The organism is Succinatimonas hippei YIT 12066, assembly GCF_000188195.1.
Lineage (GTDB): Bacteria > Pseudomonadota > Gammaproteobacteria > Enterobacterales > Succinivibrionaceae > Succinatimonas > Succinatimonas hippei.
Genome location: NZ_GL830982.1, coordinates 1 through 48,353, shown reverse-complemented (window position 1 = coordinate 48,353; position 48,353 = coordinate 1). Strand labels below are relative to the sequence as shown.

Genomic DNA, 48,353 nt, shown 5'->3' with positions numbered 1-48,353 from the left:
CCATGGTGTTATGGCTTCTGAAGGCATCTTCCTTGCCGATATTGTCATGACGCAGTCTGACCCAGACTCCGTGGTCGGTACTACCAACAAATCTTGCTTCACCCTGACGCTTATTTAAAGTATCCATGTAAACGGCGTTGGCGTAGTTGGCGCGGGACATGTTGATGACGGTCTTGCCGCCGTCGGAGATTTCGGTTGAGCTTATGCCGATAATCTTATGGTTTACGGCACCGGTAGCGCTATCCTCCTGAGTCTCTGCCGCCTTAACCTCCGCTTCTTCAGCTAAAGCCATAACGGCACTTGCGGTAGCGATTCCCGCATCACCGCTTACCTCTTCAACCGGAGTTCCTTCATTGCCGAAGAAATCTTTGACAGTGGAATCACTCGGTTTCTCGGCAGTAAGTTCAGAGCCATTATAATGCACGTTTTCAGATACGGTCTCATCGTAATTATCCTGTCCCACTTCATATTCGACATTAAAGACACCGTCATCTCTGCTGCCGACGCTAAAGTGAACGTTAGAATCTTTTCCTACCGTGGCAAAACGCAAGCCGTCATGCAGCGCGGTATTGATTTCATCCGCGCTTACCGCATCCTCAAGCTCGATATAGTAATTACCATTGGCATGCTTCATATACAGCATATTGCTGTTATTAAGATTATTGCCATCAAGCTTCATCTTGAAATTGGAGTCGCCGCTGAAATTATAAACTGTAAGACCTGCTGCTTTAGAGTTCTTTACATCATTAGCCTGAGTCAAATCAATCGTCGGCAAAGGTTCAACGTCATCTGCCGATGAGCCGGTGATTCCGGTAGCAATGGAGGTTATCCAGCTCTGTCCGGTTACGTTCCACTGCGAGCCTTCTCCCATGGTGAGGTTGACTGCGCCGCCTTCATAAATGGAGCTGCTGAATGCAGGGTTGAAATAAGTAGAGTTCTGATGTCCCTTATTACCGTCTGCTCCATCTCCGACGCTTGCATCACCGTAGTCATCAGCGCGTCCGGTTAAACTGCCACCCTTGCCTAAATCAATCTTCACGATACCGTTGTTACCGGCAAGGATATTGCCCGTAATATTAATTCCGGCATTTGAGCTTTTTGCAGGTTTAATATCAACATAGCCCGCATATGCGGCAAGAATATCGCCGGTTATTGAGCTCCGCTGAACAACTGAGCCTTTATCATCTGTTAAATCAGCATAATTAACCAGAACCTGGGCACGGTCTTCAACTGCCAAATCTTTGCTTTGGCTTACAATATCTCCTTTCAAATTTACAGCAGTACCTGCAGCTATAGCGATATCGATGCTGTTAAGGCTCTTATCATACTGATTGGTTGAGATATCCGTATGACCGTCAATTGATATGGTTGTAGCTTTGCCTTCTTTGCCGTTATATGCCCAGACTACACGCTCTAAGTCATCATGCTCATTAGGAGCTGCAGTTGTATACAACCTATTTGTCTTGCCGGATAAGGTTATCTTGGCTCCCTCTTCGGCGTATAAGGCGGAAATGACTGTTTTATCTTTAAAAGAAGACTCTCCTTCAGTTGCATCTTCATCTAAATCACCTGCCCCGGCAATTACACCGTATGACCATACTTCATTGATATTACTTGGAGAGTCATTTAAACCCAAAATATTAACTGTAGAATTATTTCCACTAGATACAACTGCACCTAATAATTTATTTTGACCACTTGTTAATGCTTTTATAGTACTTCCACTCTTAGAAGAAATTGCACAACCATTTCCATAGCCTTGCTGAACCTTATCTTTAGACAAATCGTTTGCAGTAATAAAATTTCCCGCATTCAATAATTCATTATTATTTTCAGCATTTAAAGTAACAGAGGAATCCGTATCAGCGTACAATCCGTATTTTTCAGCTAAAACCTCATTATATTTTGCATTTAAGACAACGGAACTTCCTCCTTCTCTAACAAATTTACGCGCAAGTACACCAGCGTTAGAAGCTTCAATATGATTAGATCCTTTTTCAGCATTTACAACAACATGTCCACCATCACGACTTATAACTCCTTGGCTTGATGAATTCTCTAATGAAGTATAAATAAAATTACCATCACCAGTAGCATTTACTTCGATTGTTGACTTAGAACCATCAGAAAGAACACCCTGTTGATCACTATAAATAGAATTCTTTTTACTGATTAATTCAACATGGCTAGCAGACATATTGTCACTTAACGCTGAAGAGTTAATACCAATTGCAGTTACGGAGATTTTATTATCAGGTAACTCTATTGAGGCATCCTCAGATGTTGCTATTAAAGATATTTCGCCATTTTCTGAACTCAAAGAGACATCAGCCCCTGAAGCTCTAATTGCTGTAGCATATGCGTACGAGCCATTGTCAGACTTTGAATCATCGATGAATACTTTAGCAGCAATATTTATATCAGTTGTAGTAGTAATATTTACAGTATTTTTACTAGTAGTTTTATTATTTTGTATATATACACCATAAGAGGTACCATTGGTCGCTTCAGCATTAATTGAGAAATTATTTGCATTAAAAGAAGTTGTCACATCTGTAGCGACAAATTCATCATCATTTTGTCCATTTGACGCCTCAGCCCATATTCCATATGATTCACCACCGCCCTGATTACTTTTTGCAGTAATAATTAAATCTTTTGCTACAAAATTAGATTCCAGAGCATCTTGCACATATACACCATAAGCCAAACCTGGTTGACCGCCAGTATTGCCTTTTATATTCTCAGAATATATAGAAAGATTTTCAGATGAAACGATATTAAAATTATTTTTAATTAAATTATTTTCATTTTTTACACCTATCGCTTCAAAATTATGCCCCACTTTAGCAGACTTCGCTGTAATATCAATATCTTTACTTGTTAAGTCAATCTTACCATTGAGTTCACTTTCAACTGCAATAGAACCATTGCCTGAATTTTCTGTTGATTCTACATATATCTTTGTATAATCAGCTTCTTTTTCAAGATTTTTGATTGTAATACTTGAATTATCATTTGCTCTTAAGCCATAAGCAAACTGACCTTCATCAACTCCGTCGACATTTTGTACTGTAATAATATTTTGAGCACCATTCAATGATATTTCACTATCTGCGCCCAAGGAATAAACAGCATTTTCTGTAGCTTTTATTCTATTTTCATTGTCAGCATCTAAAGTAACCTTTCCAGATTCCACATAGATACCGTTTTTAGATATAGTATTTTCAAACCACCCTATGATGTTATTATTTCCTGCAGTCAAAGATACACTGCCCATTCCTGTTGAATAAATACCATTATTTGTACCTATAATGTAATTATTGTTTTGCGCTTCATATGTAGTGTTTCCCGATCCGCTCAAAACAATACCGTTTTCTTCACCTATAGTGTAAATATTATTTTCAGGTATCTTTTCATCTAAATTGTTCATTAAGTTTATAGTTAACTGACTTATATCTCCAGATTTAACTAGAACATTCCCATTGCCGGAATTAACAACTCCATTTTTTCCACCAAATATTTTAGTACTGCCGTTTTGTGCCAATACTGAAATTGATGCCAAGCCATTCGATTGAATACCGTTGTCATTTCCTGAAATAACGTTACCAAAACCGTTCGCATCCGTACCATTTGCTGTGACTTTTATCCCTTCTTGAGCATTTGCCGCATCATCAATGTACAGACCCTCATCAAACCCCGAAATCAGATTATACGAACCAGTTACATTAACACTACCACTACCTTCAACACGGATACCATCTCCCTGATTTCCACCTGATGAAGTTTGTTGTGCAAAGCCACCATTTATAATATTTGCGACTTCAGCTTTTATTGTAATAATCTGAGACCCGCTATGGTCAATACCATTATTACCTGCGATAATTTTATTGTTTCCTGTTTCCGAAGTTAACGTTATATCTCCACTAGAACCACTAGAAACTAAAATACCGTCTCCGCGATTAGATTTTGCATTAATTTCAATGTTTTGATTTGCACTTAATGTTATTGAGCCATTATTTTCACTTGTAACATTAATACCGTCACCGTGATCTTCTGAATTATCGCCTTTTACATCAATAGTTAAGTTACCCTCAGCGCTTAAATTAATCTCTTTTCCTTCATCAAGTTTAGAAATAATTCCGTGAGCTTTTTCTCCTGCTTCTAAAGCTAAGTTTCCATCGCCTTTTTCATCATCTTGGACAACTTTTATATTAATATCCTCGCTTGTCCCTTCTATTGCCGGTTCTTTGTTTTCTGCTGGAGAAATTAGTAAATCGCCATAAAAAGTATTTTGATCAAGATTTAAATCTTCGTTTTTAGTAACTGTTTCATCTTTTTTATAAAAAGTATCTGTATCAGCAGCATAAGAAGGAATTGAAAAACCTGCAAGAACTGCAGTTAGGAGGGATCCGAGGGCTGCTCCTTTAGCTAGTCGTTTTCCCCCCCCCCCAAGAATTCTTTATTAAAACAATTAGATAATACTGCTCTATAGGCACAAATGAGCATGCGCATAGCGCTCTCTGTCTGACGCATCTTGTTTACCTCAATTTTCTCTATGTCGATGCGTATTATAAAAAATTTCACGTAGTTAAAATATACGTAAAAGTAAAATTTTTATTAAAAATCTCAAAAATCTTTACTGTAATTTTTATGCCGTAAACGTTTACATTGTTCTAAAACCAGTAAAAAACATACATTTATAACGATTTTTATAAAATTTAGACACAAAAAACGCTTTTTATGGATAGTAAAAGAGGATGTCAAAAAAGAATCAAATAAAATTTTTGGATGGACCCCGCCATTTTGACGGGGCAAAAGAAGATTTTTAGAAGTTAAGCTTTATTGCGAAACTTATCGTAATTAAGCTCTAAGTACATTAAGCCTACCATTGCAGCACAATTGCAGATCCTTCCTGTTTTGCACAGTTTGAAAGCATCTTGCGCTTTTACCTTAAAGATTCTGATGTCTTCATCTTCAACAGCAAGTCCGCCGTTTGTCGCTAAATGATCGGAATTTATTTTTGCAATATAAATGGTAACGACTTCGGAAGTTCCGCCGGGGCTTGGGTATAAAGAGCTTACCAGCTCAAGATCGTCTTTAGTGATTTTAAGCTTTGCCTCTTCATAAAGTTCGCGACATGCGGCCTCTTCTCGACTTTCGCCCAGGTCAATCATACCGGCGACGATTTCAATAAGCCAAGGGGACACCGGATCGTTTAAAGCGCCGGGACGAAATTGCTCAATAAGCACGACTTCATCAGTTTTTGGATCGTAAGGAACGATAGCGACGGCTTCCGCGTCGCGCTCAAAGATTTCACGCACGAGCTTGCGGGTTTCTCCGCCCGTGAACTTTTTATAAGAAACGATGTAGTTATCTACGGCAAAATGAGCTTTAAAGACACGCTTTTTTTCGTACACGGTTACGTCTTTTATCGTAAACCGAGGTGCGGTAAGTTTTTCAATTTCGTTCATAGTTTCTTCATTTTCAACTACAATTAATTTGCTAAAGGAGATCTCTTATGCGCAAATTAATTTTAAAAGATTCTCAGGTTGTAATGCCTTCACGTATTATACGTGCAGATATTCTTATTGAAGACGATAAAATCGCAAAAATTGCACCGCAAATTGCAGACAGCGGTGCAGAAGAAATTGACTGTCATGAGCTTGTCTCGCTGCCGGGACTTATTGATGCCCACGTACATTTCCGCGATCCGGGAATGCCTCAGAAAGCTACCATTTATTCAGAATCCCGTGCCGCAGTTTTAGGCGGAGTCACATCCTTTATGGATATGCCCAACACCATGCCGCCTACTGTTGATGAAGCATCACTTAACGGCAAAAAAGCCACCGCCGCACGCGACAGTCTGGCCAATTACGCTTTTTATTTAGGCGCGACCCCTGACAATATTGAGGAAGTAAAAAAAGCCGATCCTAAATCCGTTGCCGGCATTAAAGTTTATATGGGATCGACTACCGGCAATCTGCTTTTAGATGATGAAAGCATTTTGCATAAAATGTTTAAAGCAGCTCCGATGATGGTAACCGCGCACTGCGAGGATAATGAAATCATCGCCGCCAAGCAAAAAGCCGCCCAGGAAATGTACGGCGACAACATTCCTTTTAACATGCACCCTGTCATCCGCAACCGCGACTGCTGCATCAAATCCTCAAAGCTTGCCATTCAGACCGCGCTTGATACCGGAGCTAAGCTTCATATCATGCACCTTAGCACCAAAGAGGAAGTTGAGATCTTAAATTACTTTGCAAAAGATCCGCTTGAGAGCCGTCAGATTTCAGGGGAAGCGTGCATTCCTCACCTGTTCTTCTCAGAAGGCGATTATTCACTCTTGCAAGGCTTTTTAAAATGCAATCCGGCGGTTAAATACGAATTTGACCGTAAAGCTTTAATTAAAGGCATCAAACGCGGCATTATCACCACGGTCGGAACCGATCATGCGCCCCATGAGATTTCAGTTAAATCAGGATCGTATTTAAAATGCGCTTCAGGCGTTACCTCGGTACAGTACTCACTGCTTGCCCTTCTTGATTTATGGAAGCGCGGCGAGCTTACCCTTGAGGAAGTGGTTAAGGTAAGCTCAACAAATGTAGCCAAGCGCTTTAACCTTACTGACAGGGGAACCATTGAAGAAGGCAAAAAAGCCGACATCGTGTTTGTAAATCCGATTAAATCGCATACGGTAATAACTTCCGACATCAAATCCTTATGCGGCTGGTCGCCTTTTATCAATCATACTTTCCGCTGCTCAGTTACCCATACGGTAGTAAGCGGCGTGTTAAAAGTAAAAGACGGTCAAATCGTAAGCAATGAAGCTGGTGAGGCTTTAAGCTTTGACCGCTGAATACGAAAAAGCCCGTGATAGTCATCACGGGCAAAGCAGGCATATAATTTTCTTCTTGTAGTTTTTGTGGCTTAATTTTTATTAGAGCTGAAGTACATTCTTAATGGTGAAGAATACGTCAGTCTGATCAGTCAAGCCTAAGACGTTCAAGGCACCCGGGCCGTAAGCGGCGATACGCAGCTGTGCACCGGTATGGCCGGTATCATTTACGTCTTCGCTATTGGCATAAGAGATGCTCATCGGAGCGCCGTCAGCGGTCATAACAGCCTGAGTGTAGCCCATGGAATGAGCGTCAGGGTAAACAATCTGGGTTGAGTGAGCGTGGTCGGCGGTTACGATAACCAAGGTGTTGCCGTCAGCCTTAGCAAAGTCCATTGCAACTTTAACGGCTTCATCCAAATCCATGGTCTCACCGAACTGTCCGCAAGGATTTGAAGCGTGGGCTTGTTTATCAATTGAAGCACCTTCAACCTGGAGGAAGAAGCCCTTTTCGTTAACTTTCAAAAGATCGATAGCTTTTTGAGTCATCTGAGCTAAAGTCGGCATGCCTTCACCGCGATCATTAACTTCGCACTTTACAGGAGGAAGATCGAGGTTGCCGCGTAAAGTTGCCTGCGGGCCCTTCAAACGGATCGGCATGTTGCCTTCAGAGAACAGGCCAAGAAGCGGTGCATCCTGATTGGCAACGGTGACGGCGTTCATTTCATCAAGGTTGGTAACATAGGTGTAGCCTACTGCCTTAGCCTTTTGCTCCAAGGTCTGACCTTTAAATTCTCCTGCCTTGATGGTTTCGGCAAAAGTTGCGCGGCCGCCGCCTAAAGTTACGTCAGGGCGTAAATCGATAAGCTGCTCGGCAATACCGCCCTTGCCGCCGTTTTCCAAAGCGTTTTCAGGGCACAGCTCGGAGGTCTTCTTAGGACCGTAGCACTTACGGGCAACTACGTGGGCAATCTGAGCTGCCGGAGTTGCGTCTTCAATTTCAGCGGTTGAAACGTCACCGGTTGCCATTCCCTTGGCTTTAGCAAGCTCAAGTAAAGAAACATGCGGTTTGCCGTTTACGTCAACACCGATTGCGCCGTTATAGGATTTAACACCGGTTGACCATGCAGTTGCAGAAGCTGCAGAGTCGGTTACATAGTCAGGCTTCTTGGTTTCTTTATTTAAAGAGTAATGAGTGTACTGACCGGTAAAAGGAAGTGAATCAAGGCCTTCAAACATGCCGCCGGCGCCCTTGGCAAAGTTGCGGGCTGCGGTAATTTCGCTGTCACCCATACCGTCACCGATTAAAAGAATGACGTTCTTGGCGTGTTTTTTCTTAGCTAAATCAATAACAGCCTGATAATTATCGGTCATATCACCGGTTAAGCGGCGGGCACCTGCATACTGGGTAACATCCCCCAAAGCAGCACGAGTCATAACGGAAGAAGAATCAGTATTTCCGGCATTAGCTGCAGTGCAGGCAGTAAAAGCGGGAGCACATACGGCAACAGCTAAAGCTAAAACGATCTTATTTAATTTCATATCTTTAACCTCAATTTTTTAACTGAGGCTAATTTAAAAAAGTATTGTTAAATCAAAAAGCGTTGATTGTTAAGAATAAATTAAATTTTAATTTTTTTGTCTTTTTGTCATCGGAAAAAGCGTCTTTTTGTCTCACCTAAAAAATTAAAAAGCATAAAGCCTTACGCCCAAAATAAAGGCGGCACATATTTTGTCGTGCCGCCTTTAATAAAAAACTTAAATATTAAAAAATTAATTAAGCTTCACTTAAACCGTGCTCTTTTAAAAGTGCGATAAAGTCATCCTCTGTCATCACTTTTACGCCCAGCTCCTGCGCTTTTACAAGCTTTGAACCGGGATCCGCTCCGGCAATAACCGCATAAGTTTTCTTTGAAACCGAGCCTGAAACCTTTGCTCCGAGACTTTGCAAGAGATTTTTAGCTTTATTTCTGTCCATAATTGACAAAGTACCTGTTAGAACATAAGTCTGACCCATTAGCGGCATAGACTGAGCCGTCTGCACGCTTGCCTGCGCACAGGGCAAAAGCGTAAGACCTGCCGAAAACAACGGAATATCTGCAGATGGAACCAATCTTTCGATAATATCAAGGTTATGCGGCTCTTTAAAAAAGTCATAGATATGATTTGCCACCACAACACCGATATCGGGAAGCTTCATTAAATCCTCAACGCTTGCGCGCATGATGTCATTTAAAGTCTCAAAATGAGTTGCCAAAGTAAGCGCCGTGGATTCGCCAACCTCTCTAATGCCTAAAGCATAGATAAAACGGTTTAAGGCGATAGTGCGGGACTTTTCGATAGCGGCCTTTAACTTTTTAGCCGTAATCATGCCTAAAAGGCGCGGCTTACGCTCAGGCGAACCGTCATCAAGAACCAATGAAGCTAAATCATTTTCACCAAGAGAATAAAGATCGGCAATTGACTTTACCTTGCCGCTTAAAACCAGCTGCTCGACGATGCGATCGCCAAAGCCTTCGATATCCATGGCGTTGCGGCTTACGAAATGCAATACGCTCTCCCTAAGCTGCGCCGGGCACACCAGACCGCCTGAACAGCGCGCTACCGCCTCGCCCTTAACTCTTTCAATAAGTGAGCCGCACTCGGGACATTCGGTCGGGAAAACGATAGGCTTTACCTTATCTTTCTCACGTCTTTCAAGCACTACCCCTGCCACCTGCGGAATAACGTCGCCCGCGCGTCTTACGATAACGTAATCGCCAATCATAAGATTTAGGCGTCTTATTTCATCTTCATTATGCAAAGTGGCGTTTGAAACCGTAGCTCCGCCCACATAAACAGGATCAAGACGGGCAACCGGAGTTACCGCTCCGGTTCTTCCGACCTGAAACTCAACATCCAAAAGACGCGTTATTTCTTCCTCAGGAGGAAATTTATAAGCAATCGCCCACCGCGGAGTACGCGCGGTAAAACCCATATCTTCCTGGACGGGAATGGAATTTACCTTAAGAACCACTCCGTCTATGTCGTAATTAAGACCGGGACGCTTTTGCAGAATATCATTATAAAAATCGCTTAATCCTTTAATACCGTATACTTTCTTTATAAGCGGATTTACCGGGATCCCCCAGCCTTTGACGCTCATGAGTCTGTCATATTGGGTATCCGGAAGTTCGTTACTGCACTCACCTATATAATAAGCATTAAAAGTAAGCGGACGTTTAGCCGTAATTTTTGAATCAAGCTGACGCAAGCTTCCTGCCGCGGCATTGCGCGGATTGGCAAAAACCTTGCCGCCGTTTTGTCTTGCCCTTTCATTCCACTTTTCAAAACCGTCGCGCGGCATAAACACCTCGCCGCGCACATCAAGATATGAAGGAACGTTTTCTCCTGAAAGACGCAGCGGAATCGCCTTGATGGTTTTAGCGTTTTCGGTTATGTCCTCACCGACGCGGCCGTCACCGCGAGTTGCGGCTTTTACCAAAAGACCGTTTTCATAAATTAAAGAAACAGCTAGACCGTCAAGCTTGGGCTCAGCGCAATACTCAACCTTCTCTTCATGCGTAAAATCGCAGATCCTTTCATTAAAATCATTAAGCTCGGAAACAGAGAAAATATCGCCAAGTGACAAAAGCGGCACGCGGTGCGTGACGCTTGCAAAAGCCGAGAGAGCCTGTCCGCCCACGCGTCTTGTCGGAGAGTCAGGCGATATGATTGTCGGATCTGCCTGCTCCATGATTTCAAGCTGACGATAAAGACGATCGTATTCACTGTCGGTAACAATCGGATCATCATCAACATAATAGGCTTTGGCGTAACGGTTTAATAATGCAACCAGATCTTTATAAGAATAGTTTTTCTCGCTCACGGCTTTTCTCTTAATTTTTTATGAAGTTAATTAATTTCTCTAATTTTAAGCTATTTAGCCTTGGTTTGATGTCAAAAATTCATATAAAGAAAATAAGGGCAATTGCGAATGCGCCGCAAAGATATAACACGGATTTTTTAGGAAAGAAAAAGGCGGCAATTAAACAAACAAGAATAAGACAAACGCCTGATGCCGGAAAAAGCCACAATAAAAAATAACAGATTAAATCTTCTGCATTTAATTAATCTAAGCTTTACCGCTAAAGCAAATGCTCCAAAATAAAAATCCCTGCACTAAACAGGGATCTTCTAAATTCAACGGATTGGATTTTTTATTAGATTGATGCAGGCATATCATCATAATCAGAAGGATCTTTACCGGCATCATAAGCTGCTAAAGCCTCTTCCATCTTGTCAAAATCTTCATCAGTAATGATATTGTGATGATTGTCCTGAATAGTTCCGCCTAAATTCTGGGCAAAAAGATTGGCGGCCATGCGCATGGCTCTTATATAGGCAACGCCTTTACCGCGCTCAGGCAGATTCATGAACAAAGCCATCGCGGGAGTGGTAAAACCGCGCATATCCTGCGGGAAAGAATACGGAGCTTTTAAAGAGCAGATACGGAAGACTTCGTTTAATCTGCGGCTCGGATCTTCATAAACATAATAGATATCCATATTGCCGCGCACAAAGCCGTATTCGTTCATTAAACTTTCAATTTCGGTTCCGACAAAAGGACGATCGGCATTGGCTACGACATTAAAATCATAGCTCTTGCGTACGCTAAGCTCTTCATTCTCAATCTCTGCGTTATCTTCAGATCCTGCTTTTGGAGAGTCTTCAATTTGAATCTTTGAAGTTTCGGCATCGGCGGTTACAATGCGTACTTTTCCGACATTTTTAGCATCCAAAATCTTGGCGTCATCCCCGTTATCTTTACGCAATCTACGATTGCCGGCCTTTTCGGAAAACCACAAACCGTGAATAACAAAAGCAATGATCGCGATTGCACCGATAATAAGAATTACTGCGCTTACTGTGCTTAAAGACATCTTAAAGCTCCTACATCCATATCCGTAATAATTATATAGAAAATTAAAAAAAACTTTTAATTTAAGCGTAAATAAACTTTATGGCGCACAATATTTTAAAAACGGCTTTTTTAAAACAAAAAAACTGTTTTTCGCTTAACGTTAACTTAATAAACACAATTAAAGCCGTTTATTTTTAGCTAAAACGCTAAAAAATTCCTATTTGCGATCCTGAAAAATTAGAGACCGCCAATTTTGAGTTAAAATTTAAGAAATTTAATAATAACGATTGAGATTTTGCGATGTTCAAAAACAGCATTAACCAGGAAATCTCCATTTCCGATACCTTAAATCATCTTATAGACGGCGTTAAAATCGCTTTTTCCAAAGAATGCCGCGCTTTTGTCATTATTCCTATTATCATTAACATTTTCGTCATGTCGCTTGGCGGATACTTTATTTTTTCTTATTTAAACGATTTTATTTTCGGACTGGCCGACAATTGGCCTGATTTCCTGAAATTCGTGGCATATATTCTCTCCACTATTCTTGCCATTGTCTTAGGCTTTGTCGGATGCTACTTTTTCTCCACCGTAGCGACCATCATCGCATCCCCCTTTTACGGCTTTCTTTCCGACAAAGTCGAGAAAATGCTTACCGGCAAAAACGCCAATGACGATACCGTAATGGATGCGATAAAGGATGTGCCCCGCATCTTAAAGCGTGAAGCGCAAAAACAGATCTTTTTCCTGCCTCGCGCCCTTTTATGCCTTATCATCACCATTATCCCGGGGCTTAACGTTATATCCCCAATTCTCTGGTTTCTGCTTACCGCATGGATGGCTTGCCTTCAGTACTGCGACTATGCCTATGACAATCACAAAACCGCTTTTGCCTTAATGCGCAAGGATTTACGTGACAATAGGCTGTCAACCTTCATTTTCGGCATGATTGTCTCCATCGGCATTTCCATTCCCATCATCAATCTTATTTTGCCTCCGGCAGCCGTTTGCGCCGGTACCAAATATTACTTGCAGATACAAAAAAGCTTTACGCTTGATAAGGAGTAAATTATGTACACCTTAAACGGCATGACCGTATCAGAAGGCGTAGGCGCCGGCCCCGCGTTAATTATGAATAAGGCCGTAAGCTTTGATTCTCAGGATGAAGAAAAAGTCTTTGACAGTGAAAGTGAAATCGCTAAATTCAAAAAGGCCAGCAACGAATTTGCCACAAGACTTCATCAAGTAACCGCAGGGCCAGCCCCTGACTCGGTTCGCGACTTGTTCGGTGCTGCCGCAGGATTTATTACCAACTCTAAAAATGTTGACGCGATTATCTCTTTAATTCTCAGCGGAGCATCTGCAGCCAAAGCCGCAAAAATCATTCTTTTTGAAAATTTAAAAGCATTTGAACACAGTTCCGACCCTGAGTTAAAAGCCCAGGAGCGAGAATTAAAAGCTCTTGCCAAAGAGTTTATTTCCACTTTGACACAATCTGACTCAGGAACTTTTGAAGTTCCGACTTTAACCGTTCCGACAGTAATTGTCGCAAGCGATCTTACGCCCGCCCGCTTTTTGTGCTTAAGGACGGATTTAGTCAGTGCGGTAATTTTAGAAGGCGGTCTGTCGTCAGGACACCTAGGAACCGTGCTGCGCGAACTGCATATCCCGTCTATTTTCTCGGTCATCGGGGCCACCGGAATTAAAAACGGCGAACAGGTTTTAGTCGACGCCAATAACGGCGTCGTCATGGTTGAACCGCCGTCGGATACCGCCTTTGAGCTTTTGCATGAAAACAATCCGATTAATGACGATCTTGAAGATGATTCGCTGCTTAATATCACGGTAGCTCCTTCCATCGGTGCCACGCGCGAACTCAACCTTTCACCCTCGCTTGCCTCTCACGGCCTTGGGTTGCTGCGCTCTGAGTTTTTATTTTTAGGCAACGCTAAAGAGCCTACCGAAGATGAGATGATTGAAATCTTCGCGCCGCTTTTTGACAAATTCCCTAAAGACAAGCCGCTTTCTGCCCGTACCTTTGATTTTGCCGGAGATAAAAAGCCGCTCTTTGCGGTTAAAACCGATGATAAAGGACCGCTTTTAGGATACGGAGCCAACGTCGGCACCGAGCTTTTAAAAACCGAAATAAGAGCATTGCTGCGTGCCGCGGTCGATCGCAAACTTACTCTGGTTTTTCCTCTGGTAACAAGGGTTAGCGAAGTTAAATACTTAAACGACTTATGCTCAATGTGCATTGACGAACTTAATGAAGAGGAATTGCCGCACGGCGACGTCAGCACGGCGCTGATGATTGAAACCCCGGCTGCGGTATTATCCGCATCGGCCTTTGCCAAAATGTCGTCAAGATTCTTCATCGGAACAAGCTCCCTTGCCCAATATGCAAGCGCCCCGCGTGTTCCTGACGTCTCGTTTACCCCGGCTCTTGCCAAAATGATTGCCATGGCCTGCAATGCCGCGGCTCAAGCCGGAGTTCCAGCAGCAATAGCAGGACGCTTTGCCGCCCGCGTGGATTTGCTGCCGTTTTTCTTAAACTTAGGCGTTAATTACATCACGGTAGATTCTTACTCAATTCCCAAAGTAAGAAGCGCGATTGAACGCCTTGATCTCAACTCGGCAAATGACAACTACTCCCCTAAGCTCTATGAGCAAATCATGGAGCTTGCAAGCGGTAGAGAGCTTGCCGATCTTATTAACAACCTTAACTTTACGGTGTGATCATGTCCTTTTTGTCCAATCTTTTTCACTTTCATCAAAGCGAAGACAGCGCGGATCTCACCCTGTACGCTCCGGCTTCAGGAACCCTATTGCCTTTATCCGAGGTTCCTGACATCGTAATTTCAGAAAAAATTATCGGCGACGGCGTTGCTATCATGCCTGAAAGCGAAACGATTTACGCTCCGTGCGACGGTGTAATCGCCCGTCTTTTATCCTCAAAATCGGCTTTTTCCATCCGAACTGCCTTAGGTCTTGAGGTTTACGTTTCTTTTGGCATCGGCTCAATCGAACTTGCCGGAAAAGGATTCAGCTCTGAAGTTAAAATCGGCGATACGGTAAAAAAAGGCGATCCTATTTTGCAGGTAAACAGTGCCGCAATTGCCAACAAATTAAAATCAACAGTCATTTCCATGATTGTCGTAAGATCCTCTGGCGATATCGAGAAACTTACCTCAGCAAGCGGCTCTTGCGTTGCTGCAAACACGCCGTGCGTGTGGGTTAATCTAAAGCACTCTGACGAGAAAGAGACAACCTCCTAATACTTTAAGCCAAAAGAGAAAAGTTCTTATTAATACCGCAGCCTAATGCGGTATTTTTTGCACCTTTTTGGAAGATTTTTCAGCTTTTGCACAAAGTTAATTTTTAACTTCTAGAATATTGAAAAAACTTATTAAGAAACTTCTCTGTAAAATAAAAAGCTGCAGCATCATGAATTCAACAGCCAAAGGTTATATCTGCGGAATTATCGCAGCTTCATGCTACGGATTAAGTCCTTTTTACGGCGTCAGCTTAATGAATTTAGGAATGAATGCCGCATCCGCCCTGTTTAACCGTTTTGCTCTTGCGGCAATAATTTTGTTGATATTGATGATATTACAAAAAAAGCCGCTTAATATTTCCTTAAAAGAATTTAAAGTCACAGCGATACTGGGCTTTTTATTTGCCGCTTCAACACTTACATACTTTATCGCTTTTCATTATATGAGTGCAGGCATTGCCGCTACCATTTTGTTCATATATCCGGTCATGGTGGCTGTCATAATGGCGATATTTTTTAAAGAAAAAATCACCCTGCTTACGATTTTATCCATCACTTTATCTTTTGCCGGGATTGCCATGCTGTATTTTGGTGACAACTCAGGACAAGTAAATACCGCAGGCGTCATTTTGGTTTTAATTTCAGCACTTACTTACGCTCTTTACATTATTGTCATCAATCGCTCGGGCATTGTCATGTCAGCAGAAAAAATGACTTTTTATGTGCTCCTTTCATGTCTTGCAACTATATTCATCTATACCCTGTTTGATTCCGGATCTTCGCTTATGCCGCCCCAAAGCTTCCCGATGTGGGGATACTGTCTGATGCTGGCTTTGATACCTACAATCATTTCTCTTAATTTGATGACAATTGCCGTAGAAAGCGTCGGCTCCACTCCTACTGCGGTAATGGGGGCGCTTGAACCTCTTACCGCCGTAATTATCGGCTGTCTTGTCATGCACGAAAGCATGACCTTGCACCTTTTTATCGGTATTGTTCTGATATTGATTTCCGTTGGACTAATCATCGTCGGAAAAACCTTTAAAAAGCACAGCATCAAAATCATCGTTGATGAAGTCGAAAAGGAAATCATTCGCCACTGGCGCTGGAAGTTATAGTCTATTTGTGACTGCCCAAAGATCGCAGAGCATCAAACTCCTGCGGAAATTGTTTGGAAAAAGATCCGGGATTGCGGGCTATAAGCTTTACAGCCGTCTTATAATCTTTTTCCGTAAGAGCTGCCATATTCCACTCGGCAATCTTAAGATGACGCTTGAAGGAATTGATCTCATCTTTCATCACGGTAAATTGATTTGCGGTAATAATCTTTTTACCTTTGAGCTTTTCTAAATGCTCAAGGCATACATCCGCTTTTTGATTTAAGTAATTGACTAGATTTAACAAATTGCCGCGATGTTTGGCAATTGCCGTCATCATGCGAGCCTTTTTGCTTAATTTTTCCCGAACATCAAAGCACGGTTTTTCTTTTTCCAAAACAACATTGCCAAGATTTTGCTTTAGTTCGTCTGATGCAAAGGCTAATTTGCCAATGAAATTATTTATATCATCGCTTAATTTATCCATGACTGAATTATTGGCATGGATGTCTTTAAGCAATGTCTTGACGCCGCTGGCGTTTTTAAAGGAATCGGCAAAATCGTAAGTAAAAATTACAGTCAAAACCATTGCGCTCCAATCCAATAATTTAGGACTTAGAGCCGATATCGCTTTTTCAATTTCAGGATGCAGAAAATACACTAAAAATAAAGCAAACAGCCCCCAAACTATTGAACACTCTGCACATATATAGCCGCCGACATTGGCAAAGCAATTGCGGTAATCCCACAATCGCAGATGAAAAAAGCGATCAAGCAAAAAGCCTGTCAGAAATTCCAAAATTGAAGCTGACAGCATTCCCAAAACAAAAACGATAAATTTGTGCTCATAGTGGGGCAGCGTGATCTGCAAAATGATAATTGCACCAATGCCGTAAATCGGCAAATAAGGACCGTGCAAAAAACCGCGATTAATAAAAAAATGCTGTTTTACCCCTTCATAACATACTTCCCATATCCATCCGAGTACACTGTAACAAAAAAAGAACATTATCCATTGGCTGTGAGAATAATCCATTGTTTCACCTGCTCTTAAATTCTCCTCCGTTATACTCCATTCCTTTCCTGTTTTTTGCGCCTTACCCTTTTTAGGGCAAAAAGAAACCTTCGCAATATCACTACTGCGAAGGTTATTTCTATTAATGATTAAACCTAAAAACAGGTCAACGCATTAATTATTTATCAAGATCTGCAACGATCTCTTCAACGGTCTTCTTGGCGTCACCGAAGCACATTGCAGTGTTATCCTTGAAGAACAACGGGTTCTGTACACCGGCGTAACCTGCGTTCATGGAACGCTTGAAGACGACAACGTTGCGAGCCTTCCAAACCTCGAGTACCGGCATGCCGGCAATCGGGCTGTTCGGGTTCTCTAAAGCTGCAGGGTTTACGGTATCGTTAGCGCCGATAACGAGTACGGTATCGGTGTTCTCGAAATCGTCATTGATTTCATCCATTTCAAATACGATATCGTAAGGAACCTTGGCTTCAGCAAGCAATACGTTCATGTGACCGGGCAGACGACCTGCAACCGGGTGAATGGCAAAGCGAACTTCAATGCCGCGAGCCTTTAATTTCTCGGTTAAGGAAGCGACAGCAGCCTGAGCCTGGGATACGGCCATACCATAGCCCGGAGCGATAATGACGGAGCTTGAATTCTTCAAGAGTTCAGCAACTTCATTAGGCTTTAACTCATGATACTCGCCCATTTCCTCATCGCCTGATGCTGCAGCACCTTCGTTGCCGAAGCCGCCTGCGATAACGGAAATAAAGGAGCGATTCATAGCCTTACACATGATGTAAGAGAGAATAGCACCTGAAGAACCTACCAAAGCACCGGTTACGATAAGGAGGTCATTGCTTAACATAAATCCTGATGCGGCAGCGGCCCATCCTGAATAGGAGTTAAGCATGGAGATAACGACCGGCATATCGGCACCGCCGATTGCGGCAACCAAATGTACACCAAAGACCAAGGCAATAAGAGTCATGATGACAAGCGGAACGATGGAAGCCTGAGAGGCGGCCATGAACCAAATCATCAAGAACAAAGATACAACCAAGGCAGCTAAGTTAAGCCAATGACCGCCCGGGATAACGAGAGGAGCGGACTTGAAGACTCTTAACTTATAAGTACCGTTTAACTTGCCGTATGCGACGATAGAGCCGGTGAAGGTTACGGCACCGATGAAAATGCCGAGGAAAATCTCAACTAAGTGAGTGTTGAGCTCGGCACGGGACATGGTGGTACCGACATTGGCGGCAGCCTCGCTTGCGGCAGCCATAATAGCGGCAACCTGAGCTTCGGTAGCACCGACCGGAATGGTTACGGTCTCAGGAGCTACGGCACCTAACTCTAAGAAAGTGTTATAACCGACCAAAACAGCAGCCAAACCTACGAAGCTGTGCAAGCAGGCGATAAGCTCCGGCATCTGGGTCATAACGACTTTGCGGGCAACGTAGATACCGATACCGGCACCGATTGCCATGGCGACGATAATAAGGATAAAGCCTGTGGGGGTCTCAACCTGGGCAAAAGTTGCCAGCAATGCAATGGTCATACCGACCATGCCGGAGAAGCATCCCATTTTGGCGGTTTCCTGCTTGGACAATCCGGCTAACGCCATGATGAACAGCAGTGCGGCCAAAATATAGGCCATATGAACAATTCCGAATTCCATTTTTCTTATATCCTCCGACCTACACTACTGCTTCTTGAACATTGCCAGCATGCGGCGTGTTACGGCAAAACCGCCGAAAATGTTGATTGAAGCGATGAGCACGCCGATAAAGGCCAAAATACCGATAACGACACTGCCCGAGCTTACCTGCAACATCGCGCCGACCACAATAATGCCTGAAATAGCGTTAGTGACCGACATAAGCGGAGTATGGAGGGAATGGGTAACATTCCAAACTACGTAGTAGCCTACGACGCAGGCCAATACGAACACGGTAAAGTGCGGCAAGAATTTCTCAGGAGCAAACAAGCCGATAAGAGCGAAAGCGACAACCAAAATGGAGACGCAGAATCTCTTAAGCTTAGGAGAAACCTGTTTTTGCTCAACTTTCTTAGGCGGCTCGGCAGGCTTTGCTGCAGGAGCTGCTGAAACGCTGATCTTAGGAGGCGGGAAGGTGACCTCACCGTCTTTGGTAACAGTCATATTGCGCAGAACGACGTCTTCAAAATCAATGTTGATCTGGCCGTCTTTGTTCTTGCACAAAAGCTTCATCAAGTTAACGAGGTTAGTTGAATAAAGCTGTGAAGACTGGGCCGGCAGACGAGCTGCAAGATCGGTATAACCGATGATCTTAACGCCGTTGTCGGTAGTAAATACCTGACCTGCCTTGGTCAACTCGCAGTTACCGCCGGTAGCGGCTGCCAAGTCAACGATTACGGAGCCTGATTTCATGCTCTCGACCATTTCCTTGGTGATAAGGCGAGGAGCAGGCTTACCCGGAATTGCAGCGGTGGTAATGATAATGTCGACTTCTTTAGCCTGTTTTGCAAAAAGCTCCATCTCGGCTTTGATGAATTCATCGGACATTACCTTGGCATAACCGTCTGATGAGCTGCCGTCTTCATTCTTAAAGTCAAGCTTCAAGAACTCACCGCCCATGGACTTAATTTGATCGGCTACTTCAAGACGGGTATCAAACGCGCGAACGATTGCGCCCAAGGAGTGAGCTGCACCGATAGCGGCAAGACCGGCAACGCCGGCACCGATTACCATTACCTTTGCAGGAGGAACTTTACCTGCTGCGGTAACCTGACCGGTAAAGAAACGACCGAATTCATGAGCAGCTTCGATTACAGCGCGATAACCGCTGATGTTGGCAGTTGATGACAAAGCGTCAAGAGCCTGGGCGCGGGAAATACGCGGAACCATGTCCATAGCAAGGACATTGACCTTCTTGGCGTTTAATGCTGCGACTAAATCTTCATTCTGGGCAGGACGAATAAAGCTTACAAGGGTCTGACCTTCTTTTAACAGCTTAACTTCATCTTTATTGGGAGCATTTACTTTGAAAATGATGTCACTGTTCCAAACATCGTTGCCTTTGGCGATCTTTGCGCCGGCAGCTTCATAAGCGGCATCATCAAAGCTGGCGGCAGCACCTGCCGCGCTCTGAACTGCTACTTCAAAGCCCAACTTTATAAGTTTAGTTACGGTATCGGGAGTGGCGGCCACTCTGGTCTCACCGTGTAAACTTTCCTTTGGAATACCTATGAGCATGGCTTAATCCTACATTTATTAAGGCTTTAAAGCCTTTGTTATAGTCAATAGTCACTAGACAGAACAAATGTCTGATTCTACAAATTAATTATTATAAACGCTTAAAAGTTAGATATGGTCCAGCGCGCGGCAAAAGGATGATGTGTATCGCAATTATGAAAAGAATAATGCACGAAAAGTGCACAAAAATAGACACGAATCTAATTTGATATATGAAAGATAACAACGGTGAAAAAGAATAAACCGTAAAATTTCCGCAGACCTTATTAAATTAAAGTTCTGAAACCATGGTATAAGCATCTTCAGCAGGTAAAACTGCGGTTTTAACGTAATAGTTTTTACGTATGCCGGTTTTTTTAAAACCGGTCTTTTCATATAAGGAAAGAGCAGGAAGATTTGAAACTCTTACCTCTAAAAAACATTTTTTAGCCCCGCGCTTTTTAACTTCAGATAAAGCCGCTGACAAAAGGCTTTTGCCAAGGCCTCGTCCCTGAAATTCAGGCATAATTCCGATAGTTAAAAGCTCGGACTCATCAAGCACCGTCTGCATAACTGCAAAACCAACGAGCTTTTTATCTAAAAAACAGCCTATAACGATATTGCCGTTAAAACTTTTTGCAATACCGTCAAAAGTCCACGGCGATTTATGCGCGCTTATTTCGATAGCGTAAAGTTCTTCAAGAAGATCCTTTGTAGGCTCTTCTTTAAGGACCTTGCATTCAATTAATCTTGAATCCGTCACAATCTGCCCTTAAAGCGTTCTTTTAAAAAGTTCCACAATTCTGCCTTGTCTTCATTTAAATAAAACACGACAGCATCTCCCTTGACCTTAGTTCCCATGCGAACCAGCACAACGCAATTTGCGTCATATTCCGCATCTTTAACAAAAGCTGCGGTTTTAATGTTTTTACTTAAAAGAAACTGATTTAATCCTTTAATGTAGGGAAACTCAGCTTCCATATCAATATAAACGTCAGATAAAGGCATGGAAGGTCTTGTTAAAGCACACTTAAAATTTACTCCGGGTTTTACTTTCCAGCTTATTCTTGAAAAATCAGGCATTGCTTATTTCACCGGTAAAATTTCAATCCAGCAATCATCCGGATCGTGAATAAAATAAAGCCCCATCTTCTCATTTTCATAGCACACACAGCCCATTTCTTTATGAAACTTGCGTACTTCATCATAATCACCTTCAACGCGCAGGCACAGATGACTCTCATTGTCGCCAAGCTCGTATGGCTCTTTTCTGTCTTTAAGATAAGTAAGTTCTAAAGAAAAAGAGGTAGCTTCATCACCTAAATAAACCAAGGTAAAAGATCCGTCGGATGCTTCCTTGCGTCTTATCTCGCTAAGTCCTAAAGCTTTTTTATAAAAAGCGATGCTTTTATCTAAATCCGTAACGTTGATGTTGAAATGATCGAATCTGCCTTTAACCTGCATAACCGCTCCTTGTTTTCTTTTCTGCCAATATTTTACCAAGGCAATGAAAATTTCTGACCGCGCTTTTTAATATTTAAAAGAAGAACATCATGCTCTTTGGCACTTTGCAGAAGTTTTTCATCATCCTCAGGTTTATCCCAAAAGTGCATTGGTGCCAATACCTTAACGTTAAAAGCCTCTAAAAACTGTCTTGCACCTCGGGATTTTTCTTCATGAAGCCTAGGATCTACTGGGAACATCACTAAATCAAAAGACCGTTTGTCTTTTTTTATATATGAAAGTTCATCAAGATATGATTTTTCATATCCCTGCCATTCCTCCTGCGTACTTTCATCCATCCAGTGCCAATTATTAAGATCGCCTGAATGAAAGATCTCTTTCCCTTCAAGATTTACGGCAAAGGAAACTCCGATATCGGTAGAACCGAAAGCTTTCACCTTAATCAGATCATCTTCAAAGCTGCCGCCTTTTCTTAACTTTATATAATCCTGATCTTTTACGTATTTAGAACGCTTACGTGCAATATCTGCCGATAAGATATAAACGATATTGTCTTTCTTTTCTTTAAATTTGAAGATCTCGGGATTGAAATGATCTTGATGAAAATGACTTGAAAACACGTATAAAGGCTCAGGACGCTTTAATAATTCTTCATGGACGAAACCATAATCTTTATCCGTGTCCTCATAATAATCAAAAAGTAAACTTGCCTTATCGCTTAATACCGCAAAACCACTGTGAAATACGTACACAAGTTCCATTAAAAGCCTCTTACAAATCTTTTTCTAAATATAGGCCGTTTCATTTAAACAGATTAATACTTCTTTTTTCAAGAAAAGTAAAAAGACAAAACTACATTTACAAAAGCCAAGCGTAAAATACTCTCGTTTTTTAGGAATAATTCGTATGCAAATATCTCACGGTACTTTAATCGGCATCTGCGCAATTTTATTGTGGAGCACTCTTATAGGGCTCATGCGCATAGTAAGCGACGGGCTTGGTCCCCTTTTAGGTCCGGCTTCAATTTATGCCGTTGCCTTTGTCATTACCTTAATCTGCACGGGGTTCCCGCGTTTATCGTCTTTTCCGCGTTCTTATTTAATTTTAGGCAGTATCCTTTTTGTCGCATACGAAATTCTACTGTCTTTATCCATAAGCTTTGCCGAAAACTCCCGTCAGGCAATTGAAGTTGCTATCTTAAATTATTTATGGCCCGCCTTAGTCGTGATCTTCTCAACCTTTCTTAACCATCAAAAAATACGGATATGGATTATTATCGGGATCTGCTGCTCCATGTACGGGATCTGTACCGTTCTAGGCGGGGAATATGATTTTAATTTAGATGAGATCCTAAAAAATTTAAGTTCAAATCCTTTAAGCTACATCTTTGCAACCGTTGCTGCTTTCTTATGGGCAATCTATTGCTCAGTCACCGCTAAAATTTCCAAAGGACAAACTTCCATCACCTTCTTTTTACTGCTTATCGCCCTCGTGCTTTGGTCTTACGGACTAACATTTAATACCTATGCTGTGAATTTTGATTTAAAAACCGCTTTAGCCTTACTGTGCGCCGGAGCGGCAATCGGTCTTGGCTATGCGGCATGGAACAAAGGCATGGCTTGCGGCAACGTCAGAGTCCTTGCAGTCCTTTCTTATTTCATCCCGATTTTATCGACGCTTGTGTCATCGTTAATGCTCAACACGCCTTTATCCTTTACTTTCTGGAAAGGAGTCCTGTTTGTCTGCTTGGGATCGGTTTTTTGCCTAAAGTCACTTAAAAAGAGCTAAACAACGATTATTAAATTCTTAATATCTTCTTTTAATTCTGTTTTGTAAAAAAGCAGCGTCCAATGATAAGCAATCAGCGGAAGTGCCGCAAAAGGTGACATTTCGGGACTTAAAATTGCATTAAACACCGGTTTGGATTCAGGTCTTACAATTAATGAAATCAAAGAAGTATGAATTCAGACTTACGCCTACTGCGGATTTTCCCGCAGCGTTAATGCGCTAAAAGCTTTCATTAAAACACTCAAAATGCGTAAAGCAAACGGCATTAACAATCCTATCGGCCCTGAATCTACCCCTAGAGAACAATCAAACGATATTTCTTTTGGTGCTGAGAATCAGCGTCATATTTTCTGACGTGAAGCAAGAGTTAGATTCAGTACTCCTGAAAAATTACCTGATAATGCCAATGAAATACAAAAAGAATTCTTTAACTACTACCGTAATCCGGAATGCGGTCAGCACCCTCGTTATGCAGGTATAAGATATACCAGAATACCGGCATTATCCAACTTCTATCCTTTCGCTCAACTAGCAGATATTTCTCCGCGCCCGACGCTGTTTATCGCAGGAGAAAAAGCACATTCAAAATATTTCAGTTAGGATGCTTATAAACAAGCTGAGTTTCCTAAGGAGCTTTACATAGTAAAAAAGCCAACCACGTTGATCTGTATGATCAAATGGATAAAATTCCCTTTGATAAAATTGAACAATTTTTCAAAGAAAATTTAAAATAATATCTAGAAGCTACCGTAAAAATACTTTTGCGGTAGCAAATAATCTTGATTCATAACATACTGCTAATTAAAAACGCTCGACTTCTACTATTGTCATAAAAATCAACCGAACATATCAGATACAATAACAAAAGCGCATAGCCAGTGTTTAAGGCAAAATTTGAGTTAATAAAACACAGCGACATTATTTTAATGAAATGAAACTGTTAATTATCGAAGATGAAAAGGAACTGTCAAACAATATCGTGACGTATCTAAGTTCCGAAAATTATGTATGCGAACAAGCTTTCACCTATGAGGAGGCTCAAATAAAATTGGACCTCTACGACTATGACTGCGTTTTACTTGATCTGATGTTGCCAGGAGGAAACGGCTTAGATATCCTTCGCGATATCCGTCGCCGCCATAATCCGGCAGGCGTAATCATCGTATCGGCAAAAGATTCTTTAGACGACAAAGTGAAAGGATTGGAAATCGGTGCTGACGATTATTTGCCCAAACCGTTTCATTTAGCAGAGCTTTCAATGCGTATCTATGCAATCATCAGGCGCAAAGCTTTTGCCTCAAACAATACACTTTACAGTAACAATATAGAAATAGACCTTCTCGGCAAAACGGTAAAAATAAATGATCAATCTATATTGCTGACAAGGACAGAGTATGAGCTCTTGCTCTTTTTTATAAGTAATAAAAACCGAGTTGTTTCAAAAGCATCCATTGCCGAACACATTAGCGGAGAAATGTCCGACTTGCTTGATAATCATGATTTTATCTATTCGCATATAAAAAACTTAAAAGCAAAACTGGCAAAGTCTGGCATAAAGAGTTGCATCAAAACAGTGTATGGAGCCGGATATAAATGGACGGAAAATTAAAAAGAAAAAGCCTTGCCCAAAAGTTGCTGTTATCTTTCGTCGGCTGTATTGCAGTCTTGCTGTTGCTTGCCTTGCCGTTATTTTATTTTCTAACTGAAAGTTTCTACGCTGAAGACATGATTAATATCATTCAGGCAGTAAACAAAGGCAAACCTATCCCTACGCTTGATCTTGAAGAAGATATAATTCAAGGCGTAATGATTCAATTCGGCGTCATAATGTTGGTACTGGCTGCGGCAATTATACTGACGCTGCGCTTTATCACCGCACGTATGTGGAAACCTTTTGAAGAAACCTTGCGCCGTTTGGAGAGTTTCAGACTAGAAAACGAGGTCCTGCCAACATTACCTGACTCCGATGTGGCAGAATTTGCCCGTCTTAACAAAACATTACAGTCATTGATGCAAAACAGCATCAATAGCTACAAAACGCAAAAAGAGTTTACGGAAAACGCCTCTCACGAATTGCAGACTCCTCTTGCGGTTTTCCAAAGTCAGCTTGATCTCTTACTGCAGCAACCGAAATTGACTAAAGCCCAGGCTGAAATAATACAAAGACTTTACGAAGTATCAAATCGTCTTGCGCGTTTAAACCGCAGCTTGCTTTTGCTCGTCAAAATAGACAACAGGCAATATCAGCAGATGGAAGATATTAATTTATCTTCTTTTATCGAAAAATTAATGCCTTTTCTGCAAAACGTTACCGGCGATGTTTCCCTGCATCAAGAATTTAATAACACTGCATTGACAATCCGTGCCAATCGTACGCTACTGGAAAGTCTTGTGAATAATCTTATCGTCAATGCCGTCCGCCACAATCGACCTCAAGGAGAGATCTCCATTTTCGTCTCAGATAGAGAACTTGCCATATCCAATACTTCAGATGAACCGGCACTTAACGATAAATTAATCTTCAGCCGCTTTTACCGTCCCTCTGAAAAAGTAAAAGGCAATGGGTTGGGATTATCCATTGTAAAAGCCATCTGCGAATATCACGGTTGGGCAATAAAATACCGCTATTTTGATAACAAGCATATTTTTATCGTCACGTTCTAAGTTTCTCCAAAATTTCTCCCAAAAAGGCAACGATGCGGGTCTATCCGTTGCAAAAACTATCTGCAAATATCACGACCGGGCAATAAAATACTGCTATTTTGATAAAAAACATATTTTTATCGTCACGTTCTAAAATTCTCCAAAATTTCTCCAAAATCAGTTCATATACTTGTTTCAAGTATTAAAAAACGGGCTTTTTTATAAACCTGAAAAAAAACTGAGCATGGCAGCGAAATTTTTTGAAAAAAACGCGTATTACATTGTGTTTTGTCTGGCATTATTGCCTATATTGGTTTTACGCGATTTTACCCCGACCAATGAGTTGAGATATCTCAGCATTGCCGATGAGGCTTTGCGCAACCATACATTTTTTTCCTTTACCAATCACGGTGAACCGTATACCGACAAACCTCCGCTCTATTTATGGTTTGTCATGCTAAGCAAATGGCTTTTTAACAGCCATCAAATGTTGTTTTTGTCCTTGGTCTCGCTCATTCCGGCAATTGCAATTGTCAAAATAATGGACAAATGGACAGAACCTGAACTTGGTGAAAATAACAGGAACATCGCAGGAATGATGCTCCTAACGAGCGCCTTTTTTACAGGGCTAGCCGTTACCTTACGCATGGACATGCTGATGTGCCTATTCATAGTCCTGGCACTGCGCTCTTTTTATCAAATGGCGACAACACCCCAACTTGACAAAAAAGCGTCCTGGCTGTTTCCTATTTACATATTTCTTGCCATTTTCACCAAAGGCCCTGTCGGATTGCTTGTTCCCTTATGTTCTACAGTTGTTTTCCTTTTATGGACAAGAAAAATAAAACAAATCGGCAAATATTGGGGATGGCGAACCTGGGGAGTTTTATTAGTAGGCTGCATTATCTGGTTTAGTGCCGTATTCCTTGAAGGCGGAAAAGATTATCTTAACAACCTCCTGTTCCACCAAACCTTGGATCGTGCGGTAAATTCATTCCGCCACCAAGAACCGTTTTACTATTATTGTAAGACCATATGGTATTCCTTGGCTCCCTGGTCATTTCTCGTTGTAGGACTGCTTGTCGCAGCGCTTGGCAAAAGACTTATCTTAACGCAACTGCAGCGTTTTTACTGCACCGTTGCCCTTACAACCTTTATTGTACTTTCGCTTATAAGTTCAAAATTAGAAATCTACATGCTGCCTGCATTTCCGTTTATGGTCTACCTTGCAGTACTGTATTTACCGCGATTTAAAGACAAAGTATGGATAAATATTCTTTTTGCCATACCGGCTGCGTTATTTGTCATAGTGCTGCCCACAGTCATATTCCTCTCATTGTTTAGCGACCTCACTTATTTAAGACATTGGGCGGTTTATGCTGCAGCTGCGATTTTAGCCGCAAGCGGATTAATGGCATTACATAACATTTCTCGGCTGCAAAAAGATGTGTACGTCGGAATACGCATGCTTGCAATCAGCTTTACCTGCACTCTATATATGCTAGGTTGGGCACTCCCTTCCATCAACCCATGGATTGGATATAAAGATTTGTGTCAAACGGCACAGAATATAGCAGAAAGAAAAGAGACAACAAATTTTGCCGCCTGGAACGTTAGAAGAGCCGAAAACATTGATGTCTATTTAGGAAATCCGGTTCAAATCATACCGGATTCAGAAGAAGCAAAAACACACTTACTCCATAACACGGTACTGATGTTGCCCGTAAGCCACTTGAGTTCATTTGAAATCAAAGAGTCTTGGACAGTCGGAAAATATGCCGTCATCTTCCTTGAATAAGGAAAACCGTCTTTGCATAAAAAAGATCCGATAAGAGAGGGAAAAATGGAAACTACAAACAGAACCTCGGATTACGAACTGACCGTCATCGTTCCTGTTTTTAATGAGGAAAGCAACATTGATGACTTAGAAAAGCAATTGTCATCTTTTTTACCGCAATCACTTTATAAAACCTGTGTAATGTTCGTAGACGACGGATCCACAGATGACAGTCTGCAACGAATAAAGATAATATGCAACAGGAATAACGATTTCTTTTTTCTTGCCTTAGCGCATAACGGCGGATTAAGCGCTGCTTTGAAAGCCGGTATTGATGCTACCGAATCAAAATTCGTTGGATATATGGATGCAGATCTGCAAACTGCTCCCGTTGATTTCAACCTGCTGCTTCCATACATAAGTGACTACGAAATAGTGATCGGGATCCGCGCAAAACGCCAAGATTCTTTCTTTAAAAAGATGCAGTCACGCATAGCCAACGGATTTCGCAGAATAATGACAAATGACGGAGTTCAGGACACCGGTTGCCCTTTAAAAGTCATACGCACTCAAAATGCCAAACGTATTCCGTTTTTTACAGGAATGCACCGTTTTCTTCCGGCTTTAATACTGTTGCAGGGAGGCAAAATAAAGCAAGTCACAATCCGTCATTTCCCTCGCGTGAACGGCGTATCTAAATACCATTTATGGAACAGGCTGATTTCACCTTTCTTGGATTGTTTTGCTTATCGCTGGATGAAAAAACGCTACATCAATTACATGATTACTGAAGAAAATTATTTAGAGCAAAAAAATGGATAGCACCATTTTCATATTATCCATAGGCTTCCTTGCCCAGGCCTTTTTCTCAGCCCGCATCTTGGTGCAGTGGATATTATCCGAAAGAGCTCGCAAAGTTCTATCTCCCAGTCTTTTCTGGGCGTTTAGTCTTATTGGTTCTTACCTGCTTTGCATCTACGGATGGCTTAGAAATGACTTCGCTATTATTTTGGGGCAGTTCATATCCTATTACATTTATATATGGAACCTAAACATAAAAGGTGTCTGGCATAATCTGTACGCCCCCATACGCGTCATTTTGCTGTGTACCCCACTCATAGCCATTGCTTTTGTTATGAAAGATGCGGCAAGTTTTGCCGATGAGTTTTTATTTAATGATGAAGTTAAACCGTGGCTGCTGATATTCGGATCAATAGGACAAGTGCTGTTCACGATGCGCTTTATTTATCAGTGGCTGTATTCTCGCAAGAAAAAAGAATCGCAACTGCCTGAAGGCTTTTGGCTGATAAGCCTTATAGGATCATTTCTCATTCTGATGTACGGATGCTTACGAGCTGACCTCGTGCTTATTGTAGGGCAGATGTTCGGCGTCATTATCTATTTAAGAAACATTTATCTGATAACAAATGGGGAAAAAAGAGGTAAATGATGAAGGTATTAGTTACAGGATCTGCAGGATTTATAGGAGCAGCTTTAGTTAAAGCCTTGTTGAACAAAGAACACGAGGTTGTAGGAATAGACAATATCAATTCTTATTATGACCAAAACTTAAAATACGCAAGGTTATCCGATGCAGGAATAGAGACAAACGCAATTAATGAAGACAAACTTACTGAAAGTAAGAAAACACCTTTATATCGTTTCATGAAAATGGACTTAACAGACCGCAGTTCTATGAACTCCTTGTTTGTAAAAGAAAAGTTTGACATTGTGATTAATCTTGCGGGTCAAGCAGGCGTCCGCTATTCAGTAGAAAATCCTTTTGCTTATGTGGAAAGCAACATCTACGGTTTCCTTAACATTCTTGAAAATTGCAGACACCATCCGGTAAAGCATCTTATATATGCAAGTTCAAGCAGCATTTACGGAATGAGTGATCACATACCTTACAAAGAGGAAGATAAAACGGATAAACCAGTTAGTCTTTATGCTGCAACGAAAAAGGCAGACGAACTCATGGCCTATTCTTACAGCAAATTATACGGAATTCCCGCCACCGGTTTACGCTTTTTTACAGTCTACGGTCCGTGGGGCCGCCCGGACATGGCTCCTTTTCTTTTTATGAAATCCATATTGGAAGGTAAACCGATACATGTGTTTAATCACGGCAACATGCAGCGTGACTTCACCTACATAGATGACGTGATATGCGGAATATTGCTTTTGCTTGAACATCCGGCAAATGAGGCCGTGCCTCATCAGATTTATAATATTGGACACTCAAGCCCGGTAGCCTTGATGGACTTCATAGAAACAATCGAAAAAGAAACCGGACGTAAAGCGATACTTAAGATGGAAAACATGCAGCCTGGTGATGTTTGCTGTACCTACGCTGACATCTCGCGTCTACAGCATGATTTCAGTTTTAATCCGCAGATCTCAATTGAACAGGGAATACATGCCTTTTATGAGTGGTATATGAATTACATACGCTCAAAGAACACCGCTCTTATCAGAATTTCATCCCGTAAGGATCAGTCAAATTTTACGATAAAAAACAAAATGATATCAGTTTTTTAAAAAATCTACATTATATGAATAATGTATGTATAAGTTCTCTTGAGAACAACTCAACTAATATAGTATTTTTATACACGGTTTTTTGTATGGATGATTTAAAAATTGAATTGCTAAGCAGTATTTCACGAATTATTTGCAACAAATATCCGCAAACAGGAATTTACAATACGAACTTACCTAATCTTTATATTTCAAGATTTAATGCCCAACGCATGATCTACCGTCACTTTATTCATCCAACCTTTATCGTGTTTCTAATCTCAGGCGACGAAGTAAAGGGAGAATTTGGCGATTCCAAATTTTCAATACAAAAAGGAGAGTCACTTGCTAACAATATTTTTGTTCCGCTATCTATATCTCTTCCTCCCTGTTCTACAGAAAATCCGATATTAACTGTAAACGTACCGCTTTATCGCCCCTACATTTCAGAAGTATTAAGTCATTTAACCACCACTAAAAACTACACGTCAGTGGTAAACAGCTTCCACACTGCAAATACGGACAAAAAAGAGCTTTCAGCTATGCTGTCAATTCTTCATCTTCTGGACAGTAAAGAAGATGTCGCATACGGTTATGAACTGGCACTAAAAGAACTGTACTACAACTTGTTGCTTGGGAAACACGGCGACTTCATCCGCGGAATTTTTGCAGGCAGCCTAAGAAACAACAGGATACTTGAAGTCATTAACTATCTAAGCAAACACTACAAAGAAAATCCCAACATTAAAGAGCTGGCCGACAAAGCCTTCATGTCGCCGTCCAATTTTTACAAAAACTTCGGGGAAATTACGTCATTAAGCCCACTTCAATATGTAAAAAAGCTGCGTCTATACGAAGGAAGACGGCTTATTTTGACCGAAAAATACACGGTTTCACACGCCGCCCACACGGTGGGTTACTTAAGCCGCACCCAATTTTCTATTGATTACACTAAAATTTTCCACCACAATCCTCAGGAAGACTGCAATCCGTCGGCACAAAAATAATTGCTGTATGTCTAATAGAAATTACATACATTTTATAGTAATTCGTATGTTTTTTTTCTTAAAACTGTTTCATTAACTTTAATTAAAAGACTATCCACAAACTAAATCGTCCCTCTTAAGTCATAAAAACGTCCGTTTAATAAACGGATATTTTTAAACTTTAATCTGCAGTCAACTAGGAAATAGACTTATGCTGCAATTTAAACTAAAGCGCTTTTTATCAATAAATCCGCACCATTACCTTTTCGTGACACTGATAATTTCTTTATTTTTCACAACAGTATCAAATATCGCCTTATGGAGGCATTTTTATAAGATCGTTACAAACGGAGATAATTTATCTTTAAGTTTTATCATCACCGCACCCATTACTATTTTTCTTTTGATGTACGCAATTTTTCTTATCTTATTTTCATGGAAATTCGTACTAAAACCGGCTTGCACGCTTTTATTCATAAGTTGTGCCGGAGCAACTTATGCCGCAATCCAATACGGAATAATTTTTGACAGCGATATGCTCACTAATTTTCTTGAAACCAATTTAAATGAGGCTAAATCATATATATCGCTTTATTCAATAGGCGCGATACTAATTTTAGGCGTTATTCCCTCAATCCTTTTATGGCGCTTTAAAGTTTATTACCCAAACTTTATCAAATCACAATTGCAAAGAATCGCGGTAACGGCACTCGTACTTGTTATTGCCGGGATCTCCGTTATTATTTATTATCAGCAATATTCTTTTATCGGACGTAACAATCGAACTTTAAACAAAGAAATTCTTCCAGTCTCTTACGTCCATACAACGATAAATTACGTCAAGCATCGTTATTTTGAAAAAGAAATGCCTTATGTCGCTATGGGAGAAAATGCCCATAAAGTTACAACAACGAGTAAGCCAAAATTAATGTTTTTAGTGTTGGGAGAAACCGCCCGCGCTCAAAACTTCTCAGCGCTAGGCTATAACAGAAATACCAATTTTTACACCAACAAAGAAAATGTCATCTCCTTTGCCAATGTTTCCTCATGTGGGACTTCCACCGCTTATTCCGTACCTTGCATGTTTTCCAATATGCCAAGGAAAAAATATACCGCTAAAAGAGCGGAAAACCGTGAAGGGATCTTGGATGTTTTACAAAAAGCAGGAGTAAATATTACCTGGCTTGATAACGACTCCGGATGTAAAGGAGTTTGTGATCGGGTCAAAAATATACGAATAGAACCTACCGACAAAGTACATTGCGACGGCAGTACCTGCAAAGACGAAATCTTCTTAAACTATGCCAAGAAGCTTTCGGAAAACGTAAAAGAAGACACCTTGATTGCTTTTCATCTTATCGGTTCACACGGTCCGCGCTACTATGAAAGATATCCTAAGAAATTCCGCAAATACACTCCTGACTGCAATCGTCCTGACGTTGAAAACTGTTCTCTGGAAGAAGTACGCAATGCCTACGACAATACCATAGCTTACACCGACTATGTCATTTACGAACTTATTAATATTCTTGAAACGCACATGAAAACAAATGACACAATGCTACTTTATATTTCAGATCACGGAGAGTCACTTGGGGAAAACAACCTTTACTTACACGGAACGCCTTACGCCATAGCGCCAAAAGAGCAAACACGGATTCCGATGCAGTTATGGATACCGGATAAAAGCGCAGATTCTATGCGCCTTAACAAAAAATGCATTAGAGAAAAGGCTAAACTTTTAAGTTTCTCTCATGACAATTTCTTTCACTCATTAATGGGACTTTTACAGGTAAGAAGTGCTGAATATAGGAAGAATTTAGATATTTTCTCAAGCTGTTTTACAAAGTCTTAACTCTTTTACGGCAAAGCGCGTTTCATCTTTGCCGTGATTTTTATTACAGCAAAGATGCTGTCTTACAGGTAAGATATAGCGGCACATTAATAAAATTGCCGTCTTTTTTATAATTAAGTTTTGAAAACCGTATTGCATATTTAGGCTTGTTTTTAACGACAAAACGTTTAAAGGAGGGCGCCGACTTGTCTTCACCTGCTTTTACCTCAACCGGAATAATTTCACTACCATACTGTAAAACAAAATCAATTTCACTGTTCTTGTCTGAAAAATATCTGGGCTCTACATCAAACTGGGGTATTAATTGCTGCAAAACGTAATTTTCCGCAAGTTGCCCTTTAAATTGATAATCAGATTTCAAAAGAATCGATCCGTTATCAATCCCTGCCATTGTTTTAAGCAAACCGGTATCAAAAAAGAATAACTTAAACTCATTTTGTTTTTCAAAAGCCTTTAGCGGATGCTCTGTTTTTACAACATTGTAAACACGATTGAGCATGCCCGCGGATACCAGCCATTCAATAGCTTCTTCAAAATCTCTGGCTCTACCGCCCTCTCGAACAGCTCCGTACATGAATTTTTCATTTGGCTTAGCCAACTGCGACACAATGCTGCGAAAAACCATCAGTATTCTGCCGCTATTTATTTTCCCTGAATGTTTTGAGAAATCATTTTCGTAAAACTCAATTAATTCTTTTTGAATACTTTCCACCGCTTTCGGATCTTGTTCTCTTATCCACGCATCAACACACTCAGGCATTCCTCCGATTATCAGATAATTATTAAGCGCATCAAGCAATAGGTTATGAAAAGCAATCTCAATTGTCTGATCTTTTTTTATAGTCTCAAAGTATTTAAAAAGTTGCGGGTTAATAGCTTTTAAAAACTCATCAAAGGTTAAAGGATACACGTGCAAAAGGTTTACCATACCTACAGGATATGATTTAGGTTGAGATAACAACGTTCCCAATAAGCTTCCTGCTGCAATTACGTGATAGTCATTAGCCTTTTCTTTAAAATACTTAAGACAATTAAGGGCTTCAGCGCACTCTTGTACTTCATCAAAAATAATTAGAGTTTTTCCGGGTATTATTTTTTCTCCTGAGATTAAAGACAATAACTCGATGATTCTATGCGGATTTTTATTTGTCTCAAAAATTGATTTTAAATCTGTATTTTCATCAAAATTGCAATAAATAAAATTCGTATAAAAACGCTGACCAAAATCTTTCATAAGCCAGGTCTTACCTACTTGTCTTGCTCCTTTAAGAACTAAAGGTTTTCTATTTACACTGTTTTTCCATTTAACCAAAAGCTCAGTTGCATTTCGTTCCATGTCTCTTTCCTTTTTATTTCAAGGTAAAAACACATTTTTCTTAGTATATAAACACAAACTAACACATTTTTCTTAAATTTAAAGTAATTATTTGCACGTTTTTCTTACTTTTTTCTATAAAAGTTCCACATTTTTCTTTAAACCATCGCGATACAATACTGCCAAAAACAAACACCTTCACCCGAGATAAAACAATGGATTATGCTTTTTCGGATATTCTGACACTAAATGAATACACTTTGCCCGCAGACTGCGGTGACATGCAAATTAAAGAGTATTTTCTGTGCGGTAAAAAATCTGCAGAAACCAATGAAGACGGTATTTTCTTAAGCAAAAACTTTGCGGCAATTGTTGACGGCGCGACCGCAAAATCAAAATTTACCCTAAACGGTAAATCTACCGGCAGACTTGCAATGGAGCTTGTTATTAAGGCTATCTCTAAATTGCCGGAAGGCATCTGCATGTCTGATGCCATAGCTAATATAAGTGCTGCGATTTATAGCTTTTACAAAGAAAATAATTTATTGGCGGATCTTAAAAACAAACCGAATCTGCGTTTTACGGCAAGTGCCGTTATTTACAGCAGAGCACTCAATGAAATCTGGCAAATAGGCGACTGCCGCTTTTTAGTCGGCAGTACCTATTCAACCAATGAAAAAGAAATTGATGAAATAATGGCCAAAGCCCGAGCGGCATTTAACGAAACCGCTATTATTAACGGCGAGATAACTCTTGAAAGTCTAAAGGATCACGATCCGGGACGTGACTTCATCATGCCGTTTCTTACCCGTCAGGCGTTACTGCAAAATTGTCCTTATAAAAATCAGTTTTCCTTTGCCGTGTTTGACGGCTTTACGATCGATCCTAAAAAAGTAATAGTATTTCCGGTTGGAAAAGCAAAAGAGTTTGTTCTCTCCTCTGACGGCTATCCTCAAACATTTAACACATTGGAAAAATCGGAACAGTACCTGCATGCAATAATGCAAAAAGACCCGAATTGTATCCGTGAATACAAATGCACCAAAGGTCTTAAAAAAGGCAACCGCTCTTTTGATGACAGAGCTTATCTAAAAATAATATTGCCTTAATTTTTAAACTTTAAAAAGAAGAGGAATTAACCGCCCTCTTCCTTTTTGACCACTAATTTAATCTCAACTAAAGCGTTTTTTCTTCCCCGATATGGCGCGTTATATACATCACGACACATAGCATCAACACTAAAAGACCTGTTCCCAAAAGCAAAGCATAGGTCTGGGCATTTACTATCGTATACAAAATGATGTACAAAGCGACAAGAACCAAAAAGACGGTTATGCCTTTTTTATAGCTCTTAAACGCGGCTTTCATGTAAAGGGCAATTAATACGCTAATCAAAAAAGCAGCACAGGAGTATGAGAGAGTAAAAGACAAATGCTCGCTTAAACTTAAAAGTACCAGATAAAATAAGAGAAGAGCCGCACCTATCGTCACGTACTGCACCAGGGAAATAAGTTTTCCTGACACGAGTTCAAAAGCAAGAATCGTCACAAACGTCATGCCGATAAACAACAGCGCGTATTTTGACAAACGTTCGATGAACGTATAGTGCTGACTGCTGTCCTGAATATCAATCATGATGTCATTATTAAAATCAGGAATATCGTCAAGATACAGATCCGTATATCCTGACGCGAGACTTGTCAGCATATAGTTTGCAGTAAAAGTCTTATCCTGAACCTCTCTTTTAGAAGGCAAAAAGCGCCCTTTAAACCCGGGATTTAAATTAAGTCCTTCAACGTTTAACTTCGCAGAATCGGCAAGTGCGCGAAAAGCAAAGCTTAAAGATCCGCGAACGGTATAAGAACAATCAAAATGTACTGTCTCCTTTAAATCATCATCAAAATGCGCCATAAAAGAATCAAGATTTGAAAGCTTAATGGCTCCGGGCTTTGCTTTAAGCGACTGTCCGTTAACTTCAAGCTTCTGAACTTCCTCAATTCCCGCGGCATCTGACAAAAAGAAATACAGTAACGGAGTACTATCGACAAGGCGCAAACTTTCAATCCCTAAAGAGCGTACCGACTCTTTTAATTTTCCTAAATCAAAAGAGCCTTTCATATCAATTTGCGCCCGATACAAAGTTGCGTTGTAAATTCCTCTTTTTCGTTCCTCGCCTTTTAATTTAGCTGTAACGGCAACGTCTTCCGGCAGTAAAAACAAAGTTACGTCCTGTTTTTGCCAATTCTTGGGATCTGAATCGGTAAAAACCGTTTTTTGTCCCTTAAACGCCAGCACGGGAGGCGCAATTAACTGCTCATGAGCCCAGGAGTCGGTAATTGAATGTAAAGCACTATCAAGCATCATTTGCCTGTCCGACAAGACAAAATCAAAAAACAACTTCGGGATAAGCAACAGCAAACTTAAAACAAAAATAAGCAAAATATGAATACTGATGCTTTTGCCTAAATTAAAATTTCCTGCTTTGATATCCATCTTTTTTCATCCTTTTATATTTAAAGGACTCACAGCAAATAAACGAGTCCTAAAAATCTGACTATTCAGAAGGTGCGGGACTTGCTTGATGGCGCAAGGATACAGGTCTTATCTCTATAGCCGTTACTGGTGTACTTCCATCCGGCTTGACCAAATAACTGATTGAATAAGACGTTCTGTTAGGGTCCAAAGTATGCATGGAAACACTGATATCTCCGTTTTCCAAGCGCTTGGCATGAATTGAGGCAGGAGAATGTTCACCGATTACCTGCTTGGGTGTAAGCACGTTTAATATCGGGCTTACGAATCTTGCCCAAACAATACTTTGCTGCCCCAAGGCTCCTACCAATCTGGCCGCCTGAAGCTCGTTTCCATTACACAGCTGCAAAGCTTGGGCACAGCATTGAAGTGAAACGGATGATTTTTTCAACCCTTTATAGTTTTCCAAATCATCATCGGACAAAATATATTTTTGGGGGTGAGTCAAACTAATCGACTCTGTCGATCCGTCCTTTTTCTCAAAATTAATTGTAGAATCAAATTGCCGGTTGTTTGCATTTCCTTCCGCCCAGCCGCCGCGACGGGACAAGTCTCGAACCAAACCTGTTTCTGCATCATGCATGCTTTTAGTAAAATGGGCGACATCAACATGAAGCGGCTTGGAAAAATCCGCTAAAGTAATAGTATGCTGCCCCTTAAGACAAGATACTGCCACATCAAACTTAAGTCCTCTATCCAAAGCGGAATCTACGGCAGCCACCCCCTTTTCTTTGCCCTCCTGAGTCAATCCCGAGAATTCAGGGGAAGCAAAAAGCTTAGCACTGATAACAGTGTTTACCAGAGCCTTATTAAAATCATAAGCTCCCATCTTGTCTAAAGACAAATCATCAGGAAGTTCATTTGTCCCGGATAAGCCTTTCCATACAGCCTCCCGCGTAATTTCACCTCCAGGACCTGCCGCATTTAAAATATCGTTAACATGCGTTTTTGCGTAATTTGCGACAAGACAAACATGTTGCGCAGAGCAAATCTGTTTACCCAATTCATAGCCTATTAAGGGCGGTAAATCACTTAGCATATCTTTAACGCTTGCTAAATCAGATGATTGAGGAAACTCTTCTTTACCAATAAATGCTAGCAATTCTGGCAGGTCCTGCTGCGTAACTTCACGCAACGCCTTGCATAAACGATCTGCCGTTACAGGATCTTTTAAAGACGAAACCGCTTTTCCCAGATTATGTTCTAAAAAACTTTGCACCGTATCCTTTTCACTTTCATTCAAATCACGATGCGCGGTTATTTCCTCAAGCAGTTGATTAACGGCCTCCGGTGCTTGCTGCCCGGCTGCTTTAAGATTATATTCAGCGATACGACTCTGTTCACTTGAGCATGCTGCAAGGATATCTTTAACCATAGATCCGGTAAGAGCACGGCCTTGCATTTTAGGCGCTGCCAGCAAATTGGCGGCTAAATTTCCGATCTCATCACCATACTCACGATTAACGGCAGAAATAAAATCAGACATGGCAGCCATACGCGCATTCTGTCCGGAGAAAAAAGCACCTACTTTACCGGTCCCGAACATTTCATTATTTTTGGAAACAAAGCGAACCTCTGAATTCTCATCTGCCAATTGCTTAAAATCATTAACTGAAGGGTAATTACGAATCTCCGACATAAATCATTCCTCTTCCCGCATCTAAAATCATCTTTAAACAATTTACGCAAACTAAACCGACAGCAAAAAGCTTTGTTCGCTTAAATCATCTGATTTTTCACTTTGATCGGTCGATATTTCTCCTTGCAAACATCTTTCCTGCCAATACTCAGCTGCTGCAGCAAAATTTTCCACAATGGTAATAAAGCGCTGAGCGTCAGTTGTTTGCGCATTACATAAATACTGCAAAGCGACCATATCAAGCGGAGTATAAACAGAAAGAGTAGCACCCGCGGTTTTAAACAAGGCATGGTTTGCCTCTAGAAGCATTTTGTAAAAGGATTCCCTGCCGCTGTCGGGGATCTGTCCTATAACGGAAAAAATCATAATATTTCCCGACGCCGATAAAAATCTAAAACCTACGGAAATCTTTCCTATTTCAAGAAGACACTGATTATCTGCAGTTTTGCTTATACCGCTTAAACCAAGATACTTGGCAAGTTCATCCATAAGACTGTCAAAAGCCGTTATATCCATTAAAAACCTCTTGTACCGCCAAACTTACCTTAATAGAAACGTAAGAAAACACATATGCTTTCAATATTTAGTTATAAGCTATTTATCAATACAAAGAAAGTCTCATGTTAAAAATTTTTCACTACGCGCAAAAAACATAATATTTAGCGTTTTCATACCAAGTCCTCTTTTTAAAGCATAACTTCCCGCGGACTACAATTCTATAAACGGCAAAACCGTCGTCAGTTTATTTTTAAGCGCGGCTAATGTTTCAACCGACTGCAGCGGAGTCAACCCTAAAATTGATGACACCTCATCAAAACGCAGTTTACGTCCTTTTCGCAAAGTTTTATTAAAACTTTCGGCATTACAGGTCTTAAGCAAAATTTTGTCATGCGCAAAGCTCTCCGGCATCTTTGCCAGCATACTTTCATGCATTATTTCCCTAAGCTGCTTGGCGCTTACGTTAAGACCGTTTCTTTTCAAGAAATAAAGCATGCAGCGTTCCAGAACAAAAGCGATATGCTTTAACACGAACTGACCTTGAATATCTTTTATAAATTTATAGGACGATGCGTCATTACTGCCGTTTACCGCACGGAAAATTTCCTTATCGCGCCATAAAGTTCTTATCTGCCGATACAAATCATGCACAGGATCACCAAGGGATGTTGCAATAATGTAAAATCCCGCTGTAACGCCGCGGTTTCGATAAGCGCTAAAGTCAAGTTCATACTCTGAAATATCTTCTTTTTTACGGATAAACTGCATCAATCCGTGAGTATTTTCTTCATTCTCATCAAAAGGTACGGCTTCATAAAGATTTTCTTTCTTGCTTACTACCTCGTAAGCTGCCTCCCATTGCTTTGCCAGGCGATCTAAATCGTGAATGCGCTTGCTGTCTGACCAAATGACGATAAAGCGGCTTTTAACTTTATAAGGCTCGTTTTTACCTAAAACGGATCGACCGCTTAAATTTAAAATAAATTCTTTATATTTATATACGCTCTGCCCCTGCTTATTATATACGCTCATCCATTTACCGTTTGACAAAATCAGATCCTGCATGCGTCTTGGAAATTTATGCAGATTGCGGATAAGAATATAGTTGTATCCTAGTTCGCTTAAGCTTAGAAGCGATCGCTTATTGTTAATCTCGGTATCGGAAATGACGGTGGCAGTTCCTCCTGTCTCCCTTAAAAAACTGTATTTTTGTTCAAATCTCTGCAAAAGATCGTAAAGCTCAGCGCGATTTTTCGGCTGTTCCCACAAATTAAAATCAATGGGAATTTTAAAACTGTTTAAAAATTGGCTAAAGAGCATCGGTACTTCTTTAAGATTGGAACCTTTGCTTTTATCCTCTTCTAAAAAATAAAACTTGGTTAAATAAAAAGTGTAATTCTGAGCAGGGTCTTGAGCAAAACTACGTTTTTCGTTTAATGCATCGATTATTTTGTCTTTATTTTTATAAAAAAGCTTAATTGCCGCTTTATAAGATCCTTCGTTTACAAATGACAAATCAAAAATATGCTCGGCAAAATCTTCAGGCGTGTCAAACGAACTTGCAGGATTAAAGTTAAGCAAAGAGGCAAAATAAAAACAAATCAAATCACCGTGGATTTTAAATGCCGGATCGTTACTTTTGCGCCCGAGTTTGGAAAACACCGCGTCACAACCTAATATTTCCCAAAATTTGCGATATAAAGCCAAAGCGTAATAGTACTGAGGCATGGCAAACGATGAGGTTTTGCTTAAAGAAGCGTCGTCATCCAATTTTGAATGAATTTCCCGCATGACCGCAGTCTGCTTTAAAAACTGATCTTTTATGGCTTTAACATCGGCATCAACTGCCTGTAAAAAGGCCTCATCTTTTAATTTTTGGTCACTAAGGACGCCATAACTTTTAAGTCCTTGAGTTTTAACTTTTCCGGTTGTTTTATCTCTAAAAGTATTAACGATAGCCCCGTATTTTTTACCTGAAGGAGCGACTGTCACACGAAAGCGAATACTCATTTTTACAACACCGAGTTAAAAAACAAAAATAATCATCAGGTGATTTTTTGGCCTTTAAAATCAATTTATAAATATCGGTTTTTATAAATTATACAACTTTTTATACAAAAAATTATACAACAAATTTTTATTTTACAACACTTATACAACAAACTTTCCTCTCTCTTGTTTATCTTTTTCCTTTAAAAACATGTAGTTGATATTTAATATAAATATAACAATATATTTTATATGCGATACATATCACAAAAATTTTTACAACTTTTAGTTATCTTATCGTCACAATTTACCGCAGCAGGGGAAGTATCATGTCAAGAGCAGGTATTTTGGCTAGCAATTTTCCGCTTACCAATATTCAAAGGCTTATAAGCCTCTATTATGAAGTAACTCCTAATTTAAGCGATCCTTTAAATGCCGTAGTTTTCGGAACCTCGGGACACCGCGGCAGCCCTAATAACGGCTCGTATACTCAAAGCCATATCGCAGCTATTACTCAGGCGATTGCCGACCTGCGCAAAGAATGGCAGATAACAGGTCCGCTTTTTATCGGCATGGACACCCACGCTCTGTCTGAACCGGCACTTCATACCGCACTTGAAGTTTTATGCGCCAACGGCGTTGAAACCGTAGTTGCCAATGACTTTGCCTATACTCCGACCCCGGTAATTTCCCGCGAAATAGTACGCCACAATTTCGGACGTAAAGATAATCTTGCCGACGGCATCATCATCACCCCGTCCCATAACCCTCCGCATGACGGAGGATTTAAATACAACCCTCCTTTAGGGGGACCGGCAAGTCCGTTTTACACTAAACCTATTGCCGACAGAGCCAACGCTATTTTGCAAAACGGCAATAAAGAAGTAAAACAGCTTTCCTGGCAGGAAACATTACAAAGCCCTAATCTTCACTTTAAAGATATGATGACGCCTTTTGTCGACGAACTTAAAAACGTCATTAATCTTAAAGCAATTAAAGATTCAAAGCTCAAAATTGCCGTAAACCCGCAAGGCGGAGCATCTCTTGACTATTGGGACAGAATCATTCAAGAGTACGGTATTGACGTAACTATCATCAACCGCAAGATCGATCCGACTTTCTCTTTTATTCCTTTTGATTACGACGACAACATCCGTATGGACTGCATGTCGCCTTACACAATGAAACCGCTTGTTGCCGTCAAAGATGATTACGACTTGTGCATTGCAAACGATCCGGATGCCGATCGCCACGGCCTTGTAACCAGAGAAGGTCTTTTAAATTCGAATCATTACTTAAGCTCTATCATGCACTATTTGTGCCACAACCGCCCTAATTGGCCTAAAAAAGCCGGTGTAGGCAAAACTATCGGCGCAACCGTGATGATGGATAAAATCATCACCGACGCAGGATATAAAGTTTATGAGACCCCTATAGGCTTTAAATGGTTCTCCGAAGGTCTCTTTAAACAAGAGCTCGTATTCGGCTGTGAAGAAAGCGCCGGAGCCTCATATCTTGATTTAAACGGCTGTCCGTTTACCACTGACAAGGACGGTTTCCTCGCCGGACTCATCGGTGCCGAGCTTTGTGCTGCATCCGGGCTTGATCTGGTTTCATATTACAAAAAGCTTACTGAAAAATTCGGCGATCCTTATTACGGACGCATTGATGAAATCACTACGCCGGAAGGAAAAAAAGCGTTCGTCAACCTGACTGAAAAGAGCGTTACCCAAGATACCTTAGCCGGACAAAAGATTTTAAAAGTCATGACCAAGGCACCCGGCAACAATGCAGAAATCGGCGGCATCAAAGTACTTGCCGACAACTGCTGGTTCTCCGCCCGCCCGTCAGGAACCGAAAACATCTACAAGATTTATTACGAATCGTTCTTAGGCCCCGATCATTTAATCAAGGTCAAGGAAGATGCCGTAAATATCGTTAATCAAGCCATCAAACATAACTAGGAGGCTCACATGCAAGTAAAATTTATGGGAACTGCCGCCTCAGAGGGCATCCCTAATCCGTTCTGCAACTGCAAAGTCTGCACCTATGCCCGCGAACACGGCGGAGCTAATGTCAGAACCAGAGCATCTGCTATGGTTGACAATCATATTCTTATTGATATGTCACCTGAGTGGTCAGCACAATTAAAGCGTGAAAACATGACCGCACGTGAAATTGATACCGTATTGTTCACGCACACTCACCCTGACCATTTTAACGTCGGTGAATTCGTCAGCCGTACCGTAGGCTTTGCCCAAAACGTGGAATTTCCGTTACATATTTTCGGCAATGACTGCGCAATTAAGGGTGCTTTCAACGCTTTAGACGGCTTACAGGGCGATCGTTTCGTTTTCCACCTTATCGCACCGTATTTAACTTACGAGCATGAAGGCTACAAAATTACTCCGACTCTTGCCAATCACGCCAAGATGGAGCTTTGCTACAACTATTTAATTGAAAAAGACGGTAAGACTTTCTTCTACGGTCTTGACTCAGGCTGGCTTCCTGACAGCACCTTCGAGTTTTTAAAAGGCCGCAAGATTGACGTTGCCGTTCTTGAGTGCACCTACGCTTTCCGTGACGGCGAAAAAACCAACAATCATTTGAATTTCAATTCATTGTTTGCTGAAGTAGCCTTACTAAAAGAGCTGGGATGCCTGACCGAATCATCTCGCGTCATTACATCTCATGTTTCACATTCATCAACTTTAAATCATGATGAACTGTGCAAATTGATGGACGAGCATGACATTACAACCGCCTTTGACGGCATGGTATTAGATATTTAAGGAGAACTTTCCATGAAACTCATGATGAGCCGCCTCATGGGCATGATGTTCATCCAGTACATCGTGCAAGGTGCCTGGGTATTAACCTTAGGCTTGGTATTAAGCTCTTACGGAATGCCTGACATTATCGGTACAGCCTATGCTGTATTAGGTATCGCCACCATTTTGTCCCCGATGTTCGTAGGTATGGTCGCAGACCGCTTCTTCTCAACCGAGAAACTGCTCGGTGTTATGCATCTGCTGCTTGCCGCCGTCCTTTACATTACATCAGGATTTATCGTTGCAGGTCAGCCTACATACTCCCTCATCGGTATTTTCTTTGTAGGACTTATTTACTATCCGACCGTTGCTTTAACCAACTCCATTACCTTCCACCACGTTGACGGTCCGCGCTACTTCCCGGTAGTCCGCGTATTCGGTTCAATCGGTTATGTAGTTTTAGGCCTCTTTATCGGTCAAATGGGCTGGTCCGGCGATGTCATGACTTGGTATGTCGCTATTATCTCCGCTATCATCATGGGCGTATACAGCTTCACCTTGCCGCATACTCCGCCTAAGAGTGCCGGTGCTCCTTTCTCAATCCGTGACCTTTTATGCTTGGATGCCATGGCATTGTTCAAAGACAAATACTTCACCATCATGATGGTTTCAATCCTGATCCTCATGGTGCCTAAGACCGCCTACTCTGCATACATTCCGGTATTCTTAAATGCCTTAGGCTTTGACAACGCTGCCTCCATGATGCAGATCGGCGTAGCAATGGAAGTGCTCTTTGTCTTCTTTATTCCTTTCTTCCTTACCCGCTTCGGCTTTAAGGTTACCTTAATGCTCGGCATGATTTCCTGGGCAATCCGCTCAGTACTCTTCTCCGAGTCTGCACTATCCGGAAGCTATCCGCTTGTAATCATAGGCCTCATTCTTCAGGGCGTATGCTGGGACTTCTTCTTTACCGTTGCAGATATTTATGCCGATAAGAAAGCCGGTGACAAGATTAAAGCTCAGGCCCAGTCATTGCGCTTTATCGCTTCAAACGGTGTTGGTCTCTTCTTCGCCTCTTCCGTCTGCGGCTATATTTTCAACAGCCATGTTACCGACACCGGCTCTGCAGGTCTTGCCCAGTGGGAAACCTTCTGGCTCTTCCCTGCTGGTATCGCCGTATTCGTATTCGTCATCTTCCTGTTCTTCTTCAAGGATGACGTCAGCCACGAACCGGCTAAAAAGGCTGCTGAATAATTAACATTAAACATAAAGAATAAGGATTAGGGACATGCAGATACTTTTAAGTTTACTTTCGGGAATCGCACTTCTTGCATACGGCATTTACGTTACTAAAAACGGGGTGCTCAAAGCCTGCGGTTCTTCGATAAACGTCTATGTTGCAAGGTCCCTGTCTTCAAGATTATGGCCGCTGCGCGCGGTACTTGCCGGGCTCTGCACTACGGCTTTGGTTCAAAGTTCCAACGCCACGGCCATGTTAGTATCATCATTTTTAGGTAAGGGCATAATAGCTCTTACCCCCGCCCTTACCATCATGCTCGGAGCAGATCTGGGCACGGCGGTAATGGCCCGAATTCTTACTTTCGATCTGTCTGCAGTATGCCCCGTTCTTATTATTACTGGCGTCTTTTTATTCCTTGGTAAAAGGAAAAAAGCATCAAAAATCGGCAGAATCCTAGTTGGACTCGGTCTTGTGCTGATGTCGCTTAAACTCATTGTTTCTTCGACCGCACCTGTAGCCCAATCAGAGACCGTACAACTAATTTTAGATTCATTAAACGGAGAAATCGTTTTCTCCATCATTTTCGGCGCATTACTTGCAATAATCTGTTATTCATCTCTTGCCGCAGTTCTTTTAACTGCCGTTATAGCAGGCGGCGGACATTTAGGCTTTACTACGGCAATGGCAGTTGTTATCGGCGCCAATTTAGGCAGCTGCTGCCTTGAGATTCTAGGTTCTGCAGGACAAGGTATTGCAGCCCGCCGTGTTATGTTCGGCAACACCTTTTTTAAACTTACCGTTACCGTTTTAGTTCTGCCTTTTATTTCATATTTTGATCCGACTTCTTTACAAATCAGCATTCAGGAACAGGTAATTTGGTTCCACGTTATCTTTAATCTTATAGTCTGCTTAGGCTTACTGCCTTTTGTTCCGCTTTACGCAAAGCTTTTAAAATCATTATTTCCCGATCCGCCGGCTCCTCTTGATGAAAGCGAGCCTAAATATCTTGACGAAAACGCAGTGGAAAATCCCGCCCTGGCCGTGTCGAACGCCGTACGAGAGACTTTACGTTTAGGCGGATTCTTACATGAAATGCTGGGATTTTTTAACGACAGTCTTACAGGAAAAACCTCGCTTAAAAGTCAGCTTGAATTAAAGATGACGCAAATAGAAAATTTAAGTGCCAAAGTCAGAAGTTATCTTGATCAGATTGAATTTGACGACGCTGATTTAAATGCACGCTGGCACCAGGTTTTTACTGCTGTGGTTTCTACAGTTCATGCCGGCGATTTAATTAAAAGAATGCAAGCTGAGGTCACTATTCTTAACAAGAATCCTGAAGAAAATTTCAGTGCACACAGTCGTGCCGATTTAATCAAGCTTACCAAGATAGTCAATGAAAACCTTGCTTTTGCGTTAAATGCTTTCATGACCGGCCGCGAATCAGAGCTTGATCTTATTTTCACCCATAAAAACGACTTTAAAGAGCTTACCGATAAATACTCGGTACGCCAGCTCAGCAAACTTTCACCGGAGTCAAACGGGGGCAACGACGTAGGCGCTTTAATTCTTATATTAATTTCAGATCTGCGTCAGTTAAACGGTATTTTCTGCTCACTTGCAAGCTCCCGTTGGGCACAGCTTAGCGCGCAAAAACAAACCAGACAGCATCATCCCGTAAAAACTCTTATTGAAAACGAATAATTAGTCCTACACTCATGCCCTATGCCGTCATCTCCGCTTCTTAGAGATGACGGTTTTTTTTGCTTTCTTCAACGCATGTCTGTTATTTTTGCTCTTTTAACCAAATAGCCTTTTAAACGAACAAATCTTTTCAACAAAAGATCAGTATGTGTTCAAAAAAGATTTATTCTTAGTCTTTTCCATACTAAATTTATATTGAAAAACTTTATATTTAAACAAGATTGGACTCTTATTAATCGGTGTTTAAACAAATTCTGCATGCGGACACATCTTTACTCTAAAAATTTAAAAGCTTTTGCGGTAACTGCCCGTGAACATTCTTTTTCCCAAGCGGCAAAAATATTACATGTCTCTCCTTCAGCCCTGCAAAAGCGCATTGATTCTTTTGAAAATGATTTAAAAATCTCTTTGTTCTATCGCTCCGCCCGCGGTCTTAAACTTACTGCTGCAGGACAAAAGCTGTTGGAATTTTCAGATCTTTACATAAAAAGCCGAACTTTTTCTTCATGAGCTGCAGGATATTAACAATGACGATATTCTCTCCGTTGGGGTTTCAGCTTTAATCGATGCCCAGAACATAATAGAGTTGTTTTTGCGTCATCAAAATGAACTAAAAGATATTAAATTAAAACTTGTACCTTTTGAAAATGAACCCAACCAAGCCTTACATATTCTGCAAAACTTAGGCTCCAACATTGATGTAGTTGCCGGTATTTATGATGATAATTTTCTTAAACTTTATAATATCGACGCATACTTTCTCTACACAACCCCGCTTATTTTGTGTCTACCGCAAAACCATCCTTTAAACGGAACTAAAACGCTTGAAATAACTAATCTGAAAAATTGTTCCGTATTAGCAAATCAAGAAGGAGTACTTGAAGTTTTTGATAAAGCCCGTCTCTTTTTAACCTCTCATGGGGTCAAGATAATTAATGAAAAACATTTAAGCCTTGAATCTTTTAACAAAGCCTATCAATGCGGATACGCCATTTTAAATATTGCGCAATGGTCACATGTCCATCCTTTATTTAAACCGCATACGGTAAATTGGGACTTATCGGCTGATTTCGGAATAATTCATGCTAAAAAGCCTAAACGCTCGGTACAGAAATTTTTACAAACTGTAAAACAAAATCCTGCAGAACAGTTTTAACTTTTAGTTAAAACCCTATGCAATATTTGCGCTTCTTCACTAAAAAAACGTTTTCTACAATATCTCCAAAACACCAGGAGATACACACTATGATTGACGTCCTCACCGGCCTAAAGACCGATGATT

At 41.0% G+C, this 48,353-nt stretch carries 40 protein-coding genes; 22 read left to right on the top strand and 18 right to left on the bottom strand.

What is annotated here, in order from left to right:
* From HMPREF9444_RS04475 to HMPREF9444_RS04470, 3 genes are all read right to left on the bottom strand, one after another.
* A partial coding sequence (locus HMPREF9444_RS04475; protein WP_040909216.1) for a hypothetical protein occupies nucleotides 1-3,433 on the bottom strand: 3,433 nt, incomplete at its 3' end.
* A 38-nt stretch (nucleotides 3,434-3,471) separates the two neighbouring features.
* Entirely contained in the window at nucleotides 3,472-3,633 is a 162-nt protein-coding gene (locus HMPREF9444_RS10925; RefSeq protein ID WP_156791214.1) for a hypothetical protein, read from the bottom strand.
* Nucleotides 3,634-4,835: 1,202 nt separating this feature from the next.
* Nucleotides 4,836-5,474: an NUDIX domain-containing protein gene (locus tag HMPREF9444_RS04470; RefSeq protein WP_009143172.1), complete on the bottom strand. Its 639-nt coding sequence runs from the start codon at nucleotides 5,472-5,474 to the stop codon at nucleotides 4,836-4,838.
* Nucleotides 5,475-5,521: 47 nt separating this feature from the next.
* On the opposite strand from HMPREF9444_RS04470, the gene HMPREF9444_RS04465 reads away from it, so the two are divergent.
* A complete protein-coding gene (locus HMPREF9444_RS04465) occupies nucleotides 5,522-6,862 on the top strand; it encodes a dihydroorotase (protein WP_009143171.1) in 1,341 nt (446 codons plus the stop codon).
* 81 nt (nucleotides 6,863-6,943) lie between these two features.
* Here HMPREF9444_RS04465 and phoA read toward each other — a convergent pair whose 3' ends face one another.
* A complete protein-coding gene (phoA, locus tag HMPREF9444_RS04460; protein ID WP_009143170.1) occupies nucleotides 6,944-8,383 on the bottom strand; it encodes an alkaline phosphatase in 1,440 nt (479 codons plus the stop codon).
* 235 nt (nucleotides 8,384-8,618) lie between these two features.
* Complete coding sequence (gene ligA / locus HMPREF9444_RS04455) at nucleotides 8,619-10,709, bottom strand: NAD-dependent DNA ligase LigA (protein WP_009143169.1); 2,091 nt, start codon at nucleotides 10,707-10,709, stop codon at nucleotides 8,619-8,621.
* Nucleotides 10,710-10,777: 68 nt separating this feature from the next.
* Here ligA and HMPREF9444_RS04450 point away from each other — a divergent pair, with 68 nt between their 5' ends.
* Nucleotides 10,778-10,927, top strand: a complete 150-nt coding sequence (locus HMPREF9444_RS04450; protein WP_156791213.1) for a hypothetical protein — start codon at nucleotides 10,778-10,780, stop codon at nucleotides 10,925-10,927.
* A 116-nt stretch (nucleotides 10,928-11,043) separates the two neighbouring features.
* Here the strand turns inward: HMPREF9444_RS04450 and HMPREF9444_RS04445 are convergent, their stop codons facing one another.
* Nucleotides 11,044-11,763 (bottom strand): cell division protein ZipA C-terminal FtsZ-binding domain-containing protein, encoded by a 720-nt coding sequence (locus tag HMPREF9444_RS04445; RefSeq protein ID WP_009143167.1) that lies wholly within the window; start codon nucleotides 11,761-11,763, stop codon nucleotides 11,044-11,046.
* A gap of 281 nt (nucleotides 11,764-12,044) precedes the next feature.
* Here HMPREF9444_RS04445 and cysZ point away from each other — a divergent pair, with 281 nt between their 5' ends.
* From cysZ to HMPREF9444_RS04425, 4 genes are all read left to right on the top strand, one after another.
* The gene (gene cysZ, locus HMPREF9444_RS04440) at nucleotides 12,045-12,812 is read left to right on the top strand and encodes a sulfate transporter CysZ (protein ID WP_009143166.1); all 768 of its coding nucleotides are present in this window, start codon (nucleotides 12,045-12,047) and stop codon (nucleotides 12,810-12,812) included.
* Nucleotides 12,813-12,815: 3 nt separating this feature from the next.
* The gene (locus tag HMPREF9444_RS04435; RefSeq protein WP_009143165.1) at nucleotides 12,816-14,480 is read left to right on the top strand and encodes a putative PEP-binding protein; all 1,665 of its coding nucleotides are present in this window, start codon (nucleotides 12,816-12,818) and stop codon (nucleotides 14,478-14,480) included.
* A 2-nt stretch (nucleotides 14,481-14,482) separates the two neighbouring features.
* A complete protein-coding gene (locus HMPREF9444_RS04430) occupies nucleotides 14,483-15,019 on the top strand; it encodes a PTS sugar transporter subunit IIA (RefSeq protein WP_009143164.1) in 537 nt (178 codons plus the stop codon).
* A 169-nt stretch (nucleotides 15,020-15,188) separates the two neighbouring features.
* Nucleotides 15,189-16,136 carry a DMT family transporter gene (locus HMPREF9444_RS04425; protein ID WP_040909215.1) on the top strand — a complete coding sequence of 316 codons (948 nt, stop codon included), beginning with the start codon at nucleotides 15,189-15,191 and terminating at the stop codon, nucleotides 16,134-16,136.
* A 1-nt stretch (nucleotide 16,137) separates the two neighbouring features.
* Here HMPREF9444_RS04425 and HMPREF9444_RS10515 read toward each other — a convergent pair whose 3' ends face one another.
* The 7 genes from HMPREF9444_RS10515 to HMPREF9444_RS04390 form a co-directional block, all read right to left on the bottom strand.
* Complete coding sequence (locus tag HMPREF9444_RS10515) at nucleotides 16,138-17,151, bottom strand: putative ABC transporter permease (protein ID WP_009143162.1); 1,014 nt, start codon at nucleotides 17,149-17,151, stop codon at nucleotides 16,138-16,140.
* A gap of 157 nt (nucleotides 17,152-17,308) precedes the next feature.
* Nucleotides 17,309-18,814 carry a Re/Si-specific NAD(P)(+) transhydrogenase subunit beta gene (pntB, locus tag HMPREF9444_RS04415; protein WP_009143161.1) on the bottom strand — a complete coding sequence of 502 codons (1,506 nt, stop codon included), beginning with the start codon at nucleotides 18,812-18,814 and terminating at the stop codon, nucleotides 17,309-17,311.
* A 24-nt stretch (nucleotides 18,815-18,838) separates the two neighbouring features.
* Entirely contained in the window at nucleotides 18,839-20,371 is a 1,533-nt protein-coding gene (locus HMPREF9444_RS04410) for a Re/Si-specific NAD(P)(+) transhydrogenase subunit alpha (protein WP_009143160.1), read from the bottom strand.
* A 271-nt stretch (nucleotides 20,372-20,642) separates the two neighbouring features.
* Nucleotides 20,643-21,113, bottom strand: a complete 471-nt coding sequence (rimI, locus tag HMPREF9444_RS04405) for a ribosomal protein S18-alanine N-acetyltransferase (protein ID WP_009143159.1) — start codon at nucleotides 21,111-21,113, stop codon at nucleotides 20,643-20,645.
* Entirely contained in the window at nucleotides 21,110-21,433 is a 324-nt protein-coding gene (locus tag HMPREF9444_RS04400) for a hypothetical protein (protein WP_009143158.1), read from the bottom strand. The genes rimI and HMPREF9444_RS04400 overlap by 4 nt, the downstream gene beginning before the upstream one ends.
* A 3-nt stretch (nucleotides 21,434-21,436) precedes the next feature.
* The gene (locus HMPREF9444_RS04395; protein WP_040909214.1) at nucleotides 21,437-21,814 is read right to left on the bottom strand and encodes a VOC family protein; all 378 of its coding nucleotides are present in this window, start codon (nucleotides 21,812-21,814) and stop codon (nucleotides 21,437-21,439) included.
* 32 nt (nucleotides 21,815-21,846) lie between these two features.
* Nucleotides 21,847-22,575, bottom strand: a complete 729-nt coding sequence (locus HMPREF9444_RS04390) for an MBL fold metallo-hydrolase (RefSeq protein WP_009143156.1) — start codon at nucleotides 22,573-22,575, stop codon at nucleotides 21,847-21,849.
* Nucleotides 22,576-22,720: 145 nt separating this feature from the next.
* Between HMPREF9444_RS04390 and yddG the strand changes: the two genes are divergently transcribed.
* The 9 genes from yddG (at nucleotide 22,721) to HMPREF9444_RS04345 (ending at nucleotide 33,383) form a co-directional block, all read left to right on the top strand.
* Nucleotides 22,721-23,602 carry an aromatic amino acid DMT transporter YddG gene (yddG, locus tag HMPREF9444_RS04385; protein ID WP_009143155.1) on the top strand — a complete coding sequence of 294 codons (882 nt, stop codon included), beginning with the start codon at nucleotides 22,721-22,723 and terminating at the stop codon, nucleotides 23,600-23,602.
* A 931-nt stretch (nucleotides 23,603-24,533) separates the two neighbouring features.
* Nucleotides 24,534-25,211, top strand: a complete 678-nt coding sequence (locus tag HMPREF9444_RS04380) for a response regulator transcription factor (RefSeq protein WP_009143153.1) — start codon at nucleotides 24,534-24,536, stop codon at nucleotides 25,209-25,211.
* Nucleotides 25,196-26,266: a sensor histidine kinase gene (locus HMPREF9444_RS04375; protein WP_009143152.1), complete on the top strand. Its 1,071-nt coding sequence runs from the start codon at nucleotides 25,196-25,198 to the stop codon at nucleotides 26,264-26,266. The genes HMPREF9444_RS04380 and HMPREF9444_RS04375 overlap by 16 nt, the downstream gene beginning before the upstream one ends.
* Nucleotides 26,267-26,489: 223 nt before the next feature.
* Nucleotides 26,490-28,043 carry an ArnT family glycosyltransferase gene (locus HMPREF9444_RS04370; RefSeq protein WP_040909222.1) on the top strand — a complete coding sequence of 518 codons (1,554 nt, stop codon included), beginning with the start codon at nucleotides 26,490-26,492 and terminating at the stop codon, nucleotides 28,041-28,043.
* Nucleotides 28,044-28,088: 45 nt separating this feature from the next.
* Nucleotides 28,089-28,844: a glycosyltransferase family 2 protein gene (locus tag HMPREF9444_RS04365; RefSeq protein WP_040909221.1), complete on the top strand. Its 756-nt coding sequence runs from the start codon at nucleotides 28,089-28,091 to the stop codon at nucleotides 28,842-28,844.
* Nucleotides 28,837-29,472 (top strand): lipid-A-disaccharide synthase N-terminal domain-containing protein, encoded by a 636-nt coding sequence (locus HMPREF9444_RS04360; protein ID WP_009143148.1) that lies wholly within the window; start codon nucleotides 28,837-28,839, stop codon nucleotides 29,470-29,472. Before HMPREF9444_RS04365 ends, HMPREF9444_RS04360 begins: the two co-directional genes overlap by 8 nt.
* On the top strand, nucleotides 29,472-30,563 hold the full coding sequence (locus HMPREF9444_RS04355; RefSeq protein WP_083801119.1) for an NAD-dependent epimerase/dehydratase family protein: 1,092 nt from the start codon (nucleotides 29,472-29,474) through the stop codon (nucleotides 30,561-30,563). The genes HMPREF9444_RS04360 and HMPREF9444_RS04355 overlap by 1 nt, the downstream gene beginning before the upstream one ends.
* Nucleotides 30,564-30,649: 86 nt before the next feature.
* Nucleotides 30,650-31,549, top strand: coding sequence for an AraC family transcriptional regulator N-terminal domain-containing protein (locus HMPREF9444_RS10510; protein ID WP_009143146.1), 900 nt, complete (start codon nucleotides 30,650-30,652; stop codon nucleotides 31,547-31,549).
* 190 nt (nucleotides 31,550-31,739) lie between these two features.
* On the top strand, nucleotides 31,740-33,383 hold the full coding sequence (locus HMPREF9444_RS04345; protein WP_009143145.1) for a phosphoethanolamine transferase: 1,644 nt from the start codon (nucleotides 31,740-31,742) through the stop codon (nucleotides 33,381-33,383).
* A gap of 43 nt (nucleotides 33,384-33,426) precedes the next feature.
* Here HMPREF9444_RS04345 and HMPREF9444_RS04340 read toward each other — a convergent pair whose 3' ends face one another.
* On the bottom strand, nucleotides 33,427-34,719 hold the full coding sequence (locus tag HMPREF9444_RS04340) for an ATP-binding protein (RefSeq protein ID WP_009143144.1): 1,293 nt from the start codon (nucleotides 34,717-34,719) through the stop codon (nucleotides 33,427-33,429).
* 194 nt (nucleotides 34,720-34,913) lie between these two features.
* Between HMPREF9444_RS04340 and HMPREF9444_RS04335 the strand changes: the two genes are divergently transcribed.
* Entirely contained in the window at nucleotides 34,914-35,807 is an 894-nt protein-coding gene (locus HMPREF9444_RS04335; protein WP_009143143.1) for a protein phosphatase 2C domain-containing protein, read from the top strand.
* Between the two features lie 67 nt (nucleotides 35,808-35,874).
* Here HMPREF9444_RS04335 and creD read toward each other — a convergent pair whose 3' ends face one another.
* From creD to HMPREF9444_RS04315, 4 genes are all read right to left on the bottom strand, one after another.
* Nucleotides 35,875-37,191 (bottom strand): cell envelope integrity protein CreD, encoded by a 1,317-nt coding sequence (gene creD, locus HMPREF9444_RS04330; RefSeq protein ID WP_009143142.1) that lies wholly within the window; start codon nucleotides 37,189-37,191, stop codon nucleotides 35,875-35,877.
* A gap of 61 nt (nucleotides 37,192-37,252) precedes the next feature.
* Nucleotides 37,253-38,869 (bottom strand): hypothetical protein, encoded by a 1,617-nt coding sequence (locus tag HMPREF9444_RS04325; RefSeq protein ID WP_009143141.1) that lies wholly within the window; start codon nucleotides 38,867-38,869, stop codon nucleotides 37,253-37,255.
* A gap of 51 nt (nucleotides 38,870-38,920) precedes the next feature.
* Entirely contained in the window at nucleotides 38,921-39,385 is a 465-nt protein-coding gene (locus HMPREF9444_RS04320; protein WP_009143140.1) for a type III secretion system chaperone, read from the bottom strand.
* 192 nt (nucleotides 39,386-39,577) lie between these two features.
* The gene (locus HMPREF9444_RS04315) at nucleotides 39,578-41,377 is read right to left on the bottom strand and encodes a hypothetical protein (RefSeq protein WP_009143139.1); all 1,800 of its coding nucleotides are present in this window, start codon (nucleotides 41,375-41,377) and stop codon (nucleotides 39,578-39,580) included.
* Between the two features lie 308 nt (nucleotides 41,378-41,685).
* Here HMPREF9444_RS04315 and HMPREF9444_RS04310 point away from each other — a divergent pair, with 308 nt between their 5' ends.
* The 6 genes from HMPREF9444_RS04310 to HMPREF9444_RS04285 all read left to right on the top strand — a co-directional run bounded on the left by HMPREF9444_RS04310 (nucleotide 41,686) and on the right by HMPREF9444_RS04285 (nucleotide 48,227).
* Nucleotides 41,686-43,320: a phosphohexomutase domain-containing protein gene (locus HMPREF9444_RS04310; protein ID WP_009143138.1), complete on the top strand. Its 1,635-nt coding sequence runs from the start codon at nucleotides 41,686-41,688 to the stop codon at nucleotides 43,318-43,320.
* A 9-nt stretch (nucleotides 43,321-43,329) separates the two neighbouring features.
* Nucleotides 43,330-44,148, top strand: a complete 819-nt coding sequence (locus tag HMPREF9444_RS04305; RefSeq protein ID WP_009143137.1) for an MBL fold metallo-hydrolase — start codon at nucleotides 43,330-43,332, stop codon at nucleotides 44,146-44,148.
* Between the two features lie 12 nt (nucleotides 44,149-44,160).
* Entirely contained in the window at nucleotides 44,161-45,381 is a 1,221-nt protein-coding gene (locus HMPREF9444_RS04300) for an MFS transporter (RefSeq protein ID WP_009143136.1), read from the top strand.
* A gap of 34 nt (nucleotides 45,382-45,415) precedes the next feature.
* Nucleotides 45,416-47,071, top strand: a complete 1,656-nt coding sequence (locus tag HMPREF9444_RS04295) for a Na/Pi cotransporter family protein (protein WP_009143135.1) — start codon at nucleotides 45,416-45,418, stop codon at nucleotides 47,069-47,071.
* Between the two features lie 258 nt (nucleotides 47,072-47,329).
* Nucleotides 47,330-47,581 (top strand): helix-turn-helix domain-containing protein, encoded by a 252-nt coding sequence (locus HMPREF9444_RS04290; RefSeq protein ID WP_009143134.1) that lies wholly within the window; start codon nucleotides 47,330-47,332, stop codon nucleotides 47,579-47,581.
* Between the two features lie 82 nt (nucleotides 47,582-47,663).
* Entirely contained in the window at nucleotides 47,664-48,227 is a 564-nt protein-coding gene (locus HMPREF9444_RS04285; RefSeq protein WP_009143133.1) for a type 2 periplasmic-binding domain-containing protein, read from the top strand.
* Nucleotides 48,228-48,353 lie beyond the last annotated feature (126 nt).

What these genes read in the sequence shown, in the direction of transcription:
- HMPREF9444_RS04370 (WP_040909222.1), top strand. Translation starts at nt 26,490, where the DNA reads ATGGCAGCGAAATTTTTTGAAAAAAACGCGTATTACATTGTGTTTTGT.
- HMPREF9444_RS04375 (WP_009143152.1), top strand. Translation starts at nt 25,196, where the DNA reads ATGGACGGAAAATTAAAAAGAAAAAGCCTTGCCCAAAAGTTGCTGTTA.
- phoA (WP_009143170.1), bottom strand. Translation starts at nt 8,383, where the DNA reads ATGAAATTAAATAAGATCGTTTTAGCTTTAGCTGTTGCCGTATGTGCT.
- HMPREF9444_RS04400 (WP_009143158.1), bottom strand. Translation starts at nt 21,433, where the DNA reads ATGCCTGATTTTTCAAGAATAAGCTGGAAAGTAAAACCCGGAGTAAAT.
- HMPREF9444_RS04450 (WP_156791213.1), top strand. Translation starts at nt 10,778, where the DNA reads ATGTCAAAAATTCATATAAAGAAAATAAGGGCAATTGCGAATGCGCCG.
- HMPREF9444_RS04355 (WP_083801119.1), top strand. Translation starts at nt 29,472, where the DNA reads ATGAAGGTATTAGTTACAGGATCTGCAGGATTTATAGGAGCAGCTTTA.
- HMPREF9444_RS10515 (WP_009143162.1), bottom strand. Translation starts at nt 17,151, where the DNA reads ATGGATTATTCTCACAGCCAATGGATAATGTTCTTTTTTTGTTACAGT.
- yddG (WP_009143155.1), top strand. Translation starts at nt 22,721, where the DNA reads ATGCAAATATCTCACGGTACTTTAATCGGCATCTGCGCAATTTTATTG.
- HMPREF9444_RS04465 (WP_009143171.1), top strand. Translation starts at nt 5,522, where the DNA reads ATGCGCAAATTAATTTTAAAAGATTCTCAGGTTGTAATGCCTTCACGT.
- HMPREF9444_RS04430 (WP_009143164.1), top strand. Translation starts at nt 14,483, where the DNA reads ATGTCCTTTTTGTCCAATCTTTTTCACTTTCATCAAAGCGAAGACAGC.
- HMPREF9444_RS04310 (WP_009143138.1), top strand. Translation starts at nt 41,686, where the DNA reads ATGTCAAGAGCAGGTATTTTGGCTAGCAATTTTCCGCTTACCAATATT.
- pntB (WP_009143161.1), bottom strand. Translation starts at nt 18,814, where the DNA reads ATGGAATTCGGAATTGTTCATATGGCCTATATTTTGGCCGCACTGCTG.
- HMPREF9444_RS04345 (WP_009143145.1), top strand. Translation starts at nt 31,740, where the DNA reads ATGCTGCAATTTAAACTAAAGCGCTTTTTATCAATAAATCCGCACCAT.
- HMPREF9444_RS04410 (WP_009143160.1), bottom strand. Translation starts at nt 20,371, where the DNA reads ATGCTCATAGGTATTCCAAAGGAAAGTTTACACGGTGAGACCAGAGTG.
- creD (WP_009143142.1), bottom strand. Translation starts at nt 37,191, where the DNA reads ATGGATATCAAAGCAGGAAATTTTAATTTAGGCAAAAGCATCAGTATT.
- HMPREF9444_RS04335 (WP_009143143.1), top strand. Translation starts at nt 34,914, where the DNA reads ATGGATTATGCTTTTTCGGATATTCTGACACTAAATGAATACACTTTG.
- HMPREF9444_RS04315 (WP_009143139.1), bottom strand. Translation starts at nt 41,377, where the DNA reads ATGAGTATTCGCTTTCGTGTGACAGTCGCTCCTTCAGGTAAAAAATAC.
- HMPREF9444_RS04445 (WP_009143167.1), bottom strand. Translation starts at nt 11,763, where the DNA reads ATGTCTTTAAGCACAGTAAGCGCAGTAATTCTTATTATCGGTGCAATC.
- HMPREF9444_RS04295 (WP_009143135.1), top strand. Translation starts at nt 45,416, where the DNA reads ATGCAGATACTTTTAAGTTTACTTTCGGGAATCGCACTTCTTGCATAC.
- HMPREF9444_RS04300 (WP_009143136.1), top strand. Translation starts at nt 44,161, where the DNA reads ATGAAACTCATGATGAGCCGCCTCATGGGCATGATGTTCATCCAGTAC.
- cysZ (WP_009143166.1), top strand. Translation starts at nt 12,045, where the DNA reads ATGTTCAAAAACAGCATTAACCAGGAAATCTCCATTTCCGATACCTTA.
- HMPREF9444_RS04305 (WP_009143137.1), top strand. Translation starts at nt 43,330, where the DNA reads ATGCAAGTAAAATTTATGGGAACTGCCGCCTCAGAGGGCATCCCTAAT.
- HMPREF9444_RS04290 (WP_009143134.1), top strand. Translation starts at nt 47,330, where the DNA reads ATGCGGACACATCTTTACTCTAAAAATTTAAAAGCTTTTGCGGTAACT.
- HMPREF9444_RS04390 (WP_009143156.1), bottom strand. Translation starts at nt 22,575, where the DNA reads ATGGAACTTGTGTACGTATTTCACAGTGGTTTTGCGGTATTAAGCGAT.
- HMPREF9444_RS04340 (WP_009143144.1), bottom strand. Translation starts at nt 34,719, where the DNA reads ATGGAACGAAATGCAACTGAGCTTTTGGTTAAATGGAAAAACAGTGTA.
- HMPREF9444_RS10925 (WP_156791214.1), bottom strand. Translation starts at nt 3,633, where the DNA reads ATGGTACGGATGCGAACGGTTTTGGTAACGTTATTTCAGGAAATGACA.
- HMPREF9444_RS04365 (WP_040909221.1), top strand. Translation starts at nt 28,089, where the DNA reads ATGGAAACTACAAACAGAACCTCGGATTACGAACTGACCGTCATCGTT.
- HMPREF9444_RS04380 (WP_009143153.1), top strand. Translation starts at nt 24,534, where the DNA reads ATGAAACTGTTAATTATCGAAGATGAAAAGGAACTGTCAAACAATATC.
- HMPREF9444_RS04320 (WP_009143140.1), bottom strand. Translation starts at nt 39,385, where the DNA reads ATGGATATAACGGCTTTTGACAGTCTTATGGATGAACTTGCCAAGTAT.
- HMPREF9444_RS04360 (WP_009143148.1), top strand. Translation starts at nt 28,837, where the DNA reads ATGGATAGCACCATTTTCATATTATCCATAGGCTTCCTTGCCCAGGCC.
- HMPREF9444_RS04435 (WP_009143165.1), top strand. Translation starts at nt 12,816, where the DNA reads ATGTACACCTTAAACGGCATGACCGTATCAGAAGGCGTAGGCGCCGGC.
- HMPREF9444_RS04470 (WP_009143172.1), bottom strand. Translation starts at nt 5,474, where the DNA reads ATGAACGAAATTGAAAAACTTACCGCACCTCGGTTTACGATAAAAGAC.
- HMPREF9444_RS04395 (WP_040909214.1), bottom strand. Translation starts at nt 21,814, where the DNA reads ATGCAGGTTAAAGGCAGATTCGATCATTTCAACATCAACGTTACGGAT.
- HMPREF9444_RS04325 (WP_009143141.1), bottom strand. Translation starts at nt 38,869, where the DNA reads ATGTCGGAGATTCGTAATTACCCTTCAGTTAATGATTTTAAGCAATTG.
- HMPREF9444_RS10510 (WP_009143146.1), top strand. Translation starts at nt 30,650, where the DNA reads ATGGATGATTTAAAAATTGAATTGCTAAGCAGTATTTCACGAATTATT.
- HMPREF9444_RS04425 (WP_040909215.1), top strand. Translation starts at nt 15,189, where the DNA reads ATGAATTCAACAGCCAAAGGTTATATCTGCGGAATTATCGCAGCTTCA.